Origin of the sequence: Sporosarcina sp. P12(2017) (assembly GCF_002743035.1) — a bacterium.
Taxonomy (GTDB): domain Bacteria; phylum Bacillota; class Bacilli; order Bacillales_A; family Planococcaceae; genus Sporosarcina; species Sporosarcina ureae.
Map to the genome: position 1 here is coordinate 1 of NZ_PDYL01000024.1, position 42,687 is coordinate 42,687.

Below are 42,687 nucleotides of genomic sequence, written 5' to 3' on the forward strand. Positions count from 1 at the left end.
TTTACGACACGAGAGCGTCGTTTATTTAGCGTGCTTACAAAGATCTTACCCTTTTAATCAAGCTAGTAAACCATGTATAGTGCATGGGATGCGGGTTATAAATTTACTGTGAATTCTTAAGTTGACAGCTATGGGCTCGGACCGCGCCCTCCAGAAAGCGTCCCCCATCTGAAGCGGAAATCCCATGCGCTATGTAACTTCATTATTCCTTTTCAGCGTTTAAATCTCCAATTCTATTGCCAAATTCTGCAACAAAACGAGACATTCGTTGCAAATCCGTCATTTTTTGATAAAGTAAGAGAGATAGAAACTGATATAATCAGTGGATAAGTTGGAGGCAAAGGAGAAGTACATATGTATTCTACTTACGGTTACTGGCGTTCGTTAGTTTATCCTGACCGGCTTGCCGTTGAAATCGGGCAAAGCACCGTCACTGGATTCAAACGCCGTGTGTTTAGCGTATTCATTTTGGGCATCATCCTGTTCGTCCTCCGCGATATGTGGGGCATGAATACCGGGACGATGACGTATATTTTGGCGAACGGTTCGCTCGATGATTTCACCATCGGCCGCATCACCGCGTTAGTCGGCGCCATACTCTGGGCTATCATCTACATGTCGTTCCATTTCTGGGGCGTCGCATGGATTTTAAGCATGCTGACGAAAATTCCGTTTAAGCCATTGCTGAAGTTGCAGCTAGTGGTCACGGGATTATTATTAATTGAAAAACTCATCAACTTCCTGATTTTCGCGGTTGCTGGAAAAACATCAGCGGTTTCGATTCTTTCATTCGGACCACTCGCGGTAACATTTTTGGATAATTGGTACATCATTCTATTTGTCAATCAACTTACGATTTTCTCTGCATTGATCGTGGCGGTTCAGTATCGCTTCATCAGCTTCTCGAAAGTGGAAACGTCACTTGTCGGTGAAGAAGTTGTAGAGCATACAGGTATCCGCAAGCAGGCATTGTGGATGTTGATCGCCTTGCAAGTGGTCTTTGCATTGATCACAGCGGCAGTTGGCTTTGCTCCTATCGAAAAAATGTTGAACTTGTTAATGATTGGGGGACTATAAGATGAAAACACAAAACATCATCGTGACAGTCCTCGTTACAGCGTTCTTAGCATTGAACACGTATTTGGTGTTCGCTGAAAAAAGTGTCATCCCGAAAGCGCAGTACGTCAGTGAGTACGAACGGCTGTCTGCGGATGATTACAAGAAAGAGCTCGACAAAGAAGGGTTCATTTCGCCAAAAGATTTGCATACGATCTACCTGAAAGACGACCAGACAATTGATTCATGGCTCGTTCAAGAAGGGGAGACAGTGGACTTTGGAACGGAGCTCGCTTCATTGAAAGTGGATCACATCGATTCTAAACGCAATGAATTAGACTCGGAACTATCCGCGTTGCAAAACCAGTCGTCTTCGATTTCACAAACGATCAGTAATCTCGAGTATGAACAGTCCTCTGCGGGCGGTTCGAAAAACGACAGCGATTACTACGATACGAACGACGAGAAAAAAGTGCGTGTCAATTTGAATGTCGGAATTGAAGTGAGAGAAGATGGAACGTATGCGCAAGCGATTGCGGAAGCGGAGCGTGATCTCGCAGAAGTGCAAAGAAAAACGGAAATTGTCGAAGCGCAGCTCGCTGAAATACCGAATGAATCTGCATTGACAAGTCCGGTCAGCGGCTACGTCGTAGCAATCAAACGTGATAGCGAATCACCATCTATTGATATTTACAGCACCGACCAGACCATTGTCACATACGTTCTCGACAACGAATGGCCAAACGTGGAAACGGGCGCGCCGGTTACGATCCAGCACGACTCAATCCAAACACCATTCACACCGAAAGTCGATCCAAATCAACAACCAGAAGATCAAGTAGAACCAATAGAACCTGAAGACACAGAAGACGGAATCGGCAGTGCAAAAGGCAAATCCGTAGCGTCTCTATCTGCTGACGGCGTACCACCGAGCACCGTACCGTACGACGATCCGAAAATGGAAATCGACGGAACGAATACAGAACCACCAGCTGGTAATTCGAATGCTCCTGAAGAGAATTTCGACGGCACATCGGGTAACCCGGACGGTTCAATCGATCAACCGGATACGCCGGTATCTTCACCGGACAGCAGCATTGACAGTTCGAACAATAACAACTCAGGCACGGAAACTACGCCGAACACGGAGACGCCAACAACGGACACTCCGAATCCAGATGATGCAACAACAAATACAGACGGAACCATGTCTAATCCGGAAGTAAATGATTCACCTGAAGGCAAACCTGTCTTAACGAATAAACAAAAGAAACTGGCTGAAGCTCAAGAACGCATCACACCGGACTACCCGAATAACATCTCCACAATTAACGGAGTCGTCGTATCGGTATCCAAAGTGCCTGCGAAAGACGACGAATGGCTAGAAGCGTATAAAGCCTTAGGCAATACACAAAAAGACAATCCACTAGCGTATTACGAAGTGCGCGTAGCACCGTACGACGAGCAAATGAACTTGCCATTCGGCACGAACGTCAACACATTTATTCAAACAAATGAAGCAAATCAAGTCGTTAGTGTCAAAACGAACTGGCTAACGGATAAATACCAGAACAATGCGAAAGTATGGACGCTAGACAACAATGGACGAGCAGTCCAAAACACAGTCGAAGCACCATTCACATCACTTGATCGAACCGTCCTCACAACGGGCGTCGAACCAGGAGTGATCGCATTGCACAACGACGATCTAGACAGCAGCCTCGAGCACCAATCCGTCTTCCACCCACTGCCGCTCTATCTGCCGGAATGGGAACAATGGAAAACAACGCCTTGGCAACACTATGTACGGTATTTGATTAAACGATGAAAAACTGCCCTTTAGGGGGCAGTTTTTTTCGTTTTTGCGTTGGAGGGTCCTCATATGGACATTGTATTGAACTAAATTAAGCAAGGCGAAGCCGCCGCGCTCAAACATTTCTTTAAGCGCTCTATCAAACTCCTTGTCCGCTCAATCCACATACTTGAGTGCTCTATCAACCCACGTATCCGCTCAATGCCCACGCTAACCCGCTCTATCAAGCGTGCGATCCGCTCATACGACTATTGTATTGAACTAAAACCAGCAAGGCGAAGCCGCGCGCTCAAACTTTCTATTAAGCGCTCTATCCACCTAGCGAACCGCTCTATCCCAAGGCCCAACCGATCTATATGACCGTCTATCCGCTCTATCGCATCCAACCACCGCTCTATCAAACCAATCAACCGCTCATAGCCCCCAAAATTCACATGACTAAAGACATATTTTTAAACAAATTCACACCCTAAATCACTCTTCACACCGTGAAAATTGAATTTTCCCCAACAAATCCGAGCTAAAATCCAATTTCACCCCCAATAATCCATCCGAAATTGAATTTATCCCAATACTTCCCAACAACCAACACTCTTGCTACAATATATACACGCACCAACAATCCATAATAGGGAGGTGAACCACCATACTCTACAAAACTCGCACAATCCCCAAGCTGATCATCGGCCAACAGGCGCTATTAAAACGCTTGCCGGTCAATCACGACAAGTATGAAAAAATCCGCACCGACTTTTACAACGGCAATGCAGGGTTTGGAGGGGAGAGGGAATTCGACTACCAATTACGAGACTTCATCCCGCCGTATCCGCACGCAATCCTCCACGATATTTTCTTGAAACACGAGCATGCCTATTTCCAAATCGACTCCATCTTGATTACCCCGAGCACCATTATCCTGTTCGAAATCAAAAACATCGCAGGCAAACTGCACATCAAGCAAAATCCGACACAATTCATCCGCGAATCAGTCAACGGGGAACGCACCGTCCTGAGAAGCCCAATCGAAGAAATGGAACGCAAAAAACACTACTTCGCCAGCTGGCTGCAAGCGCGCAACATCGACATTCCCCTCGTCGACTACATCGTCTTCGCCTACCAAAACGAGCTCACCATCGAAAACACATCGTCCCACCGACTCGTATTCTCGTATGAAATCCCCAACCGTTTAAGAAATTTAGAAATGAAGGCAGATATTTTGAACGCAAAACAGATTACTAGATTAGCGAATGAACTCTTAAAAACACACCGCCATTACGACCCATTTCCGCTAATCGAAAAATATGCACTATCCATAAATGATCTGGCAAGCGGTGTTACGTGCCCGAATTGCGAACAATTAACGATGCTGTGGCGGACTAGAAGTTGGCAGTGCCGAGCGTGTGGCCATATCGATCGCCATGCCCATCATGCCACGCTAGCCGAATGGTACTGCATTGGCGGCGCGCAACTCACCAACCGGCAATTCCGCCACTTCACCAACATCCACTCCCGCCACATAGCGAAACGAATGCTAGCCAACCCCTTCACCGAAATGTCCGGCAAAAAGCGCAACGCGATCTACCAACTCTCTCCGAGACTTCTTCAAACAGAAAATCTGAAATTGTAAAAGCAATCAAACCAGTGCATAAGCTCTTCGTGCGCTGGTTTCTTATTGAAATCAACTAACGCTCACGCTCAATGTTTTGAGCTATCTGCTCAATCATGACGCCTAAGCGCTCTATCCACCCAATTAACCGCTCTATCAAGCCAGTACTCCGCTCTATGTAGACACACATCCGCTCATAACCACGGCACGACCGATCATAAAGAGATTCCTTCCATTCAAAACTCCCACGCGCTCAATGTTTCGAGCTATCCGCTCAATCCCCACGGTCACCCGCTCTATCCACCCAATCACCCGCTCTATCCACCCAATCACTCGCTCTATCAAGCTAGTACTCCGCTCTATAAAAACAACCATCCGCTCATAACCACGGCACGACCGCTCATAAAGAGATCCCTACCATTCAAAACTCCAACGCGCTCAATGTTTCGGGCTATCCGCTCAATCCCCACGGCCACCCGCTCTATCCACTCAATCAACCGCTCTATCAATCCAGTACTCCGCTCTATACAAACGAACATCCGCTCATAACTACAGCCCAACCGCTCATAACCCCCACCCCAAAATATACAAAAAGTCAAATAATACAACAAATTTCACCAATACCCTACCAAACCACCTGCCAAATCCCGTATACTTTAACAAAAGGAGGACGTTTATATGAGTCTAGTTTGCAACAAAAAAATATTCTTAAGTACTATAGCAATGAGCGTCGCTGTGTCCGCAGGGGGAATAGCTACTTCTGTACCAGCAGAAGCTGCGAAAGCTGTCCCGTTTAAGGACGTACCTGAGAAGCATTATGCTTACGACGCGGTGATGTATATGGCAGCCAATGACATCATTAAAGGCTATGCTGACAATACATATCGTCTGAATAAACCGGTTACTCGGGCTCAGGCAGCGAAGATGATTGCGGTTTCTATTGGGGCGAAACCGAGCCATGCGTATAAAATGGATTTCAAGGATGTAACGAAAGACAACGGGTCGTATGATCATATTCGCGCGTTGACACAGCGAGGTCTGTTTAAGAATGCGGAGAAATTCAATCCGAATAAACCACTTACTCGTGGCCAAATGGCGAAACTGTTGGTTCTTGGCTATCATATTGTCACGGATGACAACGACTTCATTATCTTTGATGATGTCAAGAAGAGCAGTGGCGCATATGAATACATTATTACGATTGCCGAACTGAATATCACCACGACGCGTCCAGGTGGGAAATTCAATCCGAATGATCCGGTCACGCGTGGCCAATTGGCTGCATTCTTATACCGTACGATGCAATTCGATGAAAATCGCAAAAAAGGATTGATTACGTATGATAATCAAAAGAAAGGCTATGTCGACAGAGATAAAAACTTGATTAAGCCGAATCCTGATAATCAAAAACCGTCACCTGAAAAGCCGAAGCCGGTACCACCAAAGCCGACGCCAAAACCACCAGCACCAAAACCGGAGCCGCCAAAACCGACACCCGTACCGCCTAAACCAGAACCAGAGCAGCCTTCATTAGCGGCACAGTCAATTATCAATGTGAATATCAAACGGAAAGACGCCAAAGTAAGCAATCTGCTGGCGGATCCTGCACTTAATCGCATGGCTAGCGCAAGAGCAGAAGATTTGGCGAAACTCGGGGAATTATCACATATCACGCCGACACATGGCACGCTTGTAGAGATGTTGGATAAGTTTGATTATAAATGGGAGGCTTACGGTGAAAACATTGGTGCTGGCTTTACTGACGCGCTGGAAATTACCAATGCTTGGTTAGCATCTCCGGCGCATAAGGAGAATCTCCTAAGTCCCGTATTTACGCATATGGGAGCAGGCACGGCACCCGATTCAGATGGTAAAATCTATTGGGTGACACTATATACTAAAAAATAATTATAGTTAGCCGCTTAAGCGCTGGTGTATAGGGTATAGTCTAAAGATACATACTTTTACCAACCCCACCGAATAAAGGAGGAAGCGCAATGAAACAAACCCTTATTGCAGTAATGGCTGTTTTCGCATGGCTCTGCTTAACACCCGCCACCGAAGCCGCGACTCTTGACGAAGTGAAAGAAATTGTCGATTTGTACTATTATGGCGACAAACCTACTAATCTTCGTAATGCAAAAAACGTCACCGAAGTCGTACGTCAGCTCGACGAATACTCGGTGTACATGACGCCAGCTGAATATAATGATTATCTCAATCAATACGCAAGCACCGAAGCACCGGTACAAGTTGCAACTATTGCGGCGCCGCACAATCCAGGCAATGTGAGTTCGAATATGATGTACGGAAACGTCGGATACTTGAAAATTAAGTCATTCTCTGCGCATTTACAAGAAGACGTGAACGCCCACTGGTCGCGTTTGAAAGCGGCAGGAGCGGAGAGATTGATCCTCGATTTACGTTTTAACGGTGGCGGCTACGTAGACAGCGCCGAGCAATTACTAGGCTTCTTCCCGAGAGTAAAAGAGGCGTACAAATTGCAAACGCGCATGGGCACACAGTCAGGTAAAGTCGTCCCAGCGAAAAATCAATTCCCGGTAGACACGTACGTACTCGTCAATCGCTACTCAGCATCCGCTTCTGAAATTGTGACCGTCAGCCTCAAAGACCAAAGCGCAGCGAACGTAGTAGGGGAGACCACAAAAGGAAAAGGTAGCGTCCAGTCGTTATTTGAATTAGAAAACGGTGGCGCACTGAAACTAACAACAGGTCACTACACAGGACCTAAAGGAACGCCGGTACAACACAAAGGCGTCGAGCCGAATATTAAAATGAAACCCGGCACGGAGCACGCGGGCATGCACAAACGCCTCGTTACATCTGACTTAGTTGCACAAGGTTACCAGTTTATCAAAGGACCAACAGACGTACCACAATCAAAAGTATTCAACGTCGAGTTCACGCAGAAAATGAACTTCGGTCCAGCGAAAAGTTTCAACAAGATGGAACTTGTGAAGTTCGGAAGCGTCTCTATACAAACGGCTAAAAAGGCTAGTGATGAGAAAACAATGACGATCCAGCCAGCGAAACCAATGGCGCTTGGCGCGGAGTATATGCTCATCGTTCACCCGGGCATAGCAGGCGCTAATGGGTTGAATGTGGTGAAGGGGACGTATACACCTTATACCGTGCAAGCGCGCGTACCGGCACGAGCTAAATAAATTGGTGATGCGGTAGAGAAGTTGGTATACTGTCATAGATGGAATAAAATTAAACTTGATGTTATTTCTATTAGATGGAGTGTAGGGTAAGGCAACGTGGATCGACGCTGCAGGCGGACGCTTTCCCATGGGCCCGCGGTGAGCCCCCTAGTCGCTATGCTCCTTTAGTGGTCTCACCTGATCGGGCTTGATCCATCGGGAGTCGCCGCCTTCCGCTTACGATCCACTGTGTGCTCCACTGGAGTTTCTGTGGAAGAGTAAAAACCTTAAGAACTCTATCATTTTTAAGAGTAACTATTAAAATCCAAGGATGAAGAGATTCATCCTTTCTGTTTGAATTTAAATGTATTGAGATCTTGAAACGGAGACCTCAACACAATGTAAAATGTGGTCAGTAACTGCCACCACACTGTAGGTAGGATCGGAACGAAAGGCGGCGACTCCCGGAGGATCAGCGTGAGTCCGAGACCCTGGACTGAACGAAGTGAGGGAAGCGGCTCGGGCCACGCCCTCGGGAAAGCGTCCGCCTGTAGTGTAGATCCCACCCCCAACAAAAAGTCTCACAAAGATAAGTCAACACAACCTAAAACAAGAAAGCGAAGGTATCATACACTATGGAAAAGAAATTATGCGTAGTAGGCCTAGGTTACATCGGCCTCCCAACTGCCGTCATGTTCGCAAACAGCGGCCTGCAAGTACACGGCGTCGACCGTAACGAACGCGTCGTACAACTGATCAACAATAAACAACTACATATAGAAGAAAACGGCTTACAAGAACGTCTCGAGAAAGCCGTAGACGCAGGACACTTCCAAGCATCGACTACACCAGTAGAAGCAGACGTCTACATCATTGCTGTCCCGTCACCGATCAATCCAGACAACACAGCGAACTTGGAATTCATCCGTGCGGCAACCGCATCGATCGTGCCATTCGTCAAAAAAGGCGCACTCGTGATCTTGGAATCAACAGTCCCACCAAAGACTGTCGAAAACATCATGCTGCCTGAATTACGCAAAACGGATCTGATCATCGGTGAAGAGCTATTCGTCTCTCACTCACCTGAACGCGTAATCCCTGGTAAAATCTTCGAAGAACTAGTCAACAACGACCGGATCGTTGGAGGAATCAATGCGAAATCAGCAGAAATGACAAAAGATCTCTACGAAGTATTCGTCAAAGGAACAATTCATCTGACGGACGCAACAACAGCGGAACTTGTTAAAGTCATGGAAAACACATACCGCGACGTCAACATTGCATTTGCCAATGAACTTGCAAAAATCGCAGAAGGTATCGATGTGGATATTTGGGAAGCAATTAAATTTGCAAACTTCCACCCACGCGTCAATATCCATACACCAGGCCCGGGCGTCGGTGGTCACTGTATCGCAGTTGACCCATGGTTCTTAGTAGAACTAGCACCTGAAAAAGCGGACATCATCAAAAAAGCACGTCTAACGAATGATGGCATGCCAATGTATACGGCAAAGCGCGCGCAGCACTTGCTACAAGAATACAATATCGAAAACGGTAAAGTGGCGGTTCTTGGTCTTGCGTTCAAAGGGAACGTCGACGACATGCGTGAAAGCCCGTCAACGAAAGTAATTGATTCTCTGCAACAACTCGGTCTAGACGTCGTATCATTCGATCCGCATATCAAAGAATTACAGCATTCGACGCAAGTGGCTACACTAGAAGAAGCAATCGGCACAGCGGATCTTCTTCTATTAACTACAGACCATGACCAATTCAAGGAACTGAATCCGGCAGACTTGCAGACGAAGCAGCCAAGACCGATCATGTTGGATACGAAAAATGCACTCGATGCGGATGCATGGGAACAAGCGGAATATCGCTTCTTCAAATTAGGGGATGGCAAAAAAGAGGGGCAGCTATACAAATGAAAGAAGAAATACTAGGCGTCTCCGTCAACACGGAGAACTACGATGAACTAATTCCGAAAGTGTTCGAGAATATCGAAGAAGGAAAGAAATCACTCATCGTCGCGATCAATCCGGAAAAGCTCATGAAAGCAAAAGAAGATCCAGAACTGAAAGCGTTGCTTAATCGGGCGGAATTCCAAATCCCGGATGGTATCGGCGTCATTCTCGCATCTAAGCTAAAAAAAGGTCAGATTCGTTCGCGTGTTACAGGAATCGACATGATGGACCGCGTCGTACAGGAAGCCGCAACACGCGGAAAACGCATTTTCCTCTACGGCGCGAAACCTGGAGTGGCGGAAGAAGCGGCGGCGAAATTGCAAGTCATGCATCCAAACATCCAAATCGCTGGTGTCCAGCACGGCTATGAAAAAGATGTACAAGTCATACTCGACACTATTAACGAAGCGCAACCGGATATACTATTCGTTGCGATGGGTTCACCGAAGCAAGAGCAGTGGATTGAACAATACCGCGATCAGTTACATCCAGTGGTGTTCCAAGGAGTAGGTGGATCATTCGACGTGCTAGCAGGGAATATTAAAAGAGCACCGGCTGTGTTCCAAAAAGCAGGAGCAGAATGGTTATATAGATTATTGCTTGAACCGAGTCGGATCAAACGACAAATGAATTTGCCGAAGTTTTTGGTAGAGGTGTATCGGAAGAAGTGATTTAGGAAGGTAAGGCTGATAGGGGCTGTTGGGTTGGGGTTGGCGCTTCGGAGGGGATGCGTGTCTTATGAGCCCGCAGTGAGGTCGCGTTGCTCTCTTTGGTTGTCTCTTCTGATCGGGCTGATCCTCCAGGATTCGCCCCAATCCCTTACAATGTGAGTGGGTAATACTTATTTATGGTCATTGAAGTTAGGATTATAGTTGTAAAAAACATTGAACTTAACCAGGTTCAAAGATAAAAATAATTAGCTCATTGCCTCCAGAATGATTCAAAATACCCCCTTCACCCCAACCCACCAACTCATATTTCTAGCTCTCTATTATTCCAAAATAAATCTACTAAACACGTCAACCAATTAACACTAGTAAGTTTAGAAATTTACTACTATTAAGTTACTATCTTGTAATCTAGTTAACTTGGTGATAGAATACGAAGTTGTAAGGATAATTTTCTCTATAGCATATAGCACGATACGTGCAAAGCGTTACGGTTGGTTGACCGCAAACAAAAAGGCTTGAACAGTTCCCATCTGTTCAAGCCTTTTTGTTTGGCAAAGATACTTTGCGTGACCAAGATACTGTATTTAAAAAACGCTATGGAAAATACTTGTATTTTGGTAATCTTTCGATACAATAGTAGATGGTATGAAAATAAAATGTCATACCGTGCTATTAGACTATCATCTAGTTCAAGATTTAATTGACTTTTAGCACATTCTTATCTATACTTTAATGTGTAATGCTTACTACTCTCATACATAGGTAGTAATAGGCAAAAACAAGAGATATTACGAGGAGGAAATTATTTAATGGCTAACCAACCAACGAAATACCGCAAGTTTGTAGTAGGGGCTGCTTCAGCTGCACTAGTAGCATCAGCAGTAGCACCAGTAGCATTCGCGGCTGAATTTACAGATGTAAAAGACAATAACTCACACAAAGCAGCGATCGACGCTCTTTCTGATGCAGGTGTAATCTCAGGATACCCAGACGGCACATTCCAACCTAACAAAACACTTACACGTTCTGACGTTGTAAAATTGATGGGTAAATGGTTGATCGCAGAAGGGTATGACGTACCTACTGATTACAAAACTAAACCACGTTTCTCAGACTTGAAGACTACATCTAACGATGAGCTTCTAAAAATGTCTGCACTAGTGTATGACAACGGAGTATTCGTTGGTAAACCAGACGGTTCACTAGATGCTAACGGCGACATCACTCGTGAAAACATGGCAATCGTTCTTGTACGTGCATTCGACCGCGTATATGACGTTGACCTAGTATCATACGTGAATGCACAAGAATTCGACAAAGACGTTACAGACCTAGGAAAAGCGAAAGCTGAAGCTCGTCCGGCAATCGACGTTCTAGACTTCTTCGACATCACAAACCCAGCTGCACCTGAGTTCAACCCAAAGAACACAACAACTCGTGCGCAGTTCGCTTCATTCCTTTACAAGACTACTCTAGTAGACTTCGATGAAATTGGTGGCGGAATTGTAGCTCCTGGAGTTGCATCTGTTAAAGGCATCAACGCTACTACAGTTGAAGTAACAATGAAGGACAAAGTTGAGAACATTAACTCACTTAACTTCACAATCGATGGTTTGACTGTAGCTAACGCTGCTGTAAAACAAACTGACGATAAAACTGTTGTATTGACAACTGCTACTCAAAAGGGTGGAGAAAAGTACACAGTGAAGTTGAACGACAAAGCAATCGGTACATTCACTGGTATCGAAGCTACAGTTCCAACTTCTATCAAAATCACTAACCAATCAGTACAAGGTAAAACTGGACAACAAGTTATCCTTTCTGCTGACACTGGCGTGAAAAAAGCTGGTATCCCTGTAACTTTCAACGTGAAAGCTAACACTACTGGCACAACGAACAAAGACCAAGTCTTCGAAGCTATGACGAACGAAGATGGAATCGCAACATTCTCTTACACTCAATACTCTGCAGGACAAGATCAAGTAACAGCTTACCCAACAGGTGCTCCAACAGTACGCAGCATCGGTTATGTATTCTGGGGCGTTGACACAATCCTTGCAGTTGAAGACGTAACTGCGGGATCTACAATCGGCAATGGCGCTAACAAAACTTACAAAGTAGTTTCTAAAGATGCTACAACTGGTAAGCCAGTAGCTAACCAAACATTGAATGTATCTTTCAAAGAGAACATCGAAGTAACACCTGATCAATTGAAAGACGCTACAGTTAACGGCGTAGATGTTGCTCAATTATCAAACGGTACAGTTACAAGAGCTGCACAAATCACTACTGACTCAAAAGGTGAAGCTACTTTCACTGTTTCTGGTAAAAATACATCAGTAACTCCAGTAGTATTCGCTGCTTACAATACTGCAACTACTAAAGATTACACTTACGATGCATCTGATCTTCAAGCTACTGCTTCAAAAGTAACATTCTCAGCTAACCAAGCAGAGTATACTCTTGAAATGGTTCGCGAAAACGGTGAAGTTGCAGCAACTGAGGGAACTAACGGTCGTAAATACACGTTGACTGTTAAAAACAAAGACGGCAACATTGCAGTAAACGAAATCGTTAACGTTGCATTCAATGAAGACTTAGACCGTGTGATCTCTACTAACACTGAAGCTAAATTCATCGAAGTAAATAACGACAACACTCAACAGTACTTCACTGGAGACAAAGCTAAGAAAATCTCTGTGAAAACTGACAGCAAAGGTCAAGCAACATTCGTTATCGGTTCTGATAAAGTGAATGACTATGCAACACCTATCGCTTGGATCGATGTAAACACTCCAAACGCTGTAGAAGGTAACTTTGATCAAGGTGAGCCAAATGTAATTGGTCAAATCTCTTACTTCCAAGCTGCTTACCTAGATGGCGCGGCATTGAAAGTTTACAACACAGCTGGTAAAGAAACAAAAGAATTCAAAGGTAGCGAAACTGCAACGTTTAAAGCAGAACTAGTTAACCAATCAAACAAAAAAGTTCAAAACACTTCAATCAAAAAAGCATCTTACACTGTATTCAATACAGGCGCTAACGATGTAAAAGTTCTTGCGGCTAACGGTGTTGATGAGCAAGTAATTTCTCCGAATCGTAGCTATACTGTTACTTATGAGAAAACTTGGAATGAAGCAACAAAAGCATGGGTTGGCAATACAGATCTTAATCTAAAACCAACAATGGATAAAAACGCTTCAGTACGCGTGGTTGCTACTGGTGTTGCTTTAGATGGCGATAAGGACTATGCATTCACTGCGAAGGAAGCTACAGCTTCATTCACAGCTACAAGTGCAGTTTCTGATCTATACACTGGAGAAGTGGTATCTTTCAACTCTGATAAGAAAGAACTTACTTTCAGCGGAAAAGATGCAGTTAAATATGCTGGCGAAAAAGATGTGACTTATGAATACAAAGGTCTTGGTAACACACCAATCGCAACTGCTGATGACTTCATCAAAGAGTTGAAAAAAGGTAAAGTTACTATCACTCGTGAAGTAAAAGGAAGCACAACTTCTTTCTATATCATCGAGCAAGATACTACTAAAGCAGGCCCTGCTGACACATCTGCTACATCTGTTGCTGACAAAGCTGCTGCTGACGCTGCAATCGCAAAAGTTGACGCACTTCCTGCTGTTGGAAGCTTGACACTTGCTGATAAAGCTAATGTAGAAGCTGCACGTGCTGCATTTGAAGCATTAAATGCAACTCAAAAAGGTCTTGTTTCAGCTGATACACAAGAAACACTTGAAAAGGCTGAAGCGAAAATGGCTGAGCTAGTAGCTGCTTCTGAAGACATTAAAAAGGCACAAGCTGCTGAAGATAAAATCACTGCACTTCCAGCTGTAGCGGATCTTACACTTGCTAACAAAGATGCTGTAAAAGAAGCTAGAACTGCATATGATGCATTGACTCCTGCTCAACAAAAATTAGTAGCACCGGCTACTGTTGCTGCACTATTGGCTGCTGAGAAGAAAATTGCTGAACTAGAAGCTGCGTTACCAGCTGATTATGAGTTCACTAATGTTACTGTAGATGCGAAGTCTGCTGGTGTAGAAGGACTTTCAATTTTCACAATAGATGGTACAGTTGCTGGAACTAAAGCAGCTGACGTGAAATCTGTAAGCCTATCATTCAACCCAGAAGTACCAGCACAAACAGCAACTTATGACGCTGCTACAAAGAAATTCACTTATAATGATACTTTCATCACTACTGATAAAGTAACTGTGCAAGGAATGAATGAAGCAGGTAAAGTAATTGTAACTAAAGTTGTCGACGTAGTTGCAAAATAATTTCAGATAAAATTTAAGAGCTAGCTTAGGAGGAACTAGGGTTTTTCCTTAGGCTAGCTTCTTATTTTAGGAATGAGTGAACTGATTATGAAGAAAAAAATAGCCTCATTACTATTTAGTGTTGGTTTAGCAGGTTCGTTACTTTTCACATCTACTGTTATAACACATGCTGCAGATACTAAAATAGAGTCAGGTATTTATTTTGTCAGTACAACTTCAACTGGAGAATATTATAGCTTTCCCACTTGGAGCAATTTAACATCAACTCAAAGAGGACTGTTAATTGTTAAGTATGGACAATCAAATATTAAGCCATATCTACAACCTTTGAATAAAATAACGTCTCTGGAAAAAATCGCTCAGAGTGGAAAACCGTTTTTAGAAGCGAGTACAAATTACCAGTTAAACGATCTTCCAGGACAATTTAAGGATTTTGAAACGGGAAAGATTATCGATACTGGTGCAGACGTAAATGAAAACTTTGAAGTAGTAAGTATAGATTGATTTGAATTAATTGTTTTTTAAAATGGAGGTTTAAAAAATGAAAAGAAAATTACCATTTGCAGTCCTTGCTGCAACAGTTGCTGTTCCAGCAATATTTGCACCAACACCAGGTTTTGCCGCTACAAACGATGAAGCAAAAAGTGGACTTTATTTTTCTGAGGCAGATGAAAAAGGTGCATATTACACATTTGAAGTTTGGTCCAATCTAACTCAGATTGAAAGAGGTATACTCCTTACCAAGTATGGTTCAGCAAATGTTCAAGTGCTTTTAAAAGCGCAAGGACTTGAGAAAATCACTACACTAGCTGCTATTGCAGATGCTGGAAAGCCATTCAATGATACTGCTGTCGAATACAACGAAGGCGATATTGAAGGAACATTCACTGATATAGTTACTGGTGAGGATGTTGTTATTGGTGAGAAGACAACTCCAGTTGTTGCTGTGAAATCGGTAAGTGCGATTAACGAAACATCTGTTACTGTATCTTTTCCTAGTAATGCTGAAGTTAAAGAGTCTGATCTAACTGATAAGACAATCGATTTCAAAGCCGGGGACCTAATATTAACAGCAGAATTTACATCTTTTAACGAGGACGATAAAACTGCTGTTTTTTCACTATCTGAAGGTAGTCAATTTGACACGGGGACAGAGTACATAGTTTCCGGGAAGAATCTTACATTTACAAACGATAAATTCACATATACGAATCCAAATGAAGAAGCGGCTGACGTGGTTGAAACGTTGATTGGTGGTCTTCCTGAAGATAGGGATCTTCTAGACGAAGGACAAAAAGTTTTGACTGTTCAAAAAGCTTATAATGAACTCTCTGATGATGTGAAAGAACTTATTAGTGCAGATGCGAAGTCAAAGCTTACTTCCACGGTTAATAATTTCAAATTATTCACACAAGCAGAAGCGAATGGCATTATCACGGCTATTAATAATGCCGATACTCTTGATGCAAAGAGAGCGCTTGTAAATCGTGCGGAAAATAACCTGGAAATTGCAAAAACGCTGGGCATGACAGATGCAGAATTTGCACATTTTAATGATTTTGTACAAACGGCTATAACTATTGTTGCGGGTCTGGAGTCTGTACAAGCTGCAGTAGAAGTAGCAGAAGCAGCAATTGCTGAACTTCCTGCTGAAATTACACTTGACGATGAAGCGACTGTAAATGCAGCACGTGAAGCAGTAGATGCAGCACTAGCAAAAGATTCTTCAGCAACTATTAAAGGCTTGGCAACATTAGAGGCAGCTGAAACGAAGATTGCGGATTTGAAGAAGGAAATTCTTGATGCAGCTATTGCCGAAGCCATCAGCCAAATCAGCTTGATTGGCAACCCGAAGAACTTAACACTTGAAGACGAAGCCAAAGTAGCTGCTGCAGAAGCGAAAGTAGAAGCAGCGAAACTAGTAGGGGCGACTGACAAGGCTATCGTAAACCTTGATCACCTACAAGCGGCACGTGCGCAAATTGAAACGCTTAAAGAAGAGTTATCCGATAAGAATAAAGCAATCCAAGCTGCCAAAGTAGCTTTGACTAACTTGCCAATCGCGAAAAACATCACACTTGCTGATGAAGAAGATGTGGAAGCAGCACGTACAAAGTATGACCTAGCGATCGAATTAGGCGCAAAAGTTGAAGACTTCTTGAATGTATGGAAGCTTGAAGAAGCAGAAGCGAAGATTGGCGAGCTGAATGAAGCTAAACTTGCTGCTGCTCCAGTAGTAAACGCAATCGATGCGTTGCCTACATTAGATGAGTTGACACTTGAAGATGAAGCAGCAGTAGAGGCGGCACGTGCAGCTTTCGGTGAATTGACTAAAGCACAACAGGCTTTCGTTACGAACTTGAATGCATTAGAGGTAGCTGAAGCAAAAATTGCTGACTTGAAAGAAACGGCACAAAAGTTAACAGAGGCAACAGAAGCAACACAAACATATGAAGCACTTGTAGATTCTGCAGAAAAAGCTAAGAAACTAGTCACTGATCGTGAGGCTCGTTTGGAAGCGCAGTCTGCGTTTACAAAAGCGACAAATGCGATTCAAGAACTTTCTTCGGGAGAAGCGAAAAATGAATTACAAGCTAACTTGGATGCAGCAAACAATATTGTAATTGCAGCTTCATTCGTTAATTCATTACAAGCGGCTACTGAAAACTTAACAGAAGATACACTTATGAATGCCAACATCAAGTTGACTTCTACTCAAGGTTCAGTATCAGCGATTAAAGATGAAACGATTAAAGCGGCTTTACAAGAGCTTGTGAATGTAGAAAAAGAGAAAATTAGTGCGCTTGAACGAAGCATTGCACTCGATGCAGCTGTTCAAAAAGCTGACGCAGCGATAGCTGAACTTCCATCTGTTGATGATGTGACTCTTGCAGATCAAGACGCAGTGAATGCAGCAGCTGAACTAGTTGATGCTATTGTTGAACTTGGTGGAGAGCCAAACTTGGTACTCGAAGATTATACGAAATTCTTTAATGTTTATAATAAAATTGAAGAACTAAAAGCTAATAAAGAACTAGTGGATGCAGCAAAAGAAGATTTGATTCAAGTTGTTAACGTAGCAAGCGAAGTATTAAAAGAAGCAGTACCAGGCGATGCAGTAGGAGAATATCCACAAGCTAGCTATGATTCATTTACTGAAGCTATAGCAGATGCCCAAGCAGTAGTGGATAGCGAGTCAGCAACTGTTGAAGAGGTAAATGCTGCAAAGCAAGCTCTCGTAACAGCACAGGCTACATTTGAAGAGACGGTTAACGTTTCAGCTTTAACAGCAGCTATTAAAGCAGCAGAAGCGGCGATTGCCAAGCTTCCAGTTATTGGTGAAGTAACTACTAAGGATGAAGCGATTGCAGCTGAACCGAAGGTAGAAGCAGCTAAGAATCTAATTGCTGAGGCAATTGACTTAGGAGCAACTGTTGATGAGATCGACGGTTATGCAGATTTAGTTGCATTAGAACGAAAAATTCAAGAGCTGAAGAATCCAACTACTCCACCTTCAGATGTAGACAAAACTGAGCTTGAAAATCTACATGGTAGTGTAGGTCAAATCGGCGCGGATGAAGCAAAATATACATCTGAGTCATTTGATGTATTCATGACTGCATTTGATGAAGCGAGTGCTGTTTTAGATAACGCACAAGCTACAGAGGAGCAAGTAACAACTGCTATAACACATCTTGAAACTGCTATTGCAGGTTTAAAGTATAACGCCGAGCAAACAGTTACTAACACTACTGATTTGGAGATAGCTTTAGGTGAGGCAGATGTTACTACGATTACATTTGATTCTAGCTTTACTACCGAAGAAGATGTTGTAATTGTGTCTGATACTCTTCAAGAATTGAACTTGGCTGGGACTATAAATGGCGACCTTACTGTGGATACACCGAATGCGACTGTTAACAATTCAGCGAAAGTTACCGGTACGATCAACATTGGTTCACCAAGTGCTCCCCAAGCATTTGCAAAAGCACTTGCTGCAGCAGCTGAGACAGGTACTTGGAATCAGAATGTAAGCAGTGATAACATTATTGTTAATACACCAGTTACCTTAACTGTAGGTGCAGGCGTCACAGTTCAGAATCTGACGTTGGACGAATTTACAATTTTGAATGTTGCGGATGATGCTGTTCTCACAAATCCTGTAAATGTTAATGCGGCATCTACTATTGTTTCTAAAAAACCAGTAAGTGCTAAGATTGCTGAAGGCACAAGCGTTACTGTTAAGAAAGACGCAAACGATGAAGGTACAGTAGTAGAGGGTACTGGGGTAGTAGTTCAAGTAGTATCATATATTGCTTCAGGAGAAGTTTCAGGTTTGTCTAACGAAGTGAAATTTGAAAATGGCAAGTTCACAGTGCCAGCAGAAGTAACTGAGTTCACTTTCAAAGATGGAGAAGCTGAAGTAAAAGCAACATTTGCGAATGATAAGTGGACATTTAAGACGCCAGGAGCGAGTCTTGAGCCAACTGTAGAAGACAAAGCAGCAGCGGAAGAAGTCTCGACACTAATTACTAGCCTTCCAGGTGAAAGCACTCTTCTTGAGAACGGTGAGCAAGTCGTAGATACAAAAGCAGCATTTGATACACTGACTGATGTTCAAAAAGCGCTTGTTAGCGATGAAAATAAAAACGCCTTGGCAGACACTGTTAAAACGTATATTAGTTTCGTAAAAGCAGACATCTCTGGCTTGAACGTAAAAGTAGCAAATGAGTCAGACATTGCTAAGAAACAAGAATATGTTGACACAGCAACAGCTAACCTTGCTTTCGCGAAAGATCTTGGATTCGCTGGTGGGGAATATGATCAGGCTGCGAATCAAATAGCAGATGCTCAAAAACAAGTAACAGTTGGACTAGCTATTAAAGAAGCTACAATCAAAGTAGGAAACGATCTAATTAACTTCACTGCTGTTGAAGGAGCGAGTGCTAAACTAGATCTATCTGAATTGAAACCTGAAGCTACAGCAACTGTTGCTACTGTTACAGCATCTACTGATTCTATGCTAACTTTGAAATTTAAAGGAGTTAGTAAAGAAGTGATTCTAAATAAAGGTGTAAATACACTTTCAGCTAATGATTTAATCCCAGGCTTGAATCCGAATACGCCATTAACAATTTCATTCTTACAACAAATTGCTAACGGAGCTGAATCATTGGCGATTGCAACGACATTAGTAGATACTTCTTCTAATGAAACAGTTACTGGCACATTAACAATTTTGATACCTGCTAAGTAAATAGGTTTATCTTACGACCATTTAGAATGTGTTTAATGCAAAGTGTTGGTCATTCTTTAAGGTTTTGAGAAGAAAACTTAAGAACAGTATACAAAAGAAACTGCGAGTCAATTCCAGAGGGTTTGGAGCTAACTCGCAGTTTTCTTGTTATATATGAAAGTTGTCGCATACCTCTTTTGGTAATAATTTTCCCTACATCCACAACTAGAAAGGTAGAAGATGAAAATGAGGTTGACTAGAAAGTTATTTGTTTCAATTATTTCAATAATCATGCTAACTATGACACTCCCTATAATCAGTTCTGCTGCTATCCTGTGGCCACCGAAAGAAAACCCCGTACCGTCAAATAAGGAGTGGAAAGTTACTTTTAGTCTTCCTATAGACGAAGAAACGGTAACCAGTAAAAATGTATATGTAGTAGATGAGAGAGGCAATATACAAGCAACAGCACCTAGTGTCGCTCTTGGCAATTCAACAGAATTACTACTATCCGCTCCATTAAACGGTTATGAAGAAGGTAAAACTTACACTCTTCATGTTACGGATCGTATCAAATCGAGAAATGGTAAAGGTTTAACTGATGGTGTAGAGATGGATTTCACTATAGAAAGTATAAATATACAAGATATGATCCTTGGTACGTGGAAAGGTGATTACATAGGTATAAATTTCTTGGCGATATTTAATAAGAATTACACAAGCCAAGTAATTTTAGATGGACAGACTGAAGAAGGAGTCTATTCTATTTCGGGCGACCAGATGACCATGCGGTTGTTGGAAAACCAACGAACAGGCCGAATAAATATAATTTCAAATAACGAGTTTACGATTACTAGCGCCTCAGGAAAAGTTATACGATTCAAAAGATAGTAAATTATGCTAAACTAGTTCTGAAGCAAACAAATTATACTGGAGGTAGATTACATGAAAAAGAGTTCAAAAGCATCTCACAAATTGTTTAAAGCTACTCTCGCGACAACAGTCGCTGCTGGAGCATTCGTTGCAGCAGTACCGGCAGTAACGAATGCAGCAGTAAGCTTTAAAGACGTTAAACCGGGAGTGCATTACTACGAGCCAGTACTAGAATTAGCTGGTCGTGGAGTAGTAAAAGGGTATGAAGACGGTACATATCGTCCGAACGCTTCGGTAACTCGTGCGCAAGCTGCGAAGATCTTAGCTCACGTATTGAATTTGGATACGACCAATGTCAAAGATCCTGGTTTCAGCGATGTGAAAAAAGGGACACCGTATTATGGCCCAATCGCAGCGTTAGCTCAAGCAGGTTATATTAAAGGATATGAAGAAAAAGGCGTGAAGTCGTACAAGCCTAACGCTAACTTGACTCGTTCACAAATGGCTAAAATTCTTACACTAGGTTTCGACTTGGAAGAGAGCGCATTAGCTGCTAATCGTTTCAAAGATGTAAAACCAACGGATGCGTATGCAGGGTATGTAGCGGCATTACTAGCCCTAGATATTACTACGGGTACAACTCCGACTACGTTCTCACCTAATGGATTGGTGACAAGAGGACAGATGGCAACTTTCGTCGTACGTACAGAAGTTGCGCTTAAAGAAGAAACACCAGAACAACCGGAAATACCTAACCCAGAGCAACCAGAAGTACCAGAAACACCTAATCCAGAGCAACCAGAAAAGCCAACGCCACCGGTAGACCCAACTGGAGAGCAGTTACTACAGAACAGCATTCAAGCTGAGCTGGCGAAGGTCAATACTTCATCAGATGCTGTAGTTATCTCATTTAGTGGTAGTACGTTCAATGTAGAACTCAAAAAGCCTACAAGTACAGTAAATGACTTCTCTGTTGTGGCAAAACCAATATTTAATGCTATGAAAAAGAACACAGTGATCAACTCAGCTACAATTTCAGTCGTGATCGGTGGACAAGAAATTACGTTCACTGAGACAGATATAGACAATAGCCAAGACTTTGATCAGGTGTTTAACAAAGCGTTAGCTAAAGTAGGTCTAACAGGTGATTCAACGCTAGAAGTTCTAAAAGGAAGAACAGTATCACTGAATGTAAAAGGCTCGATCGATTCTAAATCATTCAATAGCACGTATCAATTTACATTCTAATTAAACTTTCTACGAGTAACGTACAAAGCCTTCTCGAAATATTGAGAAGGCTTTTACTATTTTGTTGTATGTATACTAGTTTTGTAATCTTCTGCTATCAAACATTCTCAAAATCTGTTAAAATTCACATAGGATTAACTTGTAAAGGAGATTATTTATGAAGAAAAAGTTTAAAATATTTTTATTGGCAATTCTTGCACTAGTTGTTGTAGGCGGGGGCTATCTCTTATACATTTTCCAATTCAAAGAGTATGAAGTGGCGGATGAAGAAGTGGATGAGATCATAGACAACCCGTATGATATTGTCTTGCCTAATGGAACCAAGCTTGTAATCGATGGCGAAGAGGCAAGTGGTGATGAAAAGAATCAACAAACGGCTACTGCTGATGGTGAAAAAACGGACGGTCAGCAGACAGCGGGTGTCTCGTCATCCACTGCAACAGAAGATAAAACAACTTCTTCTAGTACTGCAGGAGGAGGCGCATCTACTAGTCAAGCAGACGGTGTAAAACAACCAGCTAAAGATAGCGCAGGCAACACAGCAGACAAAAACTCTTCTACTGGCAATCAATCAGATAAAAAAGATCCTGCCGTTACGAAACCTACGACAGGAAATGCTGGATCCGCAAAACCAGCTAAAAAGGATTCTGTAGCGTCGATCAAACAAAAATACGTGCCCACCGTCAACAATCTACAAGGACAAGTTGATGGCAAGATCAACTCGTTGATCAGCCGTGCGAAAAATGAATACAGTACGAAAAAAGCGAACGGTGAGAGTATCGATTACGGGTACTTCTACAATAAATATATGTCTGCTGCCAATAGTCTAGAGGCACAGACGGATGCTGTATTTAATGGAGTGGTTAGCTCGCTTGAAAAAGATCTGCAGGCCAATGGATATGATAAATCGTATTCACAAAGCATTCGCGATGAATACGCTGCACAAAAAAAGGCGCGTCGTGATAGCATAATGAGTAAAGCGATGGGCAGGTAAATGGAAAAACGACTAGTCTAAAAGGATTTCCTTTTAAACTAGTCGTTCTTTTTTATGGACCGCAACCATGCTACGATTTGCAAAATGATCAAAAATGTCAAGGCGCCGGACATGTCTAGTATGACGTCGCGAATGGTGGCGGTCCGTCCATCTGTGAAATATTGATGAGTTTCATCAATACATGCAAGTAGTAATGTAATGATGCTTGCAATCAAGAATCTAGGAAAGCGCGATGGCAGCGATAAGAAAATTCCAGCCGCAAGTAGTCCGAACAATACAAAGTGTGCGCTTTTACGTAATAGAAATTCCACGAAGTGATAATACCCGCGTTCTTCTACAGAAATCGTCGTATTCCAGTAAGGTATGGACAAAGCGGATAGTGTGGTTTCAAATGGCTTGTTCGTTAATAGATTTTCTAATGTAGGAATCAGGGATTGCTGTTCATACGTTTGACTTGAAGAAACAAATAAACTACCAATAATACATAGGACGATAATAAATGCTAAGGCTTTTCTCATACGCTTAGTATAACATTTTTAAACAATAAACCTAGTTTTAAATGGTAATTCGATATTTTTCACCATGCTTATATGCTATACTATACTCAAGTTTGCCGAAAAGGAGCAATATTATATTATGGAAGAAACCATTAGTTTACAGGAGTTATTTTCAACGTTAAAAAAACGGTTAGGTCTAATTATAGGAATTACGATAGCGGCAGCAGTCATTGCGGCAATCGTTAGTTATTTCTTTTTAACCCCTATCTATCAAGCTTCTACACAGATACTAGTCAATCAACAAAAAACGGAGCAACAAGCATTTGATTCTCAAGACATTCAAACGAACTTACAACTGATCAATACATATAATGTCATTATTAAAAGTCCAGTCATCTTATCACAAGTAATAGAACAATTGGACCTGGACATAACACCGGTAGCGCTAAACGCTCAGCTCACAGTGAATAGTGAGCAAAATTCGCAAGTTGTGAATGTCACTGTACAAGATCCGGAAGCACATAAAGCAGTTGATATTGCGAATACCACTGCGGAAGTGTTCCAGAAGGAAATCGTCAATTTAATGAAAGTCGATAACGTAAACATTTTATCGCCAGCCGTCTACGTGGAAAATCCGAAGCCTGTGAAGCCGAATAAAGAGCTGAACGTAGCGATCGCAGCAGTCATCGGACTCATGATCGGTGTAGGAATCGCGTTTTTACTTGAATACTTAGATACAACAGTGAAAACGGAACAAGATATTGAAGAATTGCTCGGTTTACCGGTGCTTGGGCTAGTTAGTCCAATCTCTGACAAACTAGTCAACACCGCAACCGATGCTTCAAAGAAAGGGTCAAGTGCACATGTCAAAAAAGCGCATATTTAATAAGAAGAAACAGCCTAAACAGTCCGTCGCGCGTAAATTAGTCACGCAAACGAGCCCGAAATCGGTTGTGTCAGAGCAATTCCGTACCGTACGGACGAATATCAACTTCTCCATGCCGGATCATGATCTAAAATCTATTCTTTTTACATCGGCCACACCAGGAGAAGGGAAGTCCACAGCATCAGCCAACACAGCTGTCGTCTTTGCGCAAGAAGGAAAGAAAGTGCTCCTAGTTGACGCGGATATGCGAAAACCGACGACGCATTATACATTTTCCCGAATGAATGCGACAGGACTATCCAACTTATTGACGCGTCAGTGGGAGCTCGAAGATATTATCCAACAGACAGATATAGAAGGGCTCGACCTTATCACAAGTGGACCGATTCCGCCCAATCCAGCAGAACTATTAGGTTCGAAGACAATGGACGTACTCATAGAAAGTCTTAAAGAAAAATATGACATGATTATTTTTGATGCACCACCCGTTTTATCTGTGACAGATGCGCAGATTTTGTCAAATAAAGCAGAAGGTACGATACTAGTTCTAAATGCAGGCACTACGGAAAAAGAAAGTGTGCTGAAAGCGAAAGAGGCATTGGTCTCTTCTCAAGCAAACATTTTAGGAACGATCTTAAATAACTTCATACTACAGAAGGATCATTATTACTATCAGTATTATGGAAACGACGAGTGAAAGGGCCCTGTGCCTTTTCACTTTTCTTGAATAAAGTAAAGTGCTAGGAGGACATACATGATTGATATACATAGCCATCTATTGTTCGGTGTCGACGACGGACCGGAAACAATGGAGGGGACGATGCGCATGGTAGAAGAGGCAGCGTCAGAAGGAATTACCCATCTAGTCGTCACACCGCATGCTTATAGCCCGCAATATCACGTACCCGTGAAAGAAGTAGAAAGCCAAGTTCGAATGATTGGGGACGTTATTAAAGCGGCAGACATCAACCTGACCCTATCCACAGGTCAAGAAGTACGGATTCACGAACATCTCATCGCAAATCTATTGAATCAAGACATACTCACTATAGCAAACTCCCGTTATTTACTACTCGAGCTACCTACTCAAAACGTCCCAGCATACACCGTTCAAATCATCCAGTCATTACTTGAGGAAGGCGTCGTGCCGATCATTGCACACCCTGAACGCAATAAAGGTATAGCCGAGAAGCCTGAGCGACTAGAGCGGCTAGTACGTCACGGTGCGTTGGCACAAGTAACGGCAGGTAGTCTTGCAGGTCACTTTGGTAAAAATGTCCAGAAGTTGTCTCTTCAGCTAATAGAAGCGAACTTGATCCATGCGTACGGATCGGATGCGCATAATACAGATAACCGTCCATTCTTATTCAACAAAGGATTAGAAGTCCTTGAAAAGAAAGTGGATCGAGACACGGTCGATATGTTGCTGCTAAATAATCAACAAATCATTCACAATAAATTACTCACCATCTATGAACCGGAGATACCAGTTACTAGAAAATGGTGGAATTTAATTGGATAGGTTGTTAGTATGGTAGATGTTCATACTCTAAAGTAACTAGTAAATATGTAATGGAAACACAACTTGAAAGGAGGAGCTCCTTTGACTGTACGCAAACGAATGACCATGCTGATTGCAGCCGATTCTATTATTGTCTTATTGTCGATCTATATCGGATACTTCATGCTTCATCCAGTTACTTCTGTTCTCTTTAATAAAATGTTGCTCATCAGTGCCATTACGATACAAATTGCCCACCACTTCTTTGCGTGGTATTACGGACTGTATCGAAAAGCTTGGTCGTATGCATCAATAGGTGAGTTAAAGTCTATTGTCAAAGCGGTCACATTCACTATCCTCGCAGTGATCGTGGTCCAATTCACCCTCACACAAGATGTCTATGTTCGCGCATTGGCTATCACGTGGATGCTTCACGTTCTACTCATAGGTGGATCTAGGCTATCGTGGCGCATTGTACGAGATGTTGTCATCAAAGACAAAAACACTGATATGAAACGCACGATGATCGTAGGTGCTGGACAAGCAGGCACGATGATTGCGAGACAAGTACTTCATAATCCTGAATACGGCATGCAACCGGTTGTGTTCGTAGATGATGATAAAATGAAAGAAGGTTTGGATATTTACGGCATGCGTGTCTACAGAGGAACGAAGAACATCCAGCAATTAGTGGACATGCATTACATAGATAAAATCGTCATTGCCATTCCCTCTATGGGGAAACAGCAAATGACAGAGTTAATGAAACGTTGTATCGACACAGGTGTCAAAACGCAAACGATTCCACGCATCGAAGATTTGATGACAGGAAAAGTATCCGTAAAAGACATGCGTGACGTCAAAATCGAAGATCTACTCGGGCGTGATGAAGTACAGCTCGATATGCAGGCTATTGCAAAAAAACTAACGGGTAAAACCATCCTCATCACTGGAGCAGGCGGTTCGATAGGTTCTGAAATTTGCAGACAAGTAGTCGAGTTCCGACCAAAGAAATTGATACTACTCGGTCATGGTGAAAATTCTATCTATACTATAGACATGGAACTGCGCCAAAAGGTTTCAGGAAAAACAGAAATATGTCCAGTTATCGCAGATGTGCAAGATCGTACGCGTATATTTGACTTAATGAGCGAACTCAAGCCAGATGTCATCTATCACGCGGCTGCACATAAACATGTACCGCTCATGGAAGGCAACCCGATGGAAGCCGTCAAAAATAACATCTTCGGTACAAAAAACGTAGCAGAAGCGGCTAGATTCTTTGGCGTTTCCCACTTCGTTCTCGTATCGACCGACAAAGCCGTCAACCCACCGAACATCATGGGTGCGACAAAGCGCTTCGCTGAAATGATTGTGCAAAATTTAGCAAAAGACAGCGAAACGAAATTCGCAGCGGTACGCTTCGGCAACGTCTTAGGTTCTCGAGGCAGTGTAGTCCCGTTATTCAAGCAACAAATTGCTAAAGGCGGCCCAATCACCATTACCGATCCAGAAATGACAAGATACTTCATGACCATTCCCGAAGCATCACGCCTAGTCATTCAAGCAGGAACGCTTGCACAAGGTGGCGAAGTATTTGTTCTCGATATGGGGGAGCCCGTCAAGATTATCGATTTAGCGAAGAACTTGATAAAGCTTTCTGGATATGAAGAAGATGAAATTGAAATCAAATACTCAGGCATTCGTCCGGGGGAGAAGTTGTTTGAAGAGTTGTTGAATGAAAATGAACGACAGAGTGAGCATGTCTTTCCGAAGATTTATATTGGGAAGGCTACGCCGATATCGGAGACGGAGCAGCTTTATGTACTCGATAAGTTGCCTGGTATGAGTAATGAAGAGTTGAAAGAGACGCTTGTTGGGTTGGCTAATCGGAAGTTTGTGGAAGCGCCGAAGAGAGAAGCGGAAGCATTATAAGGAAGAGGCCACGAGCCTCTTACCTCTTTACAGTTGTTGTATCAATAAACATACTAACTCCTATTTAGTGAGTTAGTAGTTAATTAGAAAAACTATTTCTAATTAAGTACTAGTCACTAAAAAACTAATTTAGCAACGAGAGGAAGTCTGAAAGATGAAATCGGCAATCACATATAACAAGATATTTTTATCATCACCCCATATGAGTGATGAAGGCTATGAAATGGAGTACGTAAAAGAAGCGTTTGATACAAATTGGATTGCTCCACTAGGCGAGAACGTGAATAAATTTGAAACAGAATTAGCGGAAATAGTCGGTTCAAAAGATGCCGCGGCTTTATCTTCAGGAACAGCGGCAATCCATTTAGCACTCAAAGCAGCTGGTGTAGGAGAAGGAGACATCGTCTTTTGTCCAACGCTTACATTCTCAGCCACCGCAAATCCGATCATCTATCAAAACGCAACACCTGTCTTTATAGATAGTGACTATGCAACGTGGAATATATGTTCAAAAGCATTAGAAGAAGCGATTAAAAAGTATCCAGAAGTGAAAGCAGTTATCGTGGTGCATCTCTATGGGCTATCTGCTGATATGGATAAGATAATGGCAATCTGTAAGAAGCATAGAGTAGCAGTGATAGAAGATGCTGCAGAGTCATTAGGGACATACTATAAAGGCCAACATACTGGTACATTCGGCGATTATGGTATCTTTTCTTTTAATGGAAATAAAATCATCACGACTTCAGGTGGCGGGATGTTGGTTTCTAATAATACAGAAATGATAGCAAAGTCTAGATTTTGGGCTACGCAGTCTAGAGATCAAGCAAGACATTATCAGCATAGCGAATTAGGTTACAATTATCGAATGAGTAATGTTTCAGCAGGGATCGGTAGAGGTCAACTAAAAGTGTTAGATCAGCGAGTAGAAAAGAAAACCGAAATCTTCAACTTCTATAAGAAAAGGCTAGGAGATTTAGAAGGTGTTGAGTTCATGCCAAGTAATATGTGGGATGAGCCTAACTATTGGTTAAGTTCAATGATTTTAACTGGTAAGGTTAGACCCATTGATATCTTTAACGCATTAGAAGCTGAGAATATTGAATCTAGACCTGTATGGAAACCGATGCATTTACAGCCGTTCTTTGAGAGGTATGACTTTGTTGGTGAAGGTGTGTCGGAGAAGTTGTTTGAGAATGGGGTTTGTTTGCCTTCGGATACGAAGATGACGGATTCTGATTTAGATAGAGTTATAAATGTTATTAAGGGGTTGTGGAAAGATTAATGAATGGCTTCTTTAAAAAGTATGTAAAAAGATTAATGGATTTTATATTATCTTTAATCGCTATTATTGTATTAAGTCCAATTCTCCTGATAGTTGCTATTCTTGTTAGAGTTAAACTTGGTGGACCGGTATTGTTTAAGCAGGATAGACCAGGACTTAATGAAGAAATTTTCACGATGTATAAGTTTAGATCAATGACGGATGAAAAAGATGAAAACGGAGTACTATTGCCAAATCACGTAAGACTTACGAAGTTTGGTAAGGTATTGCGTTCTACCTCGTTGGATGAATTGCCTGGACTCTTTAATATATTAAAAGGCGATATGGCAGTAATAGGACCTAGACCGTTATTAATTGAATACTTACCTCTTTATAATGAACGTCAAAAGCGTAGACACGATGTAAGACCGGGATTATCTGGTCTAGCGCAAGTTAATGGTCGTAACTTGATAACTTGGGAAGAAAAGTTTGATTACGATGTTCAATATGTAGAAAACATTTCCTTTGTATTGGATTGTAAAATAATAATAAAAACCATATTAAAAGTTTTTAAACGAGAAGGTGTTAACAGTAGCGAAACAGTAACCATGGAGAAATTTAAAGGGGATTTATAATAATGCAAAGGAAAGACGTTTATATAGTGGGAGCAGGTACATATGGTGAAGCTATGTGTGAACTTGCTGAAGTATTAGGCTATAAAGTTAAAGGATTTTATGATGAGGATGAAAAAAAAATAGGTGAATTTGTAATGGGGATTGAAGTCATTGGGAAATTCTCCGGTTTAGTAGACCATGAGATACAAAACAAACATTTTATTGTAGCAATTGGCAGTAATTCTGTTAGGTACAACATTATGATGGATATCACCCAATTAGGTGGGAAAACACCTACACTTATACACCCTTCAGCTGTTATTAGTCCAAGTGCAGATATTGGTAATGGCGTTTATATCCAAGCAAATGCGTATATTTGGACAAAAGTAAAGATTGACGATTTTTGCATTATAAGTCCCAATGTTGTAATCGCACATCATTCAAGTATCGGTAAAGCGTGTTTAATCTCCACACTTAGTGGGGTGGGAGCATCAATAAAGATTGAGAATAAAGTCTTTGTGGGAATGGGAAGTACTATTGTAACAGGTTTGTCATTAATAGGAGAAAATACTATTATTGGAGCCGGTGCAGTAGTACTAAAAAATACAAACAAGGATAGTGTATATGCTGGTGTGCCTGCTAAGAGAATTAGAAGTATTATTGAAATTACAGAGTCATAAATCACTAATTCATAAATGGATTAATCCAGAAAGAGACACTGTTAATAGTGAAAAATTAATGAAGTCATAGTTTAACTGTATTAAGAAACAGAATAAATCTGCAATGCAAGGGTGAGAAAATGAATATCTTATTTTTATCTATTGGTAGATTAAATAATATAGAAGATAAAGGTATATACACTGACTTATTACGACGTTTTAGAGATGAGGGACATAAGGTTTATGTTGTTAGTCCTAGAGAAAAACGTCAAAATAAGGCTACAGAATTTGCTAATGAAAATGGAGTTCACATTATTCGAGTTAAGATAGGAAATATTACTAAGGTAAGTGTGATTGAAAAAGGAATATCTACAGTTAGGATAGAAAAATTATTTCTTAGAGCCATAAAAAAATATATTAAGGATGTAAAGTTTGATTTAATAATATATTCTACTCCGCCGATCACATTTGAAAAAGTAATTCAATATGTGAAAAATAGGGATAACGCTTTGTCATATCTCCTACTAAAAGATATATTTCCACAGAATGCTGTAGACTTACAAATGATAAGTAAGAATAGTCCTATCTACTGGTATTTCAGGAATAAAGAGAAAAGATTATATATGAATTCAGACTACATTGGTTGTATGTCCCAATCAAATGTGGATTATGTCTTAGAAAATAACAAAGGAATATTACCCCACACCGTTGAGATATGTCCTAATAGTATAGACCCGATAGAGATAAGCTTTGATGAAACTGAAATATCCAGGATTAGGACGAAATACAACACACCATTAGATAAAACCGTGTTTATATATGGGGGTAACTTAGGAAAACCACAAGGTATAGACTTTTTAATTGAATGTTTGAAAGCCAACAAGACTAATCAGAAAATACACTTTGTAATTGCTGGATCAGGTACAGAGTTTAGAAAGATTAATAACTATTTCAACAAAGAAAAACCTACTAATGCTCAATTATTTGAGCAATTACCAAAAGAGGATTATGAAGTTCTAGCTAATTCTTGTGATGTAGGTTTAATATTTCTTGATAAACGTTTTACAATACCTAATTTCCCGTCAAGACTTCTTTCATATATGCAGGCATCAATGCCAGTACTGGCAGCAACAGATGTAAACACAGATATTGGGAAGGTGATTGAAGAAGGAGAGTTTGGATATTGGTGTGAGAGCGGTGACGTTGAACAATTCAATAAAAAAATACAGCAGTTATGTGAGTTTAAATCAAGAGAACAAATGGGGATAAACGCAAGGAGATACTTGGAAGAAAATTACACAGCCAAGCACTCGTATGAAATAATAATGAGTCATTTTGAATGATGAGAATAGAGGGTATCAAATGTTCAAAGATAAAATCCTATTAATAACAGGTGGAACTGGGTCTTTTGGAAATGCAGTAATGGAACGATTCTTAAATTCGGATATTAAAGAAGTTCGTATTTTTTCACGTGATGAAAAGAAACAGGATGATATGCGTAAGCAATATAATAATGACAAATTGAAATTTTACATTGGTGATGTCCGTGATCTTGCAAGTGTGAAATATGCAATGAACGACGTCGATTACGTATTTCATGCTGCTGCACTCAAACAAGTTCCATCGTGTGAATTCTTTCCGATGGAGGCAGTAAAAACAAATGTCATTGGTACAGAGAATGTATTAAATGCATCAATTGAATATGGCGTTAAAAAAGTTATATGTCTTTCAACTGATAAAGCTGCCTATCCAATCAATGCGATGGGGATTTCAAAAGCAATGATGGAAAAGGTGTTTGTTGCCAAAGCCAAAACGGTCTCTCCTAATAAGACACTCATATGCGGGACAAGATACGGAAATGTTATGGCTTCACGCGGCTCAGTTATCCCACTTTTCGTAGAACAGATTAAAGCTGGTAAGCCACTTACTATAACAGATCCAGGTATGACTAGATTCCTTATGAGTCTCGAAGAAGCAGTTGAACTTGTAGTTTTTGCTTTTAAGAATGCTGATGCAGGGGATATTATGGTTCAAAAATCTCCAGCCTCTACAATTGCAGACTTAGCACAAGCTGTAAAAGAAATTTTTAATGCTAATAACGAAGTTAAAATAATTGGTACTCGACACGGTGAAAAACTATTTGAGACCCTCCTTACAAGAGAAGAACATGTTGTAGCAGAAGACTTAGAAGGTTTTTATAGAGTCCCAGCGGATAATCGTGATCTTAACTATGATAAATACTTTGAAGAAGGTAATGAGAAACTTTCAACGGATGAGGAATACAACTCACATAATACATACCGACTTTCAATAGAGCAAATTAAAGGTAAACTTTTAGAACTACCTTATATTCAGGATGAATTGAAAGGGTGGAATAGTAAGTGAAAATACTTATAACAGGTGCTGCAGGGTTCCTTGGTAAAAACTTAGTAGCCGAGTTGAGAAATCAAGGGTATGAAGATTTATACTTATATACAAGAAATAATACTTTAAATGATTTGGAAGAATACACCAAAATATGTGACTTCGTATTTCATTTAGCCGGAGTAAACAGACCTGAAAATGAAGCAGAATTTATGGATGGAAACTATGGTTTGACATCCAAGTTATTAGAACTATTAAAAAAAAATAACAACAAATCAACGATACTTATCACATCTTCGATTCAAGCTGAAAAAGAAAATCCTTATGGTATTAGCAAAAAAGCTGGCGAGGATTTACTGTTCAAGTACTCAGTAGAAACAAGTGCAGAGGTATTAGTATATAGGCTACCTAATTTATTTGGAAAGTGGAGCAAACCTAACTATAATACAGTTGTTGCGACATATTGTTACAATATAGCTAGGGACTTAGACATTCAAATTAATAATCCAAAGGCAGAACTAACTTTGTGCTATATAGATGATGTATTAGTGGAATTTGTTAAAGCACTTAAAGGAAATCCAACTAAAAAGGATAATCATTGTTTTGTAAAACCTAAATATACAATAAGATTAGAGGAATTAGCAAGCCTTATTAAAAGCTTTAAAGAATTTAGAACAAATTTAAGCGTTCCTAATATGGATGATCCACTTACTAAAAAATTATACAGTACATATTTAAGTTTTTTACCTACAGATGAATTCGCTTATGATTTGAAAATGAATATAGATAATAGGGGTTCCTTTACGGAGTTTATAAGAACAGCCGATAGGGGCCAAGTATCTGTTAATGTTTCCAAACCAGGTATTGAAAAAGGTAATCACTGGCATCACACAAAAAATGAAAAATTCCTTGTAGTTAGTGGTGTAGGCTTGATACGGTTTAGAAATATTTATACAGATGAAATTATTGAATATGAAGTAAGTGGAGAAAAGCTACAAGTAGTCGATATACCAGTAGGGTATACGCATTCTATAGTTAATATAGGGGATGTAAACTTAGTAACTGTAATGTGGGTGAATGAAAGTTTTAATCCCGAAGATCCTGATACATACTTTTTGGAGGTATAAAGCTATTATGAAAAAATTAAAAGTAATGACAGTCGTAGGTACTAGACCAGAAATCATTCGACTTTCGGCAGTAATAAATAAATTAGAAGAGTCAAATGCAATCGAACATATACTTGTTCATACTGGTCAGAATTATGATTATGAATTAAATGAAGTGTTTTTCAAAGATTTTAAATTGAGAAAGCCAGATTACTTCCTGAACGCGGCAACCGGAACAGCAGTAGAAACAATTGGTAATATATTAATTAAAATAGATCCCATTATGGAAGAAGTAAAACCAAATGCTTTATTGGTGTTGGGAGATACAAACAGCTGTTTATGTGCGATTGCAGCAAAAAGAAGACAGATTCCTATATTCCATATGGAAGCTGGCAATAGATGCTTCGATCAAAGGGTACCAGAAGAAACGAACAGGAAAATTGTTGATCATACAGCGGACATTAACTTAACTTATAGTGATATTGCAAGAGAATACTTGTTAAGGGAGGGGCTGCCTGCTGACCGAATAATAAAAACTGGGAGTCCAATGTTTGAAGTTCTAAACTCAAGAAAAGGAAACATTGAAAAGTCAGATATAGTTAAAAAACTAAATCTAGAAAAAGAAAAATATTTCGTAGTATCTGCTCATCGCGAAGAAAATATAAGTTCCGAAAAAAGATTCATGGATTTATGTGATAGTTTAAACGCTATTGCAGAGAAGTATGGCATGCCAATAATTATCAGCACTCATCCTAGGACACAAAAAATGATTAATGCTAAAGGTGTTAAATTTAATTCGTTGATAAAAACTATGAAACCGCTAGGTTTTAATGATTACGTGAAGCTCCAAATGAAGTCGAAAGTAGTTCTTAGTGATAGTGGAACGATTAGTGAGGAATCATCAATTCTTGGATTTAGAGCTCTTAATATTAGGCAAGCACATGAAAGACCAGAGGCTATGGAAGAGACTTCTGTTATGATGGTTGGATTAGAAAAGGAAAGAATATTACAAGGGCTTGAAATATTGGAGTCACAAGGCGAAAGTACATTAAAGCTAGTTGGCGATTATGCGATGCCGAATGTTTCAGAGAAAGTATTAAGGATAATTTTATCTTATACAGATTATGTTAATAGGGTTGTATGGAGGGAGAAATGAGAGTAGTAGTTAATAATATTGCAGCCAGTACTAGTGGTGCATTATCAATTTTGAAGAGTTTTTATAAATACATTTCAAGTTCGAAAGTAGGTAAAGAACACGAATGGATTTTTTTATTAAATGATAACTATATTGAAGAAACTGAAAATGTTAAAGTAATAGTGCTAAATAATGTAAAGAAAAGTTGGAAAAACCGTTTAGAATTTGATTTTATCAGTGGGAAAAAAATTATAACTGAATTAAGACCAGATGTAGTATTTTCTCTTCAAAATACTATTATTTACGGATTAGATTATCCTCAAATCCTTTATATGCATCAAGCAATACCATTTCAAAAAGAAAAGAGATTTTCTTTTTTAAAACCCGAAGAAAGAACTTTAGCTATTTATCAATATCTCATCGGTAGGGTGATAAAGAAATCAATAAAAAAAGCTGATAAAGTAGTTGTTCAAACAAACTGGATTAAGGATGCCGTAATAAAAGATACAAACATATCGCCCAAAAAAATTACAGCTATACTTCCGCCCTTTGAAGATAAGGCTAATAGGTATAAGTCCCATCATCCATTCAAAGCTAATAATTTCTTTTATCCCGCTGCTGAAAGTTTATACAAAAATCATAAGTGTATATATGAAGCTTGTTCTATATTGAATAATAAAGGTACGAAAAACTTCGAAATATCATTAACTATTAAAAATAAAGAAGACATAGAGAATATCTCATATTTAGGGGAAATTCCATTTGAGGAAGTGATGTATCGGTATAATACTTCAACGTTAATATTTCCCTCTTATATTGAGACCGTGGGCCTTCCGTTAATGGAAGCAAGACAAATAGGAACCTTGGTTCTAGCAGCAGATTGTGCATACGCCAGAGAAGTATTGCAGGGATATGAGAATGTTTATTTTTTTGACCCCTTTAAACCCCAAGAATTAGCTTACTTATTAGAGAAAGTATTGCTAAAAGAAATACAACCTAAAATAATGGAACAAGCGGACGATAAAAATCAAGCAAATAGTTGGATTGAAGTAATAGAAATATTAATTGAGTCAATGGTGAAATAATATCTAAACCTTTTATGAGGAGAGAGTAATGAATTTTAATAAAAGCATTAAAATAAAAAGAGCTTATGTATCCTTATATATTTTATTTTTACTAATAATATTCTATACATTCTTTGATCTACAAAATAGTGCAAGTATAGGCATAAAAGAAGCAGAGCGCGGAACGGTCTATATATTTCTTATATCTATCATTTCTCTTCTTGTTATTTACTTAATAGGTCATCTCAAAGATATAAGATTAAGTATATTCAGTATTACACTTATTCTTTTAACTTTTTGGATATTATTCGTTAATATAATACAAGAAGCTCCTATTTGGACTTCCGGAGTGCATATAGGTCTATCGTTTTGGTGGCTTGTAACCTATCTATTTTTTCGTACTTTTTTAAGTAATAATGGAGAAGCTTATAGAGAAATAAGAAGCTTTATTCAAGTTATGGTAGTTATATATTTTGTTGCTTCAATATATGCGTCGTTTAAAATCTCAAGTACTTATGAGGTTATTGCTACAGTTAATTTGGTTTACTATATGATTATATTTCTTCCATTTATTTTATTAATTAATAGTAAATACAAAAAAATTAATTCGATTTTAATAATTTTAATCGTTATGATATCTATGAAAAGAGGTGCCTTGATTGTTTTCCCACTAATGATGATAGCCTATTATTCATTAGAAGGGGTTTTAAAAAGGTATGGTCTCTCTTATTTTTTAAAAATGGCTGGTTTATTGATAGCTTTCCTAATTTCCTTTAAATTGATTGATAGATTTACTGATGGCTATCTACTAAGTCGCTTTTCAAAAGAATCCCTTGCGGATGGTTCTGGTAGAAATGAAATTTTTGCTACAGCAATCAACAATATATCAAATAGGTCTCTTATCGATTTTCTAATTGGAAAAGGCAGTGGTTCAAGTATTACTTCGCTTGGCACAGGTGCCCACAATGAGTGGTTGGAGTTTATGTTTAACTTTGGTCTTGTTGGAACAATTTTGTACACTGTATTATGTTTTAGTATATTAATAAAAGGCATCAAATTATTTATGAGAGGTTCCTCTAATGCATCATCCTACAATATAATGTTGATCTATATTACTGTAGTGGGTATGTTTGGTGGTATATATTTTGTTCACTCTACATTTTACGTTTTTGCATTCTATGGAATTGTTGATAGTATTGAATTTAATAATAAAACTAGAAAATATAAACTTGAAGCTAATAAAAAAGAAATTGGATGTGGATAAGGTGAAAACAGTCGGTATAATTACTTTCCATAATACTATTAATTATGGAGGTATACTACAAACATATGCCTTACAAAAGGTAATTAGAGAAATGGGTTACGATGTTGAAAATATTAATTATGTGAATAACGAGAAGACGTATGCTAAATATAGTAAAAAAAGAAGAATTCTTCAATATATATGGCGGAATATCTTTTGCCCATTATTTGGGGGAGCAGAAAGGAAGAAAAAAACTAATGAATTTCGCGAAAAATATATAAAACTATCCAAAAATGTTCATTCTATAGACGGTATAGTTCATCCGTCAGTTATATATGATATGTATATTACAGGAAGTGATCAAGTATGGAACTTCCATCTAACAGGAAATGACTCTGCCTACTTTCTTGATTTTGCTCCACGAGAAAAGAAAAGGGTTTCCTATGCTGCGAGTTTTGGCTTTTCCCAATTACCTGATAATCAAAAAGAGAGATATTCTGAATTAATTTCTAAATTTGATGCTCTATCGGTTAGAGAAATACAAGGAAAGGAGATTATTAATTCTTTACTAAAGAATAAGCAAGTATCCGTAGTTTTAGATCCTACATTATTATTAGATAAGAAAGAATGGGCTGAATTACTTGGTAATACAGAAGTGTGTAACGAAGAGGGATATATTTTATGTTATTATATGCCTGGAGATAAAGTTTTAACAGATGGAATAAAGGCAATTGCCGATAAGTTATCACGCAGAACAGGAAAAAAAGTGATTAATATAGGTAAAAAAGAGTATAATAAGTTAATGTTTTGGGAAGTGAATTTAACAAGTGAAGGTCCACTGGAATTTATTAACCTATTTAAAAACGCTTCTTACATAGTCACGAATTCTTTTCATGGAACAGCATTTTCTATTATTTTTAAAAAAGAATTCTTTATACCTGAAAATAAAAAAATGACAGGAGTAAAACAATTAAACTCACGTATAATATCATTACTAAGCATTTTAGAATTAAGTAATAGGTTAGTCCCTGTAGATCAAATTAAAAATACCGCGTATGACAAATTTAGTGAAATAGATTATAAAAATGTCTACAGTTTGTTAAATGTTGAAAAAGATAATTCACTAAAATTTTTAACTACGATTTTGAAAGAAGAGCAGCAATAAAAAATAGCACTAAGATTATAGGAATAAATTTTTGAGTTACTTTGTTTCCTTAATCTCTTAAGGGAAATATATGTATGATAGATTATATAACTAAATGTATGCTAGGTTTTGAAGAATTCCAAACAATCAATATAGACTTTGAAGCGTCATGAATTGCAGTTTTTCAGTATGTTAAATTATAGTACAACCTAAAACGGATCTATGGGGCAATAAACTACTTAACAATGCAACAAGTAGAAACCTTACGTAGAAGAGAAGCTTTTTAATAGAAAATAGACATTGGGACTTAAATTAACCCTGCCTACACATTTTTAGGAACGACTTAACAATGTGAGTCCATGATATAGAAATAGATTCAGATGGTTAAGTTTATTCAGTAGTTAATATTTTAACCCTTTGAAAAACTGTATATATTATAATGACGGTTGAAACATGAAAAAATCCAATATCAAACATTTAAATTTGATTAATTTTACATTAGATGATTTTTGAGGTGAAAGTATGGCCAAGGCTGTTGTATGGATAACGATTTTTACAATTATCTCTAATATTTTAGGACTAACTAGGGATTTGATTCTTGCCTACTTTTATGGAGCAACTGAAATTAGTGATGTTTATATAATTTCGTTAACAATACCCAATGTCTTATTTGGTTTACTAGCAACAGCCGTAGCAACCGGTTATGTACCTATGTATACAAGAATTATGAATGAATACAATGAAGAAGAGAGCAAAAAATTCACAAATAATTTACTCAATATATTATTAATAATCTCTACATTCATTATTTTTGTAAGTATTGTTTTTACTGAGCGATTGGTAAAACTATTTGCTTTTGGATTTGAGGGAGAAATTTTAGATTTAGCTATAATTTTCACTAGAATTAGCCTCTTAGGAATTTATTTCACTGCTTTAGTATCGATATTAAAACCATACCTCCAATTAAATAATAACTTTATTATCCCAGCGCTTATTGGTATTCCTTTAAATATTACCTATATAATAGCTATTTACCTAAGTACTAAATTCAGTGTCTTATTACTTGCGATTGGTAATGTCATAGCTATTTTATCTCAATTTTTACTTTTACTTATTTATTCTCTAAAAAACAATTATAAATTTAAATTATCAATAAATGTAAATGATCAATTCATTAAATCACTTTCTATTATTGCAGTACCTATTATTTTAGGTACCGGTGTTTATCATTTTAATGTTATTATCGATAGAACGCTGGCTTCCGGAATTATGCTGGGGGGTATTTCTGCGTTAAACTATGCTAATAAGGTAAATGCATTCATTCAGGGGTTATTCGTACTATCTGCTGCAGCTGTTTTTTATCCGGTCGTATCGAAGCTTGCAGTTGAAAAAGATACTTTTGAATTTAAGAAGATTATATCAGTTACTATTACCTGTATCCTTCTTTTGGTTACACCAGCAACCTTTATCGCTATGCTATTCTCTGAACCCATAATTACTTTATTGTTTGGTAGGGGTTCATTTGATAAGAATGCTATTCTAATGACATCGAGTGCATTATTTTTTTATTCTATAGGAATGATAGGGTTTGGATTAAGGGAAATTCTTTCTAAAGTTTTTTATTCATTGCAAGACACTAAAACGCCCACTATAAACGCGACAATAGGAGTTATTTTAAACATAATACTAAATTTTATATTATCTCAATATCTTGGTATAGGTGGTTTAGCACTCGCTACAAGTATTTCTGTATTATTCACAGCAATTTTGTTAGCGATAAACCTTAGGAGAAAAATTGGGTCTTACGGTTTGAATTTAATAGCTAAAACATTTTTGAAAATACTTTTTTCTTCAATAGTTATGGGAATAGTTGCAAAGTTTAATTTTAATATATTAGCAGTTACTCTTAACCAAAATTTAACAATGATGATTACAATTATAATTGCGATACTAACGTATTGTATTGTTATTTATTTTATGAGAATTAATGAAGTCAAAGATATTATTTTAAAAATAAAAAAGAAAAGCTTCCTGAAAATTAATCGTGGATAATCTTGATATGTATTATATGTAGGGATTTAAAAGTTATATGAATTTACTATACAGAAAAGATGTGTCAAAACTAATTGTAAATTAAAGCTTTTCAAGATGAAGAATTTGCTTATTACTTATTCTTATATGATAAGAATATCTTTTGAAGAATGTATGAGATGGAAAGTGGGCGAAAATAGGTGTGAGAATGCGGAAGAATTTTAAATAATAATTTTTTAACATTAGAAATTTACGAGGGTGGTAAATATGAAAGAAATTGCAAAGATCTTTTTACCAAGATTTATATTAAAAATCTTAATGTATATTAAATTTAAATTAGATTTATTATTAGTTTTTTTCTATGACTATAGTAAATACTTAAATTCATCTTTTGGAAACCCGAAAAACAACTCTGAAGAACAGCTAAGAAATAAAATCACTCTTTATTATCATGCGTTAGAAAAAGGGTTGAGTCATTCGAATATACGCTTGGGATTTGGACAATATGCTCTAAATGAATTATTTGAAACACTTGAAGAATACGTTCAAAAAGGATTCTCAATTGAAGATATTAGATTTAAAACTGGTATATCAACAATCCAAGAATATATTAATTTACACAATTTAAAAGGGCAACCAACTACTGATTTGAGTAGTCGTCTTTCTCAATTAGCTAATAATATTACTAAGTCAGGTGGATCACTAATAATAAATAAGAATGATTATGTAAACGGTTCTGATTCAAGCTTTGCAGATCTAGTTAATAGTAGACATAGTGTTAGAAGCTTCTCGAATGAAACAGTAGATCTGGACTTGATTAATCAAGCGATAAATTTGTCTATGAAAACTCCATCTGCATGCAATAGGCAGCCATGGAATGTTTATGTTATAAAGAATAATGAGTTAAGAAAAAAAATATTAAAAGTACAAGGTGGTTTAAATGGTTTTGGTGAAAACATGGATTCATTATTAATGATCACCACGGATAATTCAGCTTACGGAAGTGCTAACGAACGTAATGCCGGATATATAGACGGAGGATTATTTTCAATGACTCTATTGTATTCGCTTCACAATTTAGGGCTAGCAACTTGCATGTTAAATGCATCATTTAATATCAATAAGTATAAGAGTATAGGAAAGTTATTAGATTTAAAAAAAGGTGAAAGTATCATAATGTTTATCGGGGTAGGTCATATGCCTACTTCTGTTACGGTTACAAAATCTCAAAGAGACAATTTTAGAGATATAACAAAATATTATATTTAGGCCAATTGTACAATCAAGTTAGCCACCTGAATTCAAACAAAAAAATGCCACAATAAAATTTCGTGTATCATTGGAGTTGCGAAACAAACAATAAAAAATGCTACCTATTATATGAAATAGATTTAGTAAAATGTGAAGAAACCATTGTTTTCAGGGTATAAGAGAGTACCAATCACAGAACTTCTTACCCAACCTGTGTAGTGCAAAATAGAAGTACAGAGTTTTGAAAAGGAAAAGTACATAAAAAATCGCTACCTGTGCATGACACAATTCAGGCACTAGTCTGACAATTCGAGAATATGGAAAATGAAAAGTCAACTAATCGTGTAAACGATCGGTTGGCTTTTTTGTTATAAAAGAAAATAATTGAAGAATTGATTTCTTCTATTGTAATCGCAAATGAAATTCAATTCTTCTTTTATAAAACATGATACCTATGCCGTTTCTCTTTTCAAGAATTCAATTTTGCTGTTTTGACCATGCTGCATCATCTCCGCTATACTCAGTACAATCAGATTTAGCAAAGAGGGTGAAGAGATGGCGTCGACTGTGATGAGTATTGGGTTGCAAGGATTAAAAGGGGAACGGGTCCGTGTGGAGGCTGATATACGCATCGATAAGGAACAGTGTGTAATTATTGGGTTGCCGGATGCGAGTATCAAGGAATCGAAAGAGCGTATTTTGAGTTGTTTGCACCATTTGGATTTTGATTTGACGATGAAGAAGATTACGATTCATTTGTCGCCTGCGGATATACGGAAGAGTGGGACGGGTTTTGATGGTGCGATGTTGCTTGCTGCTATTCAGGAGCTGACGGATCAGCCTTTGCCGCTGGATGATTCCATCTGCGTCATTACGTCTCTATCGCTACATGGTGAGTTGGTTCCGTTCCATGGCTTGTTGCCTGCAATTCAGCAAGCGTTGACGTTAGGCTTCAAACGGATCTATCTGCCACCGGTGGATGTGTCGTTTCTTGACTTTGCGCAAGATGTGGAGTTGATTCCGCTTCCGACAGTGGAAGCGTTGCTTGAGCATCTTCGAGGACAGTCTAC

32 protein-coding genes are annotated in these 42,687 nt (G+C 39.1%); 30 read left to right on the forward strand and 2 right to left on the reverse strand.

The genetic code is table 11. From position 1 onward, the window contains the following. Positions 1-354 precede the first annotated feature (354 nt). Entirely contained in the window at positions 355-1,077 is a 723-nt protein-coding gene (locus tag CSV80_RS15825; protein ID WP_099671642.1) for a hypothetical protein, read from the forward strand. A 1-nt stretch (position 1,078) separates the two neighbouring features. Continuing rightward, on the forward strand, positions 1,079-2,884 hold the full coding sequence (locus CSV80_RS15830; RefSeq protein WP_099671643.1) for a hypothetical protein: 1,806 nt from the start codon (positions 1,079-1,081) through the stop codon (positions 2,882-2,884). A 505-nt stretch (positions 2,885-3,389) separates the two neighbouring features. Here CSV80_RS15830 and CSV80_RS17590 read toward each other — a convergent pair. Beyond that, on the reverse strand, positions 3,390-3,560 hold the full coding sequence (locus CSV80_RS17590; RefSeq protein ID WP_158231988.1) for a hypothetical protein: 171 nt from the start codon (positions 3,558-3,560) through the stop codon (positions 3,390-3,392). Between the two features lie 18 nt (positions 3,561-3,578). Here CSV80_RS17590 and CSV80_RS15835 point away from each other — a divergent pair, with 18 nt between their 5' ends. The 11 genes from CSV80_RS15835 to CSV80_RS15895 all read left to right on the forward strand — a co-directional run bounded on the left by CSV80_RS15835 (position 3,579) and on the right by CSV80_RS15895 (position 22,923). Next, complete coding sequence (locus CSV80_RS15835) at positions 3,579-4,496, forward strand: nuclease-related domain-containing protein (RefSeq protein WP_158231930.1); 918 nt, start codon at positions 3,579-3,581, stop codon at positions 4,494-4,496. Between the two features lie 657 nt (positions 4,497-5,153). Next, on the forward strand, positions 5,154-6,383 hold the full coding sequence (locus tag CSV80_RS15845) for a CAP and S-layer homology domain-containing protein (RefSeq protein ID WP_099671646.1): 1,230 nt from the start codon (positions 5,154-5,156) through the stop codon (positions 6,381-6,383). 89 nt (positions 6,384-6,472) lie between these two features. Next, on the forward strand, positions 6,473-7,660 hold the full coding sequence (locus tag CSV80_RS15850; protein ID WP_099671647.1) for a S41 family peptidase: 1,188 nt from the start codon (positions 6,473-6,475) through the stop codon (positions 7,658-7,660). Positions 7,661-8,274: 614 nt separating this feature from the next. After that, entirely contained in the window at positions 8,275-9,567 is a 1,293-nt protein-coding gene (locus tag CSV80_RS15860) for a nucleotide sugar dehydrogenase (protein ID WP_099671649.1), read from the forward strand. After that, on the forward strand, positions 9,564-10,274 hold the full coding sequence (locus CSV80_RS15865; RefSeq protein WP_099671650.1) for a WecB/TagA/CpsF family glycosyltransferase: 711 nt from the start codon (positions 9,564-9,566) through the stop codon (positions 10,272-10,274). Before CSV80_RS15860 ends, CSV80_RS15865 begins: the two co-directional genes overlap by 4 nt. An 809-nt stretch (positions 10,275-11,083) precedes the next feature. Then, on the forward strand, positions 11,084-14,572 hold the full coding sequence (locus CSV80_RS15870) for an S-layer homology domain-containing protein (protein ID WP_099671651.1): 3,489 nt from the start codon (positions 11,084-11,086) through the stop codon (positions 14,570-14,572). A gap of 72 nt (positions 14,573-14,644) precedes the next feature. After that, positions 14,645-15,076, forward strand: coding sequence for a hypothetical protein (locus CSV80_RS15875; RefSeq protein WP_143560509.1), 432 nt, complete (start codon positions 14,645-14,647; stop codon positions 15,074-15,076). A 37-nt stretch (positions 15,077-15,113) separates the two neighbouring features. Beyond that, positions 15,114-19,829 (forward strand): coiled-coil domain-containing protein, encoded by a 4,716-nt coding sequence (locus tag CSV80_RS15880; protein WP_099671653.1) that lies wholly within the window; start codon positions 15,114-15,116, stop codon positions 19,827-19,829. 225 nt (positions 19,830-20,054) lie between these two features. Next, positions 20,055-20,699, forward strand: a complete 645-nt coding sequence (locus CSV80_RS15885; RefSeq protein ID WP_099671654.1) for an Ig-like domain-containing domain — start codon at positions 20,055-20,057, stop codon at positions 20,697-20,699. A gap of 54 nt (positions 20,700-20,753) precedes the next feature. After that, a complete protein-coding gene (locus tag CSV80_RS15890) occupies positions 20,754-21,929 on the forward strand; it encodes an S-layer homology domain-containing protein (protein WP_099671655.1) in 1,176 nt (391 codons plus the stop codon). Positions 21,930-22,086: 157 nt separating this feature from the next. Then, on the forward strand, positions 22,087-22,923 hold the full coding sequence (locus CSV80_RS15895; protein ID WP_099671656.1) for a hypothetical protein: 837 nt from the start codon (positions 22,087-22,089) through the stop codon (positions 22,921-22,923). A gap of 38 nt (positions 22,924-22,961) precedes the next feature. Here the strand turns inward: CSV80_RS15895 and CSV80_RS15900 are convergent, their stop codons facing one another. Further along, positions 22,962-23,441, reverse strand: a complete 480-nt coding sequence (locus CSV80_RS15900; RefSeq protein ID WP_099671657.1) for a VanZ family protein — start codon at positions 23,439-23,441, stop codon at positions 22,962-22,964. 118 nt (positions 23,442-23,559) lie between these two features. On the opposite strand from CSV80_RS15900, the gene CSV80_RS15905 reads away from it, so the two are divergent. The 17 genes from CSV80_RS15905 to CSV80_RS15985 form a co-directional block, all read left to right on the forward strand. Next, positions 23,560-24,306, forward strand: a complete 747-nt coding sequence (locus CSV80_RS15905; RefSeq protein ID WP_099671658.1) for a YveK family protein — start codon at positions 23,560-23,562, stop codon at positions 24,304-24,306. Next, positions 24,284-25,003 (forward strand): CpsD/CapB family tyrosine-protein kinase, encoded by a 720-nt coding sequence (locus CSV80_RS15910; protein ID WP_158231931.1) that lies wholly within the window; start codon positions 24,284-24,286, stop codon positions 25,001-25,003. Before CSV80_RS15905 ends, CSV80_RS15910 begins: the two co-directional genes overlap by 23 nt. Positions 25,004-25,060: 57 nt before the next feature. Next, entirely contained in the window at positions 25,061-25,828 is a 768-nt protein-coding gene (locus CSV80_RS15915) for a tyrosine-protein phosphatase (RefSeq protein WP_099671659.1), read from the forward strand. A gap of 81 nt (positions 25,829-25,909) precedes the next feature. Then, positions 25,910-27,742, forward strand: coding sequence for a polysaccharide biosynthesis protein (locus CSV80_RS15920; protein ID WP_099671660.1), 1,833 nt, complete (start codon positions 25,910-25,912; stop codon positions 27,740-27,742). 154 nt (positions 27,743-27,896) lie between these two features. Next, positions 27,897-29,027 carry a DegT/DnrJ/EryC1/StrS family aminotransferase gene (locus CSV80_RS15925; RefSeq protein WP_099671661.1) on the forward strand — a complete coding sequence of 377 codons (1,131 nt, stop codon included), beginning with the start codon at positions 27,897-27,899 and terminating at the stop codon, positions 29,025-29,027. Next, the gene (locus CSV80_RS15930; protein ID WP_099671662.1) at positions 29,027-29,641 is read left to right on the forward strand and encodes a sugar transferase; all 615 of its coding nucleotides are present in this window, start codon (positions 29,027-29,029) and stop codon (positions 29,639-29,641) included. The genes CSV80_RS15925 and CSV80_RS15930 overlap by 1 nt, the downstream gene beginning before the upstream one ends. A gap of 2 nt (positions 29,642-29,643) precedes the next feature. Further along, positions 29,644-30,300, forward strand: a complete 657-nt coding sequence (locus CSV80_RS15935) for a NeuD/PglB/VioB family sugar acetyltransferase (RefSeq protein WP_099671663.1) — start codon at positions 29,644-29,646, stop codon at positions 30,298-30,300. Positions 30,301-30,419: 119 nt separating this feature from the next. Beyond that, the gene (locus CSV80_RS15940) at positions 30,420-31,622 is read left to right on the forward strand and encodes a glycosyltransferase family 4 protein (RefSeq protein ID WP_099671664.1); all 1,203 of its coding nucleotides are present in this window, start codon (positions 30,420-30,422) and stop codon (positions 31,620-31,622) included. Positions 31,623-31,641: 19 nt separating this feature from the next. Continuing rightward, positions 31,642-32,664: a nucleoside-diphosphate sugar epimerase/dehydratase gene (locus tag CSV80_RS15945; protein WP_099671665.1), complete on the forward strand. Its 1,023-nt coding sequence runs from the start codon at positions 31,642-31,644 to the stop codon at positions 32,662-32,664. Further along, positions 32,661-33,770 (forward strand): polysaccharide biosynthesis C-terminal domain-containing protein, encoded by a 1,110-nt coding sequence (locus tag CSV80_RS15950; RefSeq protein ID WP_099671666.1) that lies wholly within the window; start codon positions 32,661-32,663, stop codon positions 33,768-33,770. Before CSV80_RS15945 ends, CSV80_RS15950 begins: the two co-directional genes overlap by 4 nt. Positions 33,771-33,777: 7 nt before the next feature. Beyond that, positions 33,778-34,905, forward strand: coding sequence for a non-hydrolyzing UDP-N-acetylglucosamine 2-epimerase (gene wecB / locus CSV80_RS15955; RefSeq protein WP_099671667.1), 1,128 nt, complete (start codon positions 33,778-33,780; stop codon positions 34,903-34,905). Continuing rightward, positions 34,902-35,969 (forward strand): glycosyltransferase, encoded by a 1,068-nt coding sequence (locus tag CSV80_RS15960; protein WP_158231932.1) that lies wholly within the window; start codon positions 34,902-34,904, stop codon positions 35,967-35,969. The genes wecB and CSV80_RS15960 overlap by 4 nt, the downstream gene beginning before the upstream one ends. A gap of 28 nt (positions 35,970-35,997) precedes the next feature. Beyond that, complete coding sequence (locus tag CSV80_RS15965; RefSeq protein WP_099671669.1) at positions 35,998-37,212, forward strand: O-antigen ligase family protein; 1,215 nt, start codon at positions 35,998-36,000, stop codon at positions 37,210-37,212. Between the two features lies 1 nt (position 37,213). Further along, a complete protein-coding gene (locus tag CSV80_RS15970; protein ID WP_158231933.1) occupies positions 37,214-38,356 on the forward strand; it encodes a polysaccharide pyruvyl transferase family protein in 1,143 nt (380 codons plus the stop codon). A gap of 501 nt (positions 38,357-38,857) precedes the next feature. Beyond that, a complete protein-coding gene (gene murJ, locus CSV80_RS15975; RefSeq protein WP_099671671.1) occupies positions 38,858-40,387 on the forward strand; it encodes a murein biosynthesis integral membrane protein MurJ in 1,530 nt (509 codons plus the stop codon). 246 nt (positions 40,388-40,633) lie between these two features. After that, complete coding sequence (locus CSV80_RS15980) at positions 40,634-41,635, forward strand: nitroreductase family protein (protein WP_099671672.1); 1,002 nt, start codon at positions 40,634-40,636, stop codon at positions 41,633-41,635. Between the two features lie 537 nt (positions 41,636-42,172). Beyond that, on the forward strand, positions 42,173-42,687 hold a 515-nt coding region (locus tag CSV80_RS15985; protein WP_304442309.1), incomplete at its 3' end, for a magnesium chelatase domain-containing protein.

Bases quoted from the DNA above. Each gene is read 5' to 3' on its own strand.
- CSV80_RS15825 (WP_099671642.1), top strand. From the start codon at position 355: ATGTATTCTACTTACGGTTACTGGCGTTCGTTAGTTTATCCTGACCGG.
- CSV80_RS15830 (WP_099671643.1), top strand. From the start codon at position 1,079: ATGAAAACACAAAACATCATCGTGACAGTCCTCGTTACAGCGTTCTTA.
- CSV80_RS15845 (WP_099671646.1), top strand. From the start codon at position 5,154: ATGAGTCTAGTTTGCAACAAAAAAATATTCTTAAGTACTATAGCAATG.
- CSV80_RS15850 (WP_099671647.1), top strand. From the start codon at position 6,473: ATGAAACAAACCCTTATTGCAGTAATGGCTGTTTTCGCATGGCTCTGC.
- CSV80_RS15860 (WP_099671649.1), top strand. From the start codon at position 8,275: ATGGAAAAGAAATTATGCGTAGTAGGCCTAGGTTACATCGGCCTCCCA.
- CSV80_RS15865 (WP_099671650.1), top strand. From the start codon at position 9,564: ATGAAAGAAGAAATACTAGGCGTCTCCGTCAACACGGAGAACTACGAT.
- CSV80_RS15870 (WP_099671651.1), top strand. From the start codon at position 11,084: ATGGCTAACCAACCAACGAAATACCGCAAGTTTGTAGTAGGGGCTGCT.
- CSV80_RS15875 (WP_143560509.1), top strand. From the start codon at position 14,645: ATGAGTGAACTGATTATGAAGAAAAAAATAGCCTCATTACTATTTAGT.
- CSV80_RS15880 (WP_099671653.1), top strand. From the start codon at position 15,114: ATGAAAAGAAAATTACCATTTGCAGTCCTTGCTGCAACAGTTGCTGTT.
- CSV80_RS15885 (WP_099671654.1), top strand. From the start codon at position 20,055: ATGAGGTTGACTAGAAAGTTATTTGTTTCAATTATTTCAATAATCATG.
- CSV80_RS15890 (WP_099671655.1), top strand. From the start codon at position 20,754: ATGAAAAAGAGTTCAAAAGCATCTCACAAATTGTTTAAAGCTACTCTC.
- CSV80_RS15895 (WP_099671656.1), top strand. From the start codon at position 22,087: ATGAAGAAAAAGTTTAAAATATTTTTATTGGCAATTCTTGCACTAGTT.
- CSV80_RS15900 (WP_099671657.1), bottom strand. From the start codon at position 23,441: ATGAGAAAAGCCTTAGCATTTATTATCGTCCTATGTATTATTGGTAGT.
- CSV80_RS15905 (WP_099671658.1), top strand. From the start codon at position 23,560: ATGGAAGAAACCATTAGTTTACAGGAGTTATTTTCAACGTTAAAAAAA.
- CSV80_RS15910 (WP_158231931.1), top strand. From the start codon at position 24,284: ATGTCAAAAAAGCGCATATTTAATAAGAAGAAACAGCCTAAACAGTCC.
- CSV80_RS15915 (WP_099671659.1), top strand. From the start codon at position 25,061: ATGATTGATATACATAGCCATCTATTGTTCGGTGTCGACGACGGACCG.
- CSV80_RS15925 (WP_099671661.1), top strand. From the start codon at position 27,897: ATGAAATCGGCAATCACATATAACAAGATATTTTTATCATCACCCCAT.
- CSV80_RS15930 (WP_099671662.1), top strand. From the start codon at position 29,027: ATGAATGGCTTCTTTAAAAAGTATGTAAAAAGATTAATGGATTTTATA.
- CSV80_RS15935 (WP_099671663.1), top strand. From the start codon at position 29,644: ATGCAAAGGAAAGACGTTTATATAGTGGGAGCAGGTACATATGGTGAA.
- CSV80_RS15940 (WP_099671664.1), top strand. From the start codon at position 30,420: ATGAATATCTTATTTTTATCTATTGGTAGATTAAATAATATAGAAGAT.
- CSV80_RS15945 (WP_099671665.1), top strand. From the start codon at position 31,642: ATGTTCAAAGATAAAATCCTATTAATAACAGGTGGAACTGGGTCTTTT.
- wecB (WP_099671667.1), top strand. From the start codon at position 33,778: ATGAAAAAATTAAAAGTAATGACAGTCGTAGGTACTAGACCAGAAATC.
- CSV80_RS15960 (WP_158231932.1), top strand. From the start codon at position 34,902: ATGAGAGTAGTAGTTAATAATATTGCAGCCAGTACTAGTGGTGCATTA.
- CSV80_RS15965 (WP_099671669.1), top strand. From the start codon at position 35,998: ATGAATTTTAATAAAAGCATTAAAATAAAAAGAGCTTATGTATCCTTA.
- murJ (WP_099671671.1), top strand. From the start codon at position 38,858: ATGGCCAAGGCTGTTGTATGGATAACGATTTTTACAATTATCTCTAAT.
- CSV80_RS15980 (WP_099671672.1), top strand. From the start codon at position 40,634: ATGAAAGAAATTGCAAAGATCTTTTTACCAAGATTTATATTAAAAATC.